This is a genomic window from Roseobacter sp. HKCCA0434 (assembly GCF_032464675.1).
Lineage (GTDB): Bacteria > Pseudomonadota > Alphaproteobacteria > Rhodobacterales > Rhodobacteraceae > Pontivivens.
Map to the genome: position 1 here is coordinate 1 of NZ_JAWDKL010000025.1, position 48,195 is coordinate 48,195.

Annotated in this window: 62 protein-coding genes and 1 tRNA gene; 28 read left to right on the top strand and 35 right to left on the bottom strand. The window is 68.5% G+C overall.

Features of this window, described 5'->3' with window-relative positions; genetic code table 11:
- Nucleotides 1-164: 164 nt before the first annotated feature.
- From RX333_RS14040 to RX333_RS14055, 4 genes are all read right to left on the bottom strand, one after another.
- Nucleotides 165-1,799, bottom strand: coding sequence for an acyl-CoA synthetase (locus RX333_RS14040; protein WP_316015581.1), 1,635 nt, complete (start codon nucleotides 1,797-1,799; stop codon nucleotides 165-167).
- Nucleotides 1,800-2,428: 629 nt separating this feature from the next.
- Entirely contained in the window at nucleotides 2,429-3,235 is an 807-nt protein-coding gene (locus tag RX333_RS14045) for a penicillin-binding transpeptidase domain-containing protein (protein ID WP_316015582.1), read from the bottom strand.
- Nucleotides 3,232-3,849: a glutathione S-transferase family protein gene (locus RX333_RS14050; RefSeq protein WP_316015583.1), complete on the bottom strand. Its 618-nt coding sequence runs from the start codon at nucleotides 3,847-3,849 to the stop codon at nucleotides 3,232-3,234. Before RX333_RS14050 ends, RX333_RS14045 begins: the two co-directional genes overlap by 4 nt.
- A 16-nt stretch (nucleotides 3,850-3,865) precedes the next feature.
- On the bottom strand, nucleotides 3,866-4,246 hold the full coding sequence (locus tag RX333_RS14055) for a hypothetical protein (protein WP_316015584.1): 381 nt from the start codon (nucleotides 4,244-4,246) through the stop codon (nucleotides 3,866-3,868).
- 94 nt (nucleotides 4,247-4,340) lie between these two features.
- On the opposite strand from RX333_RS14055, the gene moaA reads away from it, so the two are divergent.
- The gene (moaA, locus tag RX333_RS14060) at nucleotides 4,341-5,357 is read left to right on the top strand and encodes a GTP 3',8-cyclase MoaA (RefSeq protein WP_316015585.1); all 1,017 of its coding nucleotides are present in this window, start codon (nucleotides 4,341-4,343) and stop codon (nucleotides 5,355-5,357) included.
- Complete coding sequence (locus tag RX333_RS14065; RefSeq protein ID WP_316015586.1) at nucleotides 5,354-6,292, top strand: phosphotransferase; 939 nt, start codon at nucleotides 5,354-5,356, stop codon at nucleotides 6,290-6,292. The genes moaA and RX333_RS14065 overlap by 4 nt, the downstream gene beginning before the upstream one ends.
- On the opposite strand, the gene RX333_RS14070 is transcribed toward RX333_RS14065, so the two are convergent.
- Together RX333_RS14070 and RX333_RS14075 are read right to left on the bottom strand one after the other, a co-directional pair.
- Complete coding sequence (locus tag RX333_RS14070; RefSeq protein WP_316015587.1) at nucleotides 6,266-7,189, bottom strand: alpha/beta hydrolase; 924 nt, start codon at nucleotides 7,187-7,189, stop codon at nucleotides 6,266-6,268. The two genes, RX333_RS14065 and RX333_RS14070, sit on opposite strands and share 27 nt — an antisense overlap.
- 15 nt (nucleotides 7,190-7,204) lie before the next feature.
- Nucleotides 7,205-7,960, bottom strand: coding sequence for a GNAT family N-acetyltransferase (locus tag RX333_RS14075; protein ID WP_316015588.1), 756 nt, complete (start codon nucleotides 7,958-7,960; stop codon nucleotides 7,205-7,207).
- Nucleotides 7,961-8,038: 78 nt separating this feature from the next.
- Between RX333_RS14075 and msrB the strand changes: the two genes are divergently transcribed.
- Nucleotides 8,039-8,434: a peptide-methionine (R)-S-oxide reductase MsrB gene (msrB, locus tag RX333_RS14080; RefSeq protein WP_410056086.1), complete on the top strand. Its 396-nt coding sequence runs from the start codon at nucleotides 8,039-8,041 to the stop codon at nucleotides 8,432-8,434.
- Nucleotides 8,435-8,911: 477 nt separating this feature from the next.
- Here msrB and RX333_RS14085 read toward each other — a convergent pair whose 3' ends face one another.
- The gene (locus RX333_RS14085; protein ID WP_316015590.1) at nucleotides 8,912-9,361 is read right to left on the bottom strand and encodes an outer membrane protein assembly factor BamE; all 450 of its coding nucleotides are present in this window, start codon (nucleotides 9,359-9,361) and stop codon (nucleotides 8,912-8,914) included.
- Between the two features lie 94 nt (nucleotides 9,362-9,455).
- Between RX333_RS14085 and RX333_RS14090 the strand changes: the two genes are divergently transcribed.
- From RX333_RS14090 to RX333_RS14105, 4 genes are all read left to right on the top strand, one after another.
- Nucleotides 9,456-10,001, top strand: a complete 546-nt coding sequence (locus RX333_RS14090; RefSeq protein ID WP_316015591.1) for a YceD family protein — start codon at nucleotides 9,456-9,458, stop codon at nucleotides 9,999-10,001.
- Nucleotides 10,002-10,191: 190 nt separating this feature from the next.
- Nucleotides 10,192-10,398 carry a 50S ribosomal protein L32 gene (rpmF, locus tag RX333_RS14095; protein WP_316015592.1) on the top strand — a complete coding sequence of 69 codons (207 nt, stop codon included), beginning with the start codon at nucleotides 10,192-10,194 and terminating at the stop codon, nucleotides 10,396-10,398.
- Nucleotides 10,399-10,456: 58 nt separating this feature from the next.
- A complete protein-coding gene (gene plsX, locus RX333_RS14100; RefSeq protein ID WP_316015593.1) occupies nucleotides 10,457-11,509 on the top strand; it encodes a phosphate acyltransferase PlsX in 1,053 nt (350 codons plus the stop codon).
- Nucleotides 11,506-12,474 carry a beta-ketoacyl-ACP synthase III gene (locus RX333_RS14105; RefSeq protein ID WP_316015594.1) on the top strand — a complete coding sequence of 323 codons (969 nt, stop codon included), beginning with the start codon at nucleotides 11,506-11,508 and terminating at the stop codon, nucleotides 12,472-12,474. The genes plsX and RX333_RS14105 overlap by 4 nt, the downstream gene beginning before the upstream one ends.
- 324 nt (nucleotides 12,475-12,798) lie before the next feature.
- Here the strand turns inward: RX333_RS14105 and RX333_RS14110 are convergent, their stop codons facing one another.
- The 3 genes from RX333_RS14110 to RX333_RS14120 form a co-directional block, all read right to left on the bottom strand.
- The gene (locus tag RX333_RS14110; protein ID WP_316015595.1) at nucleotides 12,799-13,146 is read right to left on the bottom strand and encodes a hypothetical protein; all 348 of its coding nucleotides are present in this window, start codon (nucleotides 13,144-13,146) and stop codon (nucleotides 12,799-12,801) included.
- Nucleotides 13,147-13,241: 95 nt separating this feature from the next.
- Entirely contained in the window at nucleotides 13,242-13,838 is a 597-nt protein-coding gene (locus RX333_RS14115; protein WP_316015596.1) for a hypothetical protein, read from the bottom strand.
- A gap of 93 nt (nucleotides 13,839-13,931) precedes the next feature.
- A complete protein-coding gene (locus tag RX333_RS14120; RefSeq protein WP_316015597.1) occupies nucleotides 13,932-14,123 on the bottom strand; it encodes an RHS repeat-associated core domain-containing protein in 192 nt (63 codons plus the stop codon).
- A gap of 114 nt (nucleotides 14,124-14,237) precedes the next feature.
- Between RX333_RS14120 and ihfA the strand changes: the two genes are divergently transcribed.
- The 4 genes from ihfA (at nucleotide 14,238) to RX333_RS14140 (ending at nucleotide 16,402) form a co-directional block, all read left to right on the top strand.
- Nucleotides 14,238-14,543 (top strand): integration host factor subunit alpha, encoded by a 306-nt coding sequence (gene ihfA, locus RX333_RS14125; protein WP_316015598.1) that lies wholly within the window; start codon nucleotides 14,238-14,240, stop codon nucleotides 14,541-14,543.
- Between the two features lie 44 nt (nucleotides 14,544-14,587).
- On the top strand, nucleotides 14,588-15,109 hold the full coding sequence (locus RX333_RS14130) for a MerR family transcriptional regulator (RefSeq protein ID WP_316015599.1): 522 nt from the start codon (nucleotides 14,588-14,590) through the stop codon (nucleotides 15,107-15,109).
- A 53-nt stretch (nucleotides 15,110-15,162) separates the two neighbouring features.
- Nucleotides 15,163-15,239: transfer RNA gene (locus RX333_RS14135), tRNA-Pro, on the top strand.
- 74 nt (nucleotides 15,240-15,313) lie between these two features.
- Nucleotides 15,314-16,402 carry a 2'-deoxycytidine 5'-triphosphate deaminase gene (locus tag RX333_RS14140; RefSeq protein ID WP_316015600.1) on the top strand — a complete coding sequence of 363 codons (1,089 nt, stop codon included), beginning with the start codon at nucleotides 15,314-15,316 and terminating at the stop codon, nucleotides 16,400-16,402.
- A gap of 102 nt (nucleotides 16,403-16,504) precedes the next feature.
- Here the strand turns inward: RX333_RS14140 and RX333_RS14145 are convergent, their stop codons facing one another.
- From RX333_RS14145 to RX333_RS14175, 7 genes are all read right to left on the bottom strand, one after another.
- Nucleotides 16,505-16,747 (bottom strand): hypothetical protein, encoded by a 243-nt coding sequence (locus tag RX333_RS14145; protein ID WP_316015601.1) that lies wholly within the window; start codon nucleotides 16,745-16,747, stop codon nucleotides 16,505-16,507.
- A 4-nt stretch (nucleotides 16,748-16,751) separates the two neighbouring features.
- Complete coding sequence (gene scpB, locus RX333_RS14150; protein WP_316015602.1) at nucleotides 16,752-17,393, bottom strand: SMC-Scp complex subunit ScpB; 642 nt, start codon at nucleotides 17,391-17,393, stop codon at nucleotides 16,752-16,754.
- Complete coding sequence (locus RX333_RS14155) at nucleotides 17,390-18,163, bottom strand: ScpA family protein (protein ID WP_316015603.1); 774 nt, start codon at nucleotides 18,161-18,163, stop codon at nucleotides 17,390-17,392. Before RX333_RS14155 ends, scpB begins: the two co-directional genes overlap by 4 nt.
- Nucleotides 18,156-19,157, bottom strand: coding sequence for a glycoside hydrolase family 3 N-terminal domain-containing protein (locus RX333_RS14160; RefSeq protein ID WP_316015604.1), 1,002 nt, complete (start codon nucleotides 19,155-19,157; stop codon nucleotides 18,156-18,158). Before RX333_RS14160 ends, RX333_RS14155 begins: the two co-directional genes overlap by 8 nt.
- Nucleotides 19,154-19,900 carry an SPOR domain-containing protein gene (locus RX333_RS14165; protein ID WP_316015605.1) on the bottom strand — a complete coding sequence of 249 codons (747 nt, stop codon included), beginning with the start codon at nucleotides 19,898-19,900 and terminating at the stop codon, nucleotides 19,154-19,156. Before RX333_RS14165 ends, RX333_RS14160 begins: the two co-directional genes overlap by 4 nt.
- A gap of 94 nt (nucleotides 19,901-19,994) precedes the next feature.
- Entirely contained in the window at nucleotides 19,995-21,731 is a 1,737-nt protein-coding gene (gene argS, locus RX333_RS14170) for an arginine--tRNA ligase (RefSeq protein WP_316015606.1), read from the bottom strand.
- 316 nt (nucleotides 21,732-22,047) lie between these two features.
- Nucleotides 22,048-23,226: a deoxyguanosinetriphosphate triphosphohydrolase gene (locus RX333_RS14175; RefSeq protein ID WP_316015607.1), complete on the bottom strand. Its 1,179-nt coding sequence runs from the start codon at nucleotides 23,224-23,226 to the stop codon at nucleotides 22,048-22,050.
- A 78-nt stretch (nucleotides 23,227-23,304) separates the two neighbouring features.
- On the opposite strand from RX333_RS14175, the gene erpA reads away from it, so the two are divergent.
- Nucleotides 23,305-23,640: an iron-sulfur cluster insertion protein ErpA gene (gene erpA, locus RX333_RS14180; protein ID WP_316015608.1), complete on the top strand. Its 336-nt coding sequence runs from the start codon at nucleotides 23,305-23,307 to the stop codon at nucleotides 23,638-23,640.
- A 7-nt stretch (nucleotides 23,641-23,647) separates the two neighbouring features.
- Complete coding sequence (locus tag RX333_RS14185) at nucleotides 23,648-24,028, top strand: STAS/SEC14 domain-containing protein (protein ID WP_316015609.1); 381 nt, start codon at nucleotides 23,648-23,650, stop codon at nucleotides 24,026-24,028.
- Between the two features lie 104 nt (nucleotides 24,029-24,132).
- Here RX333_RS14185 and RX333_RS14190 read toward each other — a convergent pair whose 3' ends face one another.
- On the bottom strand, nucleotides 24,133-24,975 hold the full coding sequence (locus RX333_RS14190) for a MoxR family ATPase (RefSeq protein WP_316015610.1): 843 nt from the start codon (nucleotides 24,973-24,975) through the stop codon (nucleotides 24,133-24,135).
- Between the two features lie 279 nt (nucleotides 24,976-25,254).
- On the opposite strand from RX333_RS14190, the gene dksA reads away from it, so the two are divergent.
- Together dksA and RX333_RS14200 are read left to right on the top strand one after the other, a co-directional pair.
- The gene (dksA, locus tag RX333_RS14195) at nucleotides 25,255-25,683 is read left to right on the top strand and encodes an RNA polymerase-binding protein DksA (RefSeq protein ID WP_316015611.1); all 429 of its coding nucleotides are present in this window, start codon (nucleotides 25,255-25,257) and stop codon (nucleotides 25,681-25,683) included.
- A 69-nt stretch (nucleotides 25,684-25,752) separates the two neighbouring features.
- Nucleotides 25,753-26,874: an FAD-dependent monooxygenase gene (locus tag RX333_RS14200; protein ID WP_316015612.1), complete on the top strand. Its 1,122-nt coding sequence runs from the start codon at nucleotides 25,753-25,755 to the stop codon at nucleotides 26,872-26,874.
- A gap of 56 nt (nucleotides 26,875-26,930) precedes the next feature.
- Here the strand turns inward: RX333_RS14200 and RX333_RS14205 are convergent, their stop codons facing one another.
- Nucleotides 26,931-27,287 carry a hypothetical protein gene (locus RX333_RS14205; RefSeq protein ID WP_316015613.1) on the bottom strand — a complete coding sequence of 119 codons (357 nt, stop codon included), beginning with the start codon at nucleotides 27,285-27,287 and terminating at the stop codon, nucleotides 26,931-26,933.
- 318 nt (nucleotides 27,288-27,605) lie between these two features.
- Nucleotides 27,606-28,376, bottom strand: coding sequence for an exodeoxyribonuclease III (gene xth / locus RX333_RS14210; protein ID WP_316015614.1), 771 nt, complete (start codon nucleotides 28,374-28,376; stop codon nucleotides 27,606-27,608).
- Nucleotides 28,377-28,885: 509 nt separating this feature from the next.
- On the opposite strand from xth, the gene RX333_RS14215 reads away from it, so the two are divergent.
- From RX333_RS14215 to RX333_RS14255, 9 genes are all read left to right on the top strand, one after another.
- Nucleotides 28,886-29,347, top strand: coding sequence for a hypothetical protein (locus RX333_RS14215; protein ID WP_316015615.1), 462 nt, complete (start codon nucleotides 28,886-28,888; stop codon nucleotides 29,345-29,347).
- On the top strand, nucleotides 29,338-29,754 hold the full coding sequence (locus RX333_RS14220) for a hypothetical protein (protein ID WP_316015616.1): 417 nt from the start codon (nucleotides 29,338-29,340) through the stop codon (nucleotides 29,752-29,754). Before RX333_RS14215 ends, RX333_RS14220 begins: the two co-directional genes overlap by 10 nt.
- The gene (locus RX333_RS14225; protein ID WP_316015617.1) at nucleotides 29,702-30,046 is read left to right on the top strand and encodes a hypothetical protein; all 345 of its coding nucleotides are present in this window, start codon (nucleotides 29,702-29,704) and stop codon (nucleotides 30,044-30,046) included. Before RX333_RS14220 ends, RX333_RS14225 begins: the two co-directional genes overlap by 53 nt.
- A 143-nt stretch (nucleotides 30,047-30,189) precedes the next feature.
- Entirely contained in the window at nucleotides 30,190-30,387 is a 198-nt protein-coding gene (locus tag RX333_RS14230) for a CsbD family protein (protein ID WP_316015618.1), read from the top strand.
- A gap of 139 nt (nucleotides 30,388-30,526) precedes the next feature.
- Entirely contained in the window at nucleotides 30,527-31,432 is a 906-nt protein-coding gene (locus RX333_RS14235; protein ID WP_316015619.1) for an AEC family transporter, read from the top strand.
- Nucleotides 31,429-31,869 (top strand): GNAT family N-acetyltransferase, encoded by a 441-nt coding sequence (locus tag RX333_RS14240; protein ID WP_316015620.1) that lies wholly within the window; start codon nucleotides 31,429-31,431, stop codon nucleotides 31,867-31,869. The genes RX333_RS14235 and RX333_RS14240 overlap by 4 nt, the downstream gene beginning before the upstream one ends.
- Entirely contained in the window at nucleotides 31,866-32,027 is a 162-nt protein-coding gene (locus RX333_RS14245; protein WP_316015621.1) for a hypothetical protein, read from the top strand. Before RX333_RS14240 ends, RX333_RS14245 begins: the two co-directional genes overlap by 4 nt.
- A 79-nt stretch (nucleotides 32,028-32,106) precedes the next feature.
- A complete protein-coding gene (locus RX333_RS14250) occupies nucleotides 32,107-32,283 on the top strand; it encodes a hypothetical protein (RefSeq protein WP_316015622.1) in 177 nt (58 codons plus the stop codon).
- Nucleotides 32,283-33,467, top strand: coding sequence for a VWA domain-containing protein (locus RX333_RS14255; protein ID WP_316015623.1), 1,185 nt, complete (start codon nucleotides 32,283-32,285; stop codon nucleotides 33,465-33,467). The genes RX333_RS14250 and RX333_RS14255 overlap by 1 nt, the downstream gene beginning before the upstream one ends.
- Here RX333_RS14255 and RX333_RS14260 read toward each other — a convergent pair.
- Nucleotides 33,464-33,829: a hypothetical protein gene (locus RX333_RS14260; RefSeq protein ID WP_316015624.1), complete on the bottom strand. Its 366-nt coding sequence runs from the start codon at nucleotides 33,827-33,829 to the stop codon at nucleotides 33,464-33,466. The genes RX333_RS14255 and RX333_RS14260 overlap by 4 nt on opposite strands.
- Nucleotides 33,830-33,912: 83 nt before the next feature.
- On the opposite strand from RX333_RS14260, the gene RX333_RS14265 reads away from it, so the two are divergent.
- Nucleotides 33,913-34,473 carry a TetR/AcrR family transcriptional regulator gene (locus RX333_RS14265; RefSeq protein WP_316015625.1) on the top strand — a complete coding sequence of 187 codons (561 nt, stop codon included), beginning with the start codon at nucleotides 33,913-33,915 and terminating at the stop codon, nucleotides 34,471-34,473.
- Here the strand turns inward: RX333_RS14265 and RX333_RS14270 are convergent.
- Nucleotides 34,465-35,226 (bottom strand): hypothetical protein, encoded by a 762-nt coding sequence (locus RX333_RS14270; RefSeq protein WP_316015626.1) that lies wholly within the window; start codon nucleotides 35,224-35,226, stop codon nucleotides 34,465-34,467. The genes RX333_RS14265 and RX333_RS14270 overlap by 9 nt on opposite strands.
- A gap of 64 nt (nucleotides 35,227-35,290) precedes the next feature.
- Here RX333_RS14270 and RX333_RS14275 point away from each other — a divergent pair, with 64 nt between their 5' ends.
- Together RX333_RS14275 and RX333_RS14280 are read left to right on the top strand one after the other, a co-directional pair.
- The gene (locus RX333_RS14275; RefSeq protein ID WP_316015627.1) at nucleotides 35,291-35,707 is read left to right on the top strand and encodes a MarR family winged helix-turn-helix transcriptional regulator; all 417 of its coding nucleotides are present in this window, start codon (nucleotides 35,291-35,293) and stop codon (nucleotides 35,705-35,707) included.
- Nucleotides 35,708-35,762: 55 nt separating this feature from the next.
- Nucleotides 35,763-36,461 (top strand): M48 family metalloprotease, encoded by a 699-nt coding sequence (locus tag RX333_RS14280; protein ID WP_316015628.1) that lies wholly within the window; start codon nucleotides 35,763-35,765, stop codon nucleotides 36,459-36,461.
- A gap of 73 nt (nucleotides 36,462-36,534) precedes the next feature.
- On the opposite strand, the gene RX333_RS14285 is transcribed toward RX333_RS14280, so the two are convergent.
- The 13 genes from RX333_RS14285 to RX333_RS14345 form a co-directional block, all read right to left on the bottom strand.
- Nucleotides 36,535-37,056: an RSP_2648 family PIN domain-containing protein gene (locus RX333_RS14285; RefSeq protein WP_316015629.1), complete on the bottom strand. Its 522-nt coding sequence runs from the start codon at nucleotides 37,054-37,056 to the stop codon at nucleotides 36,535-36,537.
- Entirely contained in the window at nucleotides 37,056-38,255 is a 1,200-nt protein-coding gene (locus RX333_RS14290; protein WP_316015630.1) for an RSP_2647 family RNA methyltransferase, read from the bottom strand. Before RX333_RS14290 ends, RX333_RS14285 begins: the two co-directional genes overlap by 1 nt.
- A gap of 98 nt (nucleotides 38,256-38,353) precedes the next feature.
- Nucleotides 38,354-38,503 (bottom strand): RSP_7527 family protein, encoded by a 150-nt coding sequence (locus RX333_RS14295; RefSeq protein ID WP_316015631.1) that lies wholly within the window; start codon nucleotides 38,501-38,503, stop codon nucleotides 38,354-38,356.
- 118 nt (nucleotides 38,504-38,621) lie between these two features.
- The gene (locus RX333_RS14300) at nucleotides 38,622-39,308 is read right to left on the bottom strand and encodes an ABC transporter permease (RefSeq protein ID WP_316015632.1); all 687 of its coding nucleotides are present in this window, start codon (nucleotides 39,306-39,308) and stop codon (nucleotides 38,622-38,624) included.
- A gap of 53 nt (nucleotides 39,309-39,361) precedes the next feature.
- Nucleotides 39,362-40,051 (bottom strand): ABC transporter permease subunit, encoded by a 690-nt coding sequence (locus RX333_RS14305; RefSeq protein ID WP_316015633.1) that lies wholly within the window; start codon nucleotides 40,049-40,051, stop codon nucleotides 39,362-39,364.
- A gap of 70 nt (nucleotides 40,052-40,121) precedes the next feature.
- The gene (locus RX333_RS14310) at nucleotides 40,122-40,895 is read right to left on the bottom strand and encodes a transporter substrate-binding domain-containing protein (RefSeq protein ID WP_316015634.1); all 774 of its coding nucleotides are present in this window, start codon (nucleotides 40,893-40,895) and stop codon (nucleotides 40,122-40,124) included.
- A gap of 499 nt (nucleotides 40,896-41,394) precedes the next feature.
- Nucleotides 41,395-41,958, bottom strand: a complete 564-nt coding sequence (locus RX333_RS14315; protein ID WP_316015635.1) for a sarcosine oxidase subunit gamma — start codon at nucleotides 41,956-41,958, stop codon at nucleotides 41,395-41,397.
- Nucleotides 41,951-44,965, bottom strand: coding sequence for a sarcosine oxidase subunit alpha family protein (locus tag RX333_RS14320; protein WP_316015636.1), 3,015 nt, complete (start codon nucleotides 44,963-44,965; stop codon nucleotides 41,951-41,953). Before RX333_RS14320 ends, RX333_RS14315 begins: the two co-directional genes overlap by 8 nt.
- Entirely contained in the window at nucleotides 44,962-45,285 is a 324-nt protein-coding gene (locus tag RX333_RS14325; RefSeq protein WP_316015637.1) for a sarcosine oxidase subunit delta, read from the bottom strand. The genes RX333_RS14320 and RX333_RS14325 overlap by 4 nt, the downstream gene beginning before the upstream one ends.
- A gap of 39 nt (nucleotides 45,286-45,324) precedes the next feature.
- Complete coding sequence (locus RX333_RS14330) at nucleotides 45,325-45,534, bottom strand: hypothetical protein (protein ID WP_316015638.1); 210 nt, start codon at nucleotides 45,532-45,534, stop codon at nucleotides 45,325-45,327.
- A 111-nt stretch (nucleotides 45,535-45,645) separates the two neighbouring features.
- Nucleotides 45,646-45,912, bottom strand: a complete 267-nt coding sequence (locus tag RX333_RS14335) for a hypothetical protein (protein WP_316015639.1) — start codon at nucleotides 45,910-45,912, stop codon at nucleotides 45,646-45,648.
- A 120-nt stretch (nucleotides 45,913-46,032) separates the two neighbouring features.
- The gene (locus RX333_RS14340; RefSeq protein WP_316015640.1) at nucleotides 46,033-46,398 is read right to left on the bottom strand and encodes a hypothetical protein; all 366 of its coding nucleotides are present in this window, start codon (nucleotides 46,396-46,398) and stop codon (nucleotides 46,033-46,035) included.
- Between the two features lie 124 nt (nucleotides 46,399-46,522).
- Entirely contained in the window at nucleotides 46,523-47,770 is a 1,248-nt protein-coding gene (locus tag RX333_RS14345; RefSeq protein ID WP_316015641.1) for a sarcosine oxidase subunit beta family protein, read from the bottom strand.
- A 199-nt stretch (nucleotides 47,771-47,969) separates the two neighbouring features.
- Between RX333_RS14345 and ccmI the strand changes: the two genes are divergently transcribed.
- On the top strand, nucleotides 47,970-48,195 hold a 226-nt coding region (gene ccmI, locus RX333_RS14350; protein ID WP_316015642.1), incomplete at its 3' end, for a c-type cytochrome biogenesis protein CcmI.

The window sequence follows — 48,195 nt, forward strand, 5'->3', positions numbered from 1 at the left end:
TTCAGCATGCCGCCGCCGAGCACCACCACGGCGTCGGCCTGCACCGGCCGTCCGACGGGGGCCAGCCGCCCGATCAGCGCCAGCACGCAGCAAAGCGCAAGGTAGCCGAGGGCGAGCCACAGCAGGCCTAGCATCGGCCCTGCCCCGCCGAGCCGCGCCGGGCCTCAGCCCTCCTCATGCGCCCGGTCGCGCAGCTCGCGCCGCAGGATCTTGCCCGTCGCGGTCATCGGCAGCGCATCGACGAAGATCACGCGACGCGGGGCGACGTGGGGGCTGATGCGGGCGCGGACGCGGGCGATCAGCTCCGCCTCCTTCTCGGGCGTGCCGGGGCCGCCCTTCAGCACGACATAGGCCTGCACGGCCTCGGTGCGCACCGGGTCGGGCACGCCGATCACGCCGGCCATCGTCACGTCCGCATCGCCGGTCAGGCATTCCTCGATCTCGGTCGGCCCGATCCGGTAGCCGCTGGAGGTGATGACGTCGTCGGTGCGCGAGGCGAAGCGGACGAAGCCGTCCTCGTCCATCGTCGCGACGTCGCCGGTCAGCATCCAGTCGCCGCGGAACTTCTCCGCCGTCTTCTCGGGCGCCTCCCAGTAGCGTAGGAACATTGACGGGTCAGGGCGGCGCACGGCGATCTCGCCTTCCTCGCCCGGCGGCAGCGGCTGGCCGTCCGCCCCGAGGATCGCGACCTCGTGGCCCGGTACGGCGCGGCCCGTGGAGCCGGGGCGCGGCGCGTCCATGCTCGCCATATTGCCCAGCACCAGGTTGCATTCGGTCTGGCCGTAGAACTCGTTGATCGTGGTGCCGAGATGCTCGCGGCCCCAGTCCAGCAGCTCCGCCCCCAGCGCCTCCCCGCCCGAGCCGACGGTGCGCAAGCTGGCTCGCCCGGTGGAGCGGCGCATCAGCTTGAGCGCCGTGGGCGGCAGGAAGCAGTTGCGCACCTTGAGCCGGTCGAGCACCCAGAAGGCGCGGTCGGGGTCGAATTTCGCCATCCGGTGCGCGACCAGCGGCACGCCCAGCGTCAGCGCGGGCAGCATCACGTTGGTCAGCCCCCCCATCCACGCCCAGTCGGCGGGCGTCCACAGCCGGTCGCCCGGTTGCGGCAGCCGCTCGTGATGGGTCATCACGCCCGGCAGGTGGCCCAGCAGCACCCGGTGCGCGTGCAGCGCCCCCTTGGGCGGCCCGGTGGTGCCGGATGTGTAGGAGAGGAACGCCGGATCTTCGGGCGCGGTGTCCGCGGTGGGGCAGGCATCGGCGGCCTTTCCGAGCTCCTGCCAGAACCCGAAGGATCCGGCCTCGCGCTCGTCGATCGAGTAGATGAAGTCGAGATCGGGCAGCTCGTCGCGGATCGAGGCGAGCTTGGCCAGGTTCTCGCGGTCCGTCACCACCACCCGCGCGCCGGAATGGGAGAGCCGGTATTTCAGCCCGTCCTCCCCGAACAGGGTGAAGAGCGGCACGACGATCGCCCCGAGCTTGTAGGCGGCCAGATGGGTCAGCACCGTCTCGGGCGTCTGGGGCAAGAGCACCGCCACCCGGTCGCCGCGCGTGATGCCGCGCGCGGCGAAGGCGTTGGCCAGGCGGGACGAGGCGCGCGAGAGCTGGATGTAGCTGTAGTCGCGCTGTTCCCCGTCGGGCCGCAGATAGGTCAGCGCCAGCCGGTCGGGCGCGGCGCGCGCCCAGCGCTCGCACGCCTCCTCCGCGATGTTGTAGCGAGCGGGTGTGGGCCAGCGGAATTTTTCGCGCAGCTCCGCCCAGCTGTCGGCGGGGGGGAGAAGGTCGGTGTCGGGCAGCGTGCTCATGCCGGCGAAGGTGCGCCCGGCGGCGGGGGGACGCAAGGGGGAAGGTAGGCGTGCCTGTGCCGCCGCTCCGGCCTCCGAGCCGGAGCCTCGCGCCGCAGGAGGTCCCGGATCAGGTCCGGGACGTGTCGGAACTGCATCCGCGCGGAATCGAGCCGTCGGCGCCGCGCATCGGTCGTGCCGGAGGCACGCTTGCAGCGTAACCCGCCCCCTGGCACGGCGATTTGGTCGATCGAGGCGCGATGCGGTGAGGTCGTGCGGACTTGGTGTGCATAAAGTGCCATGCTCGACCGTCGGATCGCCGCACCGCGGCCCGGCGATGCGCTCTGCCATGCCCCGGCCTACGAGCCGGGGCCGCGTTATTCAGCGCGGTTTTGGATCAGGCCCGTGACGGGGCATCGCCGCCTCCGCCGCTCCGGCCGTCGAGCCGGAGCCTCCGAGTACATCGCGTTGGCGGATCAAATAGGCCCTGCGCGGGATCGAGCCGAAGGCGCCGCGCATCGCCGGGCCGCCCCCCGGCACGGCGATTTGGCTGACGGAGGTGCGCTTCGGCAGGGTTTCGCGGACTTGGCGTGCATAAAGTGCCATGCTCGAACAGTAGATCGCCGCCCCGCGGCCCGTCGCTGCACGGCTCACCCCCGCAACCGCTCGACCATCTCCACCGCAAGGCCCCGGCGCAGCTCGTCGATCTCGCGGAACCGCTCGGCCTCGGCGTAGAGCGCGAAGGCCGCGCGGCGCGGGCCGCCGATCCAGCCGACATACCAGCCACCCCAGCCGCCCATGCGGCCCATCCGCCCCGCGCCGGTCTTGCCATGCAGGACCTCGCCGCCGATCTCGCCATCGCGCGAGATCGCGTCGAGCACGGCGTAGCTCTCACCCTCGACTCCGGGCAGGGCGCGGGCCGCGAGCGCCGAGAGGAACGCCACCTGCTCGGCCACGCTGATTTGCAACGTGCCGTCCAGCCAGAACCGGTCGTTGCCGCGCCCCGGATCGGCGTTGCCGTAGCGCCAGTCGGTCAGCCGCGCGGCGTAGCTCTCCGCCGACACCTCGCGCGCGATCTCGCGGTAGTACCAGACCACCGAGTTGCGGAAGGCCGACGCGAGGTCGTGGTCCTGCGCCCAGACCGGCGGCCAGAAGCGCTCTCGCGGATGGGCGCGCGCGTCCCAGGGCCGAACGTGATCCGGGCCGGTCGCCACCCCCTCCTCCAGCGCGATCAGCGTGTTGGGGATCTTGAAGGTCGAGTAGGGCCGCACCCGACCCGCGAGGTCAGAACCTTCGAGCACCGCGATCCGCTCCCCCGCCCCCTCGATATAAAGGAAGGACACCGCCTGCCCGTGCAGGAACCGCGCGTAATCCGCGCGCGGCAGCACCTCGCGGGTCTGCGCACGCAGCGGCAGGGCCAGCGCCGCCAGTCCGCAGAGGACGGCGCGCCGCCTCACACCTGTGGCCGGGTCGCTTCGAAGCAATGGATCTGCATCGCGTCCTCGATCAGCCGGTCGAGCCGGGGCGTGGCACCGGGGTCGATGCCGGGAAAGACGATGCGCGCCATGTCCGCCGCGATCACCGTGGCGATGTCGCCGCCCATCGGGCGGTCGGTGCCGCTCATCCAGCCCTCGACCGGAACGCGCGCCTCCATCGCGCGGATCCCGGCGACGATCTGCGCCTCCAGCCGTTCGATCCAGGCGGGGTAGTGGAATTCCTCCGGACGGCGCACCTTGTCGTAGACCAGCGCCACGATCTTCTCGGAAGTGGAATTGGCATAGGCGATGTCCTGCAGCATGGCGCGGCGCGCGGCCCCGCCTTCGGGCAGCAGGCGCTTTCCTTCCGGTGCCGTCTCCTCCAGCCAGTCGATGATGGCGGAAGTCTCGACCAGCACCTCGCCGTCGTCGAGCACCAGCGCGGGCACACGGCCCAGCGGATTGACCGCCTTGATCTCCTCCCACTCGGGGCCCGCGACGAGAAGTTGCCGCCGCTCGATCTCCCGCCCCTGCTGGGTGCACCAGACCGCCACGCGGCGGGCGAAGGGCGACATGTCGCGTCCGTAGAGAATCATCGAGCGTTCCTTTTCGTCAGAGAGCGGCGGCGTCGTAGTACACATCCACGATCACCAGCCGCGCCTGGGTGATGCCGAGCGCGCGCGCCGCGTCGAAGCTGATCCGGTCGAGCCCGTCCGCGCCCAGCGGCCGCAGTTCCAGCGCCACCGTGCGCCCGGTCTCCTGATCCGTGACCCAGCCGGGCAGCGCGCGGTCAATGCCTTCGATGGCGAGCCACAGGCCCTGCGGCTCCACCGCCACCTCGGCCAGCGACGTGCCGACCAGCCGTGCGGTGATCGGCGAGGGGCCGGTGACGGTCGCCGCGGGCGCGCGCCCTTCGACCGGGCCGACGATATCGGGCGGCAGGCCGCAGGCGGCGAGGGCCAGAAGGGCGGCCAGAACTATCGGGCGCAGCATGTGTCGGTCCCCCGCGACGGCGTGACGTTTCAGGACGATCTAGCGGCCTCGCGCCGCCTTGCAACGCCGCAGATGCGACCCTACTCTCCGCCTCATGGACCATGCCGCACCCCTGATCGACCCGTTCGCCCGCGCCATCACCTATTTGCGCGTCAGCGTCACCGACCGCTGCGATTTCCGCTGCACCTATTGCATGTCGGAGAACATGACCTTCCTGCCCAAGGCGGAGCTCTTGAGCCTCGAAGAGCTCGACCGCCTCTGCTCCGCCTTCGTCGACCTGGGCGTGCGCAAGCTGCGCGTGACGGGGGGCGAGCCGCTGGTGCGCCGCGGGATCATGGGGTTCTTCGAGAGCATGTCGCGCCACCTCGCCTCGGGCGCGCTGGAGGAGCTGACGCTCACCACGAACGGCTCCCAGCTGCGCCGCTTCGCGCAGCCGCTGGCCGACGCCGGGGTGAAACGGGTCAATGTCTCGCTCGACACGCTGGACGAGAAGCGCTTTGCCGAGGTTACGCGCTGGGGCCGCTTCGCGCAGGTGATGGACGGGCTCGACGCCGCGCAGGAGGCAGGGCTGAAGGTCAAGATCAACGCCGTCGCGCTGAAGGGCGTGAACGACGACGAGGCGCTGAAGATGGTCGACTGGTGCCACGCGCGCGGCATGGACCTGACCTTCATCGAGGTCATGCCGATGGGCGACGATATCGACCGGCTGGACCAGTACTGGTCGCTCGACGACGTGCGCGCGCATCTGGCCAGCGCCTACACGCTGACCGACATCCCGCTCAACACCGGCGGGCCTGCCCGCTATGTCCGCGTGGGCGAAACCGGGGGCCGCGTCGGCTTCATCACGCCGCTCAGCCACAATTTCTGCGAGAGCTGCAACCGCGTGCGGCTGACCTGCACGGGGCAGCTCTACATGTGTCTTGGCCAGGACGACGATGCCGACCTGCGCCGCGTCCTGCGCGCCGATCCCTCGGACGAAGGCCTGCACGCGGCGATCCGCAACGCGATCGCACGCAAGCCCAAGGGCCACGATTTCGACTATTCCCGCCAGTCCCTGACCGGATCGGTCGCGGGCGAGATGCGCCGCCATATGAGCCACACGGGCGGATGATCCTACGCCCGCGCGCGCAGGCGCTTGCCCGGCTGGAGGAGGCCTGGCCCGAGGGCGCGCCGTTCGGGTCCGCGCAGGTGCTGCGCCACAATGCGGGCAAGACGGTGCTGGCGCTCGACAGCGCGAAGGGACCGGTGGTCGCGACCTGTTTCAATCGGGCCCAGACCGATCAGCAGCCCGAGGGCATCGCGCAGGCGCACGAGACCCTGGCCCGCCTGATCGGGGCGGAGGCGATCCCGCGGCTCGTCGCCTTCCTGCCGCGTGCCGCGATCACGGTGGTCGAGCAGGTGCCGGGCACGCCGCTGTCGGACATCATCCGCGACGAACCCGACCGCGCCCCGGCCGAGATCGCCCGCGCCGCCGAGTGGCTGTCGCGGCTCCACCGCTCGGTGCCGCGCGACCGCATGGCGGTGAGCGCCGCGGCGCTGACGCAATCCGCCCTGACCGCCGGGACCGAAGCGCCGCTGGTGACGGAAATGGAAGCGCTGATCGACGCCATCGGCACCATCAAGCAGCCGCGCGTGAAATTCCACAACGACTACAAGCCCGACAACGTCATCGTCACGCCCGAGCGGATCGTCGGCATCGACTTTCGCAACACCCGCTTCCGCGCGCCGCAGATCGACGTCGGCCACTTCCTGACGCGCGCCGCGATCTATCACCTGTCGCGGCACGAGCCGGGCGCGGTCACGCGCATCGGTCTGCCGCGCGCGCTCACCGATGCGTTCGATGCGGGCTATGGCTGGCCGATCTCGCGCGATCCGTTTCTGGAACTGCGGGTGCTGACCGAGGCGGTGCTGGCGCGGAAGAAACTCCTGCGCCGCCCCATCACCCGCCGCGTCGCGCTCGCCCGCCCAGGCGGCCACGGGCGCGGGCTGACCCGACTGATCGCCCTGATGCTGGAGAGCCTAGAGAAGCCCGCGCAGGAAGGCTGACTGCCGCGCGTGGAACTCCGCCGCGATGGCGAGGTCGAACGCATCGAAGACGTGGATGCCGCCGGGATAGACTGCAAGCTCCGCCGCATTTCCCGCCCCCGCCCAGCGCGCCGCCATCATCAGGCTGTCATCGAGCAGCGGGTCGAGCGTGCCGACCTGGAACAGCGCGGGCGGCAGGCCGGACAGGTCCGCGTGCAGCGGCGAGGCCGTGCGCCGCGCCTGCGCATCCATCCCCAGATTGCCCACGAACCATTCGATCGTCGGCGTCGACAGCACCAGTTGCCGCGCGCCCCAATGCGCCGCCGAGGGCGTGAGGTCCAGATCGAAGATCCCGTAATTCAGCACGCAGCCCGCCAGCGCGTCGCGAAACTCCATCGCCATCAGCGCCGACAGGTGTCCGCCCGCGCTCTCGCCGCCCACGAAGACCGGACCATCGCCGAACGGCTGCGCCTCGATCAGATGGCTCAGCGCCGCATGGCAGTCGTCGCGGCATGCGGGCCAGGGGTGCTCGGGCGCCAGCCGGTACTCGACGCTGGCCACCGTCAGCCCGGTCGCCTGTGCCAGCGCCAGGTTGATCCGGTCGTAATGCCAGGGTCGCCCCAGCGTCCAGCCGCCGCCATGGATGTGCAGGTACACGCCACGCCCCTGCCCCGGCGCCACGCGCAGCCGCCCGCCGTCGAATTCGTGCCAGTGGCAGCCCTCGTCCGGGCCCGCCAGCGGAAACACGCCGCGCCCCTCGTCGCGCGCGGCGCGCGTCACCTCGGGCGGTACGGCATGGGCAGGCGGCAGGTCCGCGACCTCCGCCTCGAACCGGGCGACGAAATCGCGGGTCTCCTCGTCGATCGCCGCCTCCCGGAACCAGGCCGGGTCGATCCTCACCCCTTCGGATTGGCTCAAATACTCATTCCCCGCTCAGACCGCGCTTGCCCGCAGTAATTTCTGGCGCATCGGCGGGATGCCCTTGATCTCGAGCCCGGTGAAGACGTGCAGCGTGTCGAGATCGTCGTCCACGACCGCATGATCTGAGACCCAGCCGCCCATCATCAAATAGGTCCGCAAAAGCGGCGGCATCGCGCGCTGGGCGGCCTTCAGGTCGGGCTTGTCGCGACGGCGACCGAAGCGGAAGACGCGCGGCGCCTTGATCCGGGGCAGCCAGCGCTTGGGCGCCAGGTGCCGTTCGCGCAGCAGGTCGAGCGCGGCCAGATGCGCCTCGGCATCCGCGCCGTGGAAGGAGGAGCAGCCGAACAGCATCTCAACCCCGTGCGCGTCCACGTAGCGGACCATCGCGCCCCAGGCGATGCGCAGGATGTCCGGGTCGCGCCGCGCGGGGTCGATGCAGAACCGTCCCATCTCGACCATCGGGCCGGGATAGTCGCGCAGCGCGTCGAGCCCGTAGAACTGCGCCGAATAGCTCGACGCGATCTCCGCCCCGCTGGCGAAGGCCATCAGGCGGTAGCAGCAGACCAGCTCGCCGCCCTGCGCGTCCTCGACGAGGACATGGATCGAGCGGGCGTCGAAATCGTCGGCGTCCAGTCCCGCCCCCTCTCCCCGGAAGGCACGGGCGCGCAGACGCTGGGCCGCTGCGATATCCTCCGCCTCCGTCGCGAAGCGGACCCGGTAGCGCCCCTTCGAGAAGGAGCGCGCGAAACGTGCGGCGAAGGCGGCCATGACTTCCTCCCGGACGAAGGCACCCTATATCTGCATGAGATGGCGATGGAAAACCGCAAGGCAAGCAAAAGGATGACCATGCAAGAAAAGTTCACGAAAACCGACGCGGAATGGAAGGCGGAACTTGACCCGCTGGAATACAAGGTCCTGCGCAAGAAGGGGACCGAGCGCGCGGGCACCCATGACGATTTCCCCAAGGCGCCGGGCGTGTTCCACTGTCGCGGCTGCGGACAGGCGCTGTTCACGCAGGAGGCCAAGTTCGAGAGCGGCACCGGCTGGCCCAGCTTCTACGAGCCGATCGAGCCGGGCGCGGTGGAGGAGCATGACGACCGCAGCTTCTTCATGCGCCGCACGGAAGTCGTCTGCTCGAACTGCGACGGTCATCTGGGCCATGTCTTCCCCGACGGACCGCAGCCGACGGGCCTGCGCTATTGCATGAACGGCGTGGCGCTGACCTTCGAGGAGCGGGAGTAGCGGGCGTTCCCGTCCCGGACGTGATCCGCGACCACCCCGAACAGCGCGGCCCCGGCTCGGGGGCCGTGGCGTGAGCCGCGCATCGGCTGGCCGCGATGGGGCGATCCAACGTTGGAGCATGGCACTTTATGGCCGCCGAGTCCGCAAAACCTCCCAACGCCGCGCCTCCAACAGCCAAATCGCTGTGCCGGGTGGCAAGTCACGCCGGAGGCGTTCCTTCGGCACGACCGATGTGCAGCGGGCTTCGCCCTTGATCCCGCACCCACAAACAGGCGCCGGGTCGTGAGCCGCGCATCGGCGGGCCGCGGTGCGGCGATCCGACGTTGGATCGAGGCACTTTACGCCAGCCAAGTACGCACGAACTATCCGCCTCGCGCCTCCATTAGCCATATCGCCGTGCCGGGGGGCGGCCCGGCGATGCGCGGCGGCCTGCGGCCTTGATTCCGCGCGGCCTCGGCTCGTGGCCAGATAGCCCCCTTACTCGCCCAGCAGGTTGCCCGGATTGAACACGTTGCCCAGCACCTGGTCGATGATCGACAGCTCGTTTCCGAAGGTTTCGGTCGTGCGGGTGACGAGGCGGATCGGGCGGCCGTCCTCCAGCCCGTAGACCGACACGTCGCGCACGACCTCGGCCTCGTCGAACTGGATGGCGACGACGCGGCGGTCGATTACCTCCGGCGCGCTGTAGAGATAGGCGGAAGTCGAGGTCGAAACGTAGTACCACGCCTGATCGGTCAGCACGCCCGCATCGGACGGACGGCCGAGCGCCGCGCCGACGCTCGCCTTGGTGTCCTGCCCCACGGTGATGCGGTCGAGCTCCACATCCGGCGGCGCGTAGCCGTGGCTCGACAGGCGCGGGGCGCAGGCGCCGACGCTCATTACCGTGCCGAGGGCGGCGATCAGGGCGAGACCGGTGGGGCGGATCATGCGTCGTGGCTCCCTTCGGGGGGCGAATGCGGTTGCAAACACTGGTATCGCGCACATCTTGCCATGACAAGGCGAGACGACGAGGAGACACCCCATGCCGACCACCAACACCACCCGGATCGAGTTCTCGCGCCCCCTGATGACCCAGCGCCTGATGCGCGACGGGCGCCATCCCTTCGAGGAGAGCGCCACCGATGCCGAGCGGGCGGAACTGGCCGTGCTCTTCGACGCGACCGAGGTGCGGGCCTTCACCCTGACGGGCGAGGTGCGCCCCGACGGGGACGGGTTGACGCTCGACGCGCGGCTGCGCGCGGAGGTGGTCCAGCCCTGCGTGGTCAGCCTGCGGCCCGTGACCACCACGCTCGACGAGCCGGTGAAGCGCCATTACGACCCCGCACTCGACCCCGAGGCGGTCGATCTCGACATCGAGGCGGAGGAGGAGGTCGAACCGCTGCCGCGCACGCTCGACCTCGGCCTCGTGGCGATCGAGGCGGCGGCGCTGGCCCTGCCCGCCTATCCGCGCCACCCCGACGCGGGCGACGGCGACAGGATCGCCGATGACGGTGCGCAGGATGCGGAGCGGGAAAAGCCCTTCGCCGCGCTTGCGGCGCTCAAGGAGAAGCTCGCCGACAAGGGGTGAATGGCGGCGGGACGGCCGCCGGAGCCGACCCGCATATTTGCCCTTGCACGCCCGCGCGGAATGCGTATTTTGCCGCTCTCAATCACCCAGAGGGTCCGATCTTGAGTCGCGCGGTTCGCCGCAACGCTTCGGGCCGCGAGAGACAACAGGGCCGCCGCGGGCGTCCCGCGAACCGAACCGAGGTCGAGATATGGCAGTCCCCAAGAGCAAGGTGACCCGCTCCAAGCGCGGCATGCGCCGGTCCCACGATTCGCTGAACCCGGCGAACCCGAACGAGTGCTCCAACTGCGGCGAACTGCGCCGCCCGCACCACGTCTGCCCGTCCTGCGGCCACTATGCCGACCGTGAGGTCGTCGCCCTGGCCGACGAAATCGATCTGGACGAAGACGCAGCGTAAGTTTAGCTGGTAGGCCCACGGAGGGCGGCGAGACGCCCCCGAGAAAGGCGAACCAGGCATGGCCCGTGACATCGTGATCTCCATTGATGCCATGGGCGGCGATGCCGGCCCTGCCGCCGTGATCGGCGGCATGGTCAAGTCGGCCCGCAAGAACGAGGAGATCCGCTACATCGTCCACGGCGACGAGGCGGAGCTTCGCCCCCTCATCGAAAAGCAGTCCGAACTCGACGGCATCGTCGAGATCCGCCATTGCGACGACGTGATCGCGATGACGGAGAAACCCTCGCGCGCCATGCGGGCGGGCAAGGGCAGCTCGATGTGGGGCACGCTGGAGACGGTGGAGAAGGGCGACGCGACCGTCGCCGTCTCCTGCGGCAATACCGGCGCGCTGATGGCCATTTCCATGCTGCGCCTGCGCCGCGCCCCGGGCGTCGATCGCCCCGCCATCGCGGTGCTGTGGCCCTCGAAATCCGAGGCCGGCCACACGATCGTCCTCGATGTCGGCGCCGATATCCGGGCCGAGGCGCGCGACCTCCTGCAATATGCGGTGATGGGCGCGGAATATGCCCGCCTGGGGCTGGAGCTTCCCCTGCCTCGCGTCGGCCTCCTGAATGTCGGCACCGAGGAGCACAAGGGCCGCGCCGCCCTGCACGAGGCGGCGACCCTGCTCAGCGACTTCGCCGACCAGCCGGGAGCGGAGATCGACTATGTCGGCTTCGTCGAGGGCAACGATATCGGTTCGGGCAAGGTGGACGTGATCGTCACCGACGGCTTCACCGGCAATGTCGCGCTGAAGACGGCGGAGGGCACCGCCACCCTGATCCGCGGCTTCCTGCGCGAGGCGATGGAGCATTCGGTGTTCTCGAAGCTCGGCGCGCTCTTCGCGCTGACCTCGCTGAAACGCCTGCAAAAGCGTCTGGACCCGCGCCGCGTGAACGGCGGCGTGTTCCTGGGCCTCAATGGCGCGGTCGTGAAATCGCATGGCGGCGCGGATGCGACCGGCGTATCGGCGGCGATCAAGCTGGCCTTCCGCCTCGCCCGCAACGGCTTCACCGAGAAGTTGGCGACCCGCGTCGCCACCGCCGCCAAGCCCGAGGATGCGCCGGAATGAGGCGCTCGATCCCCGTCGGCTGCGGCCACTACCTGCCCGAGCGCGTGGTTCCGAACACCTATTTCGAGCGTTTCCTCGACACCTCCGACGAATGGATCCGTGCTCGCACCGGCATCGAGCGGCGACATTTCGCCGCCGAAGGGCAGAAAACCTCGGACATGGCGATCCCGGCGGCCGAGGCGGCGCTGCGCGACGCGGGTCTGACGGGGGCGGATATCGACGCCATCGTGCTCGCCACCGCCACGCCCGACCAGACCTTCCCCTCCACCGCCACGCGGGTCCAGCACGCGATCGGCGCACGCGGCTTCGCCTTCGACATGCAGGCGGTCTGCGCGGGCTTCATCTACGCGCTCGCCAATGCGGACGCGCTGATCCGCGCGGGATCGGCAAACCGCGTCATGGTGATCGGGGCCGAGACCTTCTCCCGCATCCTCGATTGGGAGGACCGCACGACCTGCGTGCTCTTCGGCGACGGCGCGGGGGCGCTGATCCTCGAAGGCCGCGACGGCACGGGCGAGGCGTCGGACGCGGGGATCCTCTCGACCGACCTGCACAGCGACGGGCGCTTCAACGATCTGCTCTATGTCGATGGCGGCGTGTCGGGCACCGGCACGGTCGGCGTGTTGAAGATGCAGGGCCGCGAGGTGTTCAAGCACGCGGTCACCAAGCTCTCCGCCGCGGGCCACGCGGCGATGGAGCGGGCGGGCGTGACTTCGGACGAGGTCAGCCTCGTGGTGCCGCACCAGGCGAACCTGCGCATCATCAGCGCTGTCGCGGCCAAGATGAACCTGCCGATGGAGCGGATCGTCGTAACCGTCCAGGACCACGGCAACACCTCCGCCGCATCCATCCCGCTCGCCATGTCGGTCGCGCGCGCGGAAGGCCGGATCAAGGCGGACGATCTCATCCTGATGGAAGCGATCGGCGGCGGCCTCGCCTGGGGTGCAGCACTTATGCGCTGGTGAGAGCCCAAGCCCGGTCGGGCGGCACGGCCCCCAACCGGATTTTGCCCCCCGATCCGACCGCCTTGCAGGACCGTCCCCGTCCGCGGATCGTAACTCCGAGCGCGGTAGTGGCAGAGCCCCGTCCCCCGATCGATCTCCCGCCCGGTGAAGCCGTGGGGCCGCGTTCGCCCCGCCTCCGTCGTCGGGCCGAACGCCTCATAGGACAGCTCCGCTGTAACCGTCGGCGGGTCGCGGACCTCGATGATAGAGCTGAAAGCTTGGCGTGCGAAATCAGCTTGCTACTCATCGAGAGTGCTGGTGGAGCACATGCCCCCCCCGTGTTGGCTACACCTCCAGCGGGTACTCGCGCTGATATCGCTCGATCCCTCGTGCCATCCGATCAGGTTCGAAGCCGAACGGCTCTGCATGCAGGGCGGCATCGCGAGCGACATCGAACATGAACTCACGGAAAGGAGCGTCGATCTGCATCGAATGGCCCCGCCATTTATCAAGATCAACTTCGAAGGGTATACACAATATATTCAAGAAATTTATGTAGGCATCACGCTTGAAGTCTATGTCGTCAGTATCTTCGAAGCTTCGTACGCCTACAATTGCTATCTGTTTAAATGCCACGTCTGAAAAACGTGGCTGACGAATATCCGCGCAAAGCGTCTCTTCGAACTCCTTCATACATTGATAAAATTTCCCGCGGTGCAGCTTACGTCCAGCCGGACCGGCAGGATGAAAATCAAGTGCGCTTAATGCGAATACGATGTTTCTAAGTATCATGGCCTGCAATGTCTCGTAGGATCGAGGTGGCCCGCATCGCGCAACTCTTGAGCACGCTGCTGCTCATAGTCAAGTATATCCTGACGTGCTCCTTCGCCACCAGCGTTCTGATGCGTGATCTCTGAACGGTATCGTCCCTCACTGGTCTGATTGTTCCAGTTCCTTACTTGGGTTTCGGCACGTGACGACCGCCCATCACGGCGAATTCGGCCCCCGCTCACTCCGGTTTTTGCAATGAAGGGAATGCCGTCGATCATTGGCATCATCGTGTCAATAATATCATAGGCATGCTGCAGAAGTGTGCTGAGGCGTGAGTTTCCGCTACACTGCGCCGACGGCGTGCCAAAATCTGGATTTGACCCGTCCCGCCGAGAAGTGTTTTGTCCTCTCGTGACACACTCGACGCTGCCTTGTGTGGCGCCGACATAGTCGCCTTGAACAGCACTCGCCACTGCGCCTGCGCAATCGGCCGTGCGCTGCGCCTTGTCCAGAACGGCGAGCGTCGGACCGGCCACGCGCGACAGCAACGCACCGATCCGGCGCGCAGCACCCATCACCCCGCGCCCGACCGTCGCGACAGCCCCACGGGCCATCTGCGCGGTCCTCGCATTCAGGCCCGTCTGTTCCTGCGACGACACCAACCCGCTCGGGTCCGTCCAGTTGACCGGGCCGCCGAAGGCGTAGGCCTAGGTGTTCAGATCCCCCGCCGCGAAGCCAATCGGGTCGCTTTGCAAGAACGTCCCCGTCCGCGGATCGTAGCTCCGGGCGCGGTAGTGGCAGAGCCACGTCCCCCGATCGATCTCCCGCCCGGTGAAGCCGTAGGGCCGCGCGCGCCCCGTCTCCGTCGTCAGGCCGAACGCCTCGTAGGACAGCTCCACCGCCGGAGTGCCGAGACCTTACCTGCACGCCGCCCTCCAAGTGTCTGACATTGACTCTCTTTCACCCGATCCCGTAGGTTCGCCGCAGCGTCAACGACCGATCGGATGGAAACGATGAGCGAGACCACCCTGACCCGCATGGACCTGGCCGAGGCCGTCTACAAGGAGGTCGGGCTCAGCCGCAACGAATCGGCCGAACTGGTCGAGGACGTGCTGACCCACATGTCCGACGCGCTGGTCCGGGGCGAGCAGGTCAAGCTCTCCTCCTTCGGCACCTTCTCGGTGCGCGACAAGTCCGCCCGCGTCGGCCGCAATCCCAAGACCGGGGAGGAGGTGCCGATCGAGCCGCGCCGCGTGCTCACCTTCCGCCCCTCGCACCTGATGAAGGACCGCGTCGACGTCGGCAACAAGGGCGGCTGAGCGCAACCGTCCCGTTCGGGGCGCGGTGAGGGGCGTGGCGGACCATGACCAAATCATCCCAGGCGTTCCGGACGATCTCGGAAGTGTCGGAGATCATCGGCGTGCCCGCCCATGTCCTGCGGTTCTGGGAGGACAAGTTTCCCCAGATCAAGCCGGTCAAGCGCGGCGGCGGGCGGCGCTATTACCGCCCCGAGGATATCCGCCTGCTGCAGGCGATCCATCACCTGCTGCGGGTCGACAGCTACCAGATCCGCGGCGTGCAGAAGATGCTGCGCGAACAGGGCGTGAAGGCGATCTGCCAGCGCTTCCCGCCCCAGAAGGCCGACGACATGCCCCAGCCGACCGACCCCGATGCCGACCTGTGGAACGACGTGCCCGCCTCCGGCCTCGCCGAGGAGGAGGAGGTCGCGCCCACCCCGAAGGAGGAGACCCAAGCCATGCCAGCCGATCCCGCCCGCGCGGCCAGGATGCGCTCGATCCTCGACCGGCTCGAGGGCTTGCGCGCCCGGATGGATGCCCATCCCGCCCCCGATCTCGACCCCGCGCCGCAGGAAGGTGGCGAATGACCGAAATCGCGCTTGAAGCCGCGCCCGGAATGGGGCAAACCCTCGCCCACGGTCGGGCTATAGCGCAGTCTGGTAGCGCGTCCGTCTGGGGGACGGAAGGTCGTAGGTTCGAATCCTGCTAGCCCGACCAGAAGCATTCCTGAACGCCGGTGCCCCCAGCACCGGCGTTTCGTCTATCTGCCCCTCCGGTGCCGGAGCCACGCCATGACCGATCCCATCACCGATGCCATCGGAGTGCTGCCCTCGCAGGCCATCGCCGCGCTGATCGAACGGGGCGCGATCCGTGCGGACGCCGCGATCCCGGCCGAGCAGATCCAGCCCGCCAGTCTCGACCTGCGCCTCGGCCGCGTCGCGCACCGGGTGCGGGCGTCCTTCCTGCCGGGCGAGGCGACGGTGGCGGAGCGGCTATCGGACTTCGCGATGCACGAGATCGCGCTCGATGGCGGCGCGGTGCTGGAAAAGGGCTGCGTCTACCTCGTGCCGCTGATGGAGGGGCTTGCCCTGCCCGCCGGCATCGACGCGGTGGCGAACGCCAAGTCCTCGACCGGGCGGCTCGACCTCTTCACCCGGCTCATCACCGACCGGGGCGAGGAGTTCGACCGGATCGAGCCGGGCTACGAAGGGCCGCTCTGGGCCGAGATCAGCCCGCGCTCCTTCTCCGTGCTGGTGCGCCCCGGCCTGCGGCTCAACCAGATCCGCTTCCGCGCGGGCCAGGCGATGCTGGACGACGCCGCCCTGCGCGCGTTGCACGCGGCCCAGCCTCTGGTGGACGGCCCCGCCCATATCGACGCGGGGCTCGGCTTTTCGGTCGACCTGCATCTCGACGGTCCGGTCGGCTACCGCGCCAAGCCCCATACCGCGCTGATCGACCTCGACCGGCTCGGCCACTATCCCGTGGCCGAGTTCTGGGAGGAGGTGCACACCGACAATGGCCGCATCATCCTCGACCCCGGCGCGTTCTACATTCTCGTCAGCAGAGAAGCCGTGCACGTCCCGCCCGACCACGCGGCGGAGATGGCGCCCTACCTCGCCATGGTGGGTGAATTCCGGGTGCATTACGCGGGCTTCTTCGATCCCGGCTTCGGCAACACGGATGCGGGCGGCGCGGGCTCACGCGGGGTGCTGGAGGTGCGCTGCCACGAGGCGCCCTTCGCGCTGGAGCATGGCCAGATCGTCGGGCGGCTGGTCTACGAGCGGATGCAGGCGCGGCCCGACCGGCTCTACGGCGCCGATCTCGGCTCGAACTACCAGGGCCAGGGCCTGAAGCTGTCAAAGCATTTTCGGACCGGCTGACGCGCGGCAGGCGTGGCGCCAGAGTATTTGCGCCAATCCGAAAGCCGCTTTCACTTCCGTGAAATATCCCCGCCGGAGGCTCCGACGGGCATCACGCGCGGCTCACTCGCCGCGACGCTCCCGCTCGCGGGCTTCGAGCTCTTCCTCGCGGCGGCGCAGGGCCTCCTCGCGCTCCATCTGCTCCAGCGCGCGCTCGCGCTCGGCCAGTGCGCGTTCGCGGTCGGCCAGCGGGTCGCGCGGCTGGCGGGAGCGGTTCATCAGCTCGCCCGATTTCTTGAACGCGGTGTTCACGCCCCGGCGCATGACCTGGCGCATCACCATGTTGATCAATCCGTTCAGGTTCATCGCCTCACTCCCCTTCCCCACTCTCGCGGGTGTCGAACATGTCGTCCTGGTCGTCCTCGACCGGCTCGCGCCCGTCCTCGCCACCCGGCGGCGGACGATTGTCGAGCAGGCCCGCAGCCCGCAACTCCTTCAGATCGGGCAGGTCCCGCGCTGTTTCAAGTCCGAAATGCGCGAGGAACGCCGCCGTGGTCAGGAAGGTGACGGGCCGTCCGGGCGTCTGGCGGCGGCGGCCCAGCCTGATCCAGTCGAGCTCCATCAGCAGGTCGATCGTGCCGCGGCTGACCGAGACGCCGCGGATCTCCTCGATCTCGGCCCGCGTCACCGGCTGGTGATAGGCGACGATGGCCAGCGTCTCGATCGCCGCACGGCTGAGCTTGCGGCTCTCCACCACCTCCCGCTGCATCAGGAAGGACAGGTCGGCGGCCGTGCGGAAGGCCCATTCCTCGCCCGCGCGCAACAGATGCACCCCGCGCCCCGCGTAGCGTTTCTGCACCAGCGCCAGGGCCTGCGCCACGTCGCATCCATGCGGCAGGCGCGCGGCCAGCGCACGGGCCGTCAGCGGCGCGGAGGAGGCGAAGAGGATGGCCTCGACCATCCGCTCCTGCTCGGCCATCGGGGGCGCGTCGAAGAGGCTGTCCTCGCTCATGCGCGCCGCTTGACCTCGATGGGGCCGAAGGTCTCGCCCTGCCGCATCTCCAGCGCGCCCGCCTTCACCAGTTCCAGCGAGGCGGCGAAGGTCGCGGCGGTGGCGCTGCGGCGCTTCTTGGGATCCGCGCGCCAGGCCTCGGGCAGGTAGTCGGCAAGCTCGGACCACTCCATCGCCATGCCGATCAGGCCCTTCATCCGCTCCAGCGCCTGTTCCATCGTGAAGATCGCGCCGCGCTGGTAGTGCAGCGGCTGGAAGTCGTCGCGCGTCTTGACGCCCGCATAGGCGCGCATGAGGTCCAGCAGGCTCGCCTCGTAGGTCACGCGGCGCTTCAGCGTCACGTCCTCGGTCAGCCCGCGGGCGAAGAAGTCGCGGCCCAGCTGGTCGCGCGCCATCAGCTTCGCCGCCGCCTTGCGCATCGCTTCCAGCCGTTCGAGCTGAAAGGCGAGATGCGCGGCCAGCTCCTCGCCCGACGGTCCCTCCTCCTCGGGGTCCGGTGGCAGCAGCAGGCGCGATTTGAGGAAGGCGAGCCAGGCGGCCATGACCAGATAGTCGGCGGCCAGCTCGATGCGCAGGCGTTTCGCCTCCTCGACGAAGGCGAGGTACTGGTCGGCGAGCTGCACCATCGAGATGCGGCGCAGGTCCACCTTCTGCGTGCGGCTGAGCGTCAGCAGAAGGTCCAGCGGCCCCTCGTACCCGTCCACGTCCACCACCAGCGCCTCGGCGGCGAGGCGTTCGTTGCGGTCGCGGATCAGGAAATCGTCAGCCACCCGCGCGCGCCTCCAACTCGTCCAGTTCGCGCGCCGCACCCTTCGCGTCGAACTCCTCCGGCTCGCGGCGCTGGTCGAGCGCGGCCTCCGCCCGCTCGGCCGCGCGGCCTGTCAGCGCCGGGGTCGCGTCGGCGATCTCCAACATTTCGTCGCGATGGCCGTTGCAATGCAGGATCAGGTCGCACCCGGCCTTGAGCGCGCCCTCGACCCGGCCGCGATAGCTGCCGCCCAGCGCCTCCATCGACAGATCGTCGGTCATCAACAGGCCGTCGAAACCGATCTCCTGCCGGATATGCGCGATCACCACGGGGCTAAGCGTCGCGCAGGCTTCGGGGTCGAGCGCGGGGTAGACGATATGCGCGGTCATCGCCATGCAGATGTCCTTGAGAGCCGCGAAGGGCGCGAAATCGACCTCCAGCGCTTCCCGATCCGCGTCCACGACCGGCAGGTCGAGATGGCTGTCCACCGTGCCGCGCCCGTGGCCGGGGATATGCTTGGCGATCGGCAGCACGCCGCCCGCCAGATGCCCCTCGGCCACCGCGGCGCCGATCTCGGCCACTGCCTCGGCCTCTGTGCCGTAGCAGCGGTTGCGCAGGAAGGGATGGGTTTCCTCGACCGCCACGTCGAGTTGCGGGGCGCAGTTCACGTCGATGCCCAGATTGCGCAGCTCCCACGCGATGTAGCGGTAGCGCAGGCGCATCGCCTCGGCCCGTTCGCCGGCGGGCAGACCTTGCACGAAATCGAGCGGCGGCATCCATTCGCGCGCCACCGGCGGGCGCAGGCGCTGCACGCGGCCGCCCTCCTGGTCGATCAGGATCGGCGCGTCGCGCCCCACGGCCTCGCGCATCTGGCCGCAGAGCCGCCGGATCTCCTTGGGCGTGCCGAGATTGCGGTCGAAGAGGATGAAGCCCCACGGATCGGCATCGCGCAGGAAGTCCCGCTCCCACGGCGACAGGACACCGCCCTCGGTGCCGAAGATCACCGCCCCGCTCATCGACGGCGCACCGGGATGCACTGAAGCCCGCGCGCGGTCAGCGCGGCGCAGGCGGCGCGGGTCTCTGTCGCGCTGTCATAGCCCACCGCCCGCAGACGGTAGAGCGTCCGCCCGCCCGAGGTCGTCTGCTCGATATAGCGCTGCTTGCCGCCCATCAGATCGGGCTGCGCCTCGACGATGCCGGCCCATTGCAGCAGGGCCACCGGCTCGCTGTCGAAAGCGCCGAGCTGGATCATGTGCGCGCCCACGGGAATGGCGCTCGCGTCGATCGCCTCGGGCACGGGCGTGCTGGCGGCACGGCGGCTGCGGCCCAGATCGGCGGGCCGCGCGCGCGGGCGCAGCGTGGCGACCGTGGGCGCGTCGGCGCCGAGATCCTCCTCGGCCTCCTCGGTCCCGGCGACCGCTTCGGGCTCGGGCTCCGGCTCGGGGCGGTCGGGCTCCAACGGTTCGGGAGCGAGGGTGACGGTGGAGGGCACGGGCTGCACCTCCTCGCCGGTCATCAGCTCGTTGACCTCCAGTCCCTGATGGGCGGCGGTGGTGCCGCCGGGATCCTCGGGCTGCACGCGCATCGGCCCCTCCTGTGCGAGAATCACGGGCACCTGGGTCACGTCCTGGGTACCCAGCCGCCAGACCCACAGGCCCAGCATCACAACGAGCGCCAGCGACACGAGTGCGGCCACGCCGCGCCCGATGGCGGCCATCGTACCGCCCCGCTCCGCCTCATCCCCGGACTGCCTGCGCATCGCGAAATCCCCTGTCCGCGGGCGCCATGCCTGGCCCCGCGCATCACCACTCGATTTGCCGATCCGCGCGCCTTGCGGCCCCCGATCCGGGGCGTCAGCGCATCTCGTCCATCGGCGTGACGCCAAGGATACCCAAACCGTTCGCGATCACAAGCTGGCAGGCCCGGATCAGCGCCAGCCGTGCCCGCGTGGCAACGGGGTCGTCCTCCTGCAGGAAGCGCAGCTCGGGCTGGTCCTTGCCCCGGTTCCACAGCGCGTGCAGCTCGGAGGCGAGATCGTAGAGGTAGAAGGCCAGCCGGTGCGGCTCATGCGTGCGGGCCGCGGTCTCCAGCAGGCGCGGCCATTCGGCGATCTTGCCGATCAGCGCCAGCTCAGCCGGGTCCTGCAACACGGCAAGATCGGCCCCGGCCAGCTCGTCGTCGCGCGTGCCGATCCCGGCCTTGCGCAGGGTGCTGGCGATCCGGGCATGGGCGTATTGCACGTAATAGACCGGGTTGTCCTTCGACTGCTCCAACGCCTTGTCGAGGTCGAAGTCGAAGGGCGCGTCGTTCTTGCGCGTCAGCATCATGAAGCGGGTGACGTCGCGACCGACCTCGTCGATCACGTCGCGCAGCGTGACGAAGGTGCCCGCCCGCTTGGACATCTTGAATTCCTCGCCGTCCTTGAAGAGCTTGACCAGCTGCGTGAGCTTGATGTCGAGCGGCACCCGCCCGTCGCTCAGCGCGCTGACCGCCGCCTTCATCCGCTTGACGTAGCCGCCGTGATCCGCGCCGAACACGTCGATCAGCCGGTCGAAGCCGCGCTGCACCTTGTCGTAGTGATAGGCGATGTCGGGTGCGAAATAGGTCCAGCCGCCATCCGACTTCTTCACCGGGCGGTCCTGGTCGTCACCGTGATCGGTGGAGCGGAACAGCGTCTGCTCGCGCGGCTCCCAATCCTCGGGCAGCTTGCCCTTGGGCGGCTCCAGCGTGCCCTGATAGATCAGGCCCTTCCCGTCCAGCGTCTCCAGCGCGCCCTCGATCCGGCCCGTGCCGTAGAGCGACTTTTCCGAGAACCAGACATCCATCTTCACGCCCAGTTCGGCAAGATCCTCGCGGATCATGTCGAGCATCGCGGCGGTGGAGAAGTCCCGCACCGGCTCCAGCCACTCCGCCTCGGGCTTGTCCACGAGGCTGTCGCCGTACTCCGCCTTCAGCGCCTCGCCCACGGGGACGAGGTAGTCGCCGGGATAGGTGCCCTCGGGAAACTCGACGCTGTGGCCATGCGCCTCCAGATACCGCAGATAGGCGGAGCGGGCGAGCACATCGACCTGCGCACCGCCATCGTTGATGTAATACTCGCGCGTCACGTCGTAGCCCGCCGCGTCGAGCAGGCTCGCCAGCGCATCGCCGAACACCGCCCCGCGCGTGTGCCCGACATGCAGGGGACCCGTCGGGTTGGCCGAGACGTATTCGACGTTGACCCGCGTTCCCTGTCCCATGGTCGAGCGGCCGTAATCGTAGCCCTGCGTCAGCACCGCCGGGATCACCCGCGCCCACTGCCCCGGCGCCAGCCGCAGGTTGAGGAATCCCGGCCCCGCCACCTCGGCCGACGCGATGCGCGGATCGGCGGCGAGCTTCGCGCCCAGCGCCTCGGCAATGTCGCGCGGCTTCATGCGGGCGGGCTTCGCCAGCACCATCGCCGCATTGGTCGCCATGTCGCCATGACCGGCATCGCGCGGCGGCTCGACGGACACGTTTCGCATGTCGAGACCTGCGGGCAACACACCGTCGGCCACCAGGGCCTCGAGGCTTTCCAGCACCAGCGTCTTGATCTCGGCAAACAGGTTCATCGGCGTCACTCCTTCGCTCGGCGCGGGTTTAGCACGGCGCGGGGGGAGGTCAACGCGGGTTGTGGGGGAGGACACGTCCCGGACCTGATCCGGGACCGCGCTGAACAGCGCGGCGCCGGTTCAAGACCGGGCCGCGGCGCGGCGATCCACGACCTGAGCATGGCGCTCTATAGCAGCCAAGCCCGTGTGCCCTATCCACATTGCGCTTAGCCAGCCCAATCGCCGTGCCGGGGGGCGGGTCACGCCGGAGGCGTGCTTCCAGCACGACCGATGCGCGGCGCCTTCGGCTTGATTCCGCGCGGAAGGTCACGCGCCCCTACCCCCGCTTCATCTCGCCCCTCAGCGCCCGATGCTCCTCGATCGCGAAGCGGTCGGTCATCCCCGCGATGTAATCCGCCACGATGCGCGCGCGCAGAGTGTCCGAGCGCGCGGCCAGCGCCGCCTCCGACCAGTCCTCCGGCAGCATGCCGGGATCGGCCATGAAATCCTCGAACAGCTCCCGCACGATCCGCGCCGCCTTGCGCCGCATCCGCCGCACCGTCCAGTGGCGGTACATGCGCGCGAACAGGAACTGCCGGATCACCTTCAGATCGGTCCACATCTCGGGCGAGAACCGGATGACCGGCGCGCCCAGCGCCCGCACCTCCGCCGCCGAGCCGGGCGCCGCCGCGCGCAGCAGCCGCGCGCTTTCCTCCAGCACATCCTCGACCATCACGCCGAACACCCGCCGCAGCGCCTCGTGCTGCCGCCGTTCCGCATCGAGGCCCGGCCAGCGCCGGTCCACATCGGCGAAACAGCGCCCGACCACCGGCAGGTCGCAGATGTCGTCGACCGTGAACAGCCCCGCGCGCAAGCCATCGTGCAGGTCGTGGTTGTTGTAGGCGATGTCGTCGGCCAGCGCGGCCACCTGCGCCTCGGCACTCGCGTGGCTGTCGAGCTCCAGATCGTGCCGGGCGTCGTATTCGGCCAGCGCGAAGGGCAGATCGCCGGTCACCGGCCCATCGCCCCGAAGGGGCGTTACAGGACCATTATGCTTCGCGATCCCCTCCAGCGTCTCCCAGGTCAGGTTCAGCCCGTCCCATTCGGCATAGTGCCGTTCCAGATCCGTCACGATCTTCAGCGCCTGCGCGTTGTGGTCGAAGCCACCGTAAGGCGCCATCGCCTCGGCCAGCGCGTCCTCCCCGGTATGGCCGAAGGGCGGGTGGCCCAGATCATGCGCCAGCGCCACCGCCTCGGCCAGGTCCTCGTTCAGCCCCAGCGTGCGCGACACGGTCCGCGCCACCTGCGCCACCTCGATCGAATGGGTCAGCCGGGTGCGGAAATAATCGCCCTCATACTCGACGAAGACCTGCGTCTTGTGCTTGAGCCGCCGGAAGGCCGAGCAGTGGATGATCCGGTCCCGATCCCGCTGGAAGGGGGAGCGGTGGGCGCTGCCGCCCTCCGCGTGCAGCCGTCCGCGGCTGTCCTCGGGGATGGTGGCATAGGGGGCGTGCATCGGCCCTCTCCCTTGCTCGCGCGCCCGCGGGCGCCTATCTGAACGGTCAGATCGCATGACCCGAGAGAGGACGCAACGATGGACCTCGCCCTGCCGCCGAAAGTGTCGGACCGCGCCTTCGCGCGCCTGGCCGAGATCAACGAGGATGCCGACGCCCCGCAAGCCCTGCGCGTCGCGGTGGAGGGTGGCGGTTGTTCGGGCTTCCAGTACGAGATCACGCTCGAAGGCGACGCCGCCTCCGACGACTTGGTGCTGGAGAAGGACGGCCAGCGCGTGCTGATCGACGAGGTTTCGCTGCCCTTCCTGACGGGCGCCACCATCGACTTCGCGGACGAGCTGATCGGCGCCCGCTTCGTCATCGACAACCCCAACGCGACGTCCAGCTGCGGCTGCGGCACGTCCTTCGCCATGTGAGGACATCATGCTGAGCATCGACCTCGACGGCGGCAATCGCCTGGAACTCCGCGCCTCCGGCCGCATCGACGGGGAGGACATGCGCGACGCGCTCGACCGGCTGGTGGACCTCGCCGACCCGCTCGACCACGCGACCTGCCTGGCCGAAATCGGCGCGCTCGACCTGCCCGAAGGCGGCGCCGCGCTCGCGAAACTCGCCCGCTCGCCCAAGCTCATCGCGCTCGCCGGCACACTCGACCGGGTGGCCGTGGTGACGGACGAGGATGTCGTCGCCCGCGCCGCGCGCGACCACGCCGGCACGCTGGGCGAGTTCGACCTGCGCGCCTTCGGCAGACACGAGCACGATCGCGCCCGCGCCTGGCTAACCGGCACCGACAACCTGGTCTGAGCCCCGGTTTCACTTCCTGAAAATATCCCCGCCGGAGGCCCCCCGCCGCGAGGCGGGGTCAGGCATCAGCGCACCTCGCGACACCTTTTGCCTTTCCGCAGGGCCTAGCGGCCCTCGCGCCGGGTCATGAAGGCCAGCCGCTCGAACAGGTGCACGTCCTGCTCGTTCTTCAGCAGCGCGCCGTGCAGCTTCGGCAGCGCATCCTTGCCGTCGCGGCGGATGTCCTCGGCATCCAGATCCTCGACCATCAGCAGCTTCAGCCAGTCCAGCGCCTCGGAGGTCGAGGGCTTCTTCTTCAGCCCCGGCGTCTCGCGGATCTCGTAGAACTGGGTCAGCGCCTCGCGGATCAGATTCTGCTTCAGCCCCGGAAAGTGCACGTCGACGATGCGCGCCATCACCTCGGGCTCGGGGAAGCGGATGTAGTGGAAGAAGCAGCGCCGCAGGAAGGCGTCGGGCAGCTCCTTCTCGTTGTTGGACGTGATGATGACGATGGGCCGGTGCTTCGCGCGGATCGTCTCGCCCGTCTCGTAGACGTGGAACTCCATCCGGTCGAGCTCCTGCAACAGGTCGTTGGGAAACTCGATATCGGCCTTGTCGATCTCGTCGATCAGCAGGACCACGCGCTCGCCCGCCTCGAAGGCCTGCCACAGCATCCCCTTGCGGATGTAGTTGGCGACGTCGTGCACCCGCTCCTCGCCCAGCTGGCTGTCGCGCAGGCGGGAGACGGCATCGTATTCGTAGAGCCCCTGCTGCGCCTTGGTGGTGGATTTCACCGTCCATTCCAGCATCGGCACGCCAAGCGCGGAGGCGACCTGGCGGGCGAGCTCGGTCTTGCCCGTTCCCGGCTCTCCCTTCACCAGCAGCGGCCGCTCCAGCGCGATGGCGGCGTTGACCGCGACGGTCAGGTCGCCCGTGGCGACATAGGCATCGGTTCCCTCGAAACGCATGGGGCGGCTCCCTCTCCCGGCGGCATCTGGCGGTCGCAGGATTTGCGCAAGAGCGCGCGGATGACAACCCGCTCCGTCGCGGCACGACCGCGCGCATAGCCCCGATCACGCGCCGTTCACGACGCCGCGCGCCTGTCACGTTGGTCCGTGGGGCCAATCCATTAACACGTGACAACCTGCGCGCGAGGGGGTATTCCCCCGGTCATCAGAGGGACAGGGGCGGCTCGACAAGGCCCTTCAAGGTGCCGGTCGACCGCTACGACAACGTAGGGTGAGACGATGAAAGCTGAGACGGTTCTGGCGTCCGATTACGTACCGGTGGACAGCGAGCCTTTCATGAACGACCGGCAGCTCGAATATTTCCGCCGCAAGCTGATCGAGTGGAAGAACCAGCTTCTGGCCGAGAGCAAGGACACCGTGTCCGACATGAAGGAAGGCGGCACGCGCAACATCCCCGACGTGGCCGACCGCGCCTCCGAGGAAACCGACCGCGCGCTGGAGCTGCGCACCCGCGACCGCCAGCGCAAGCTGGTAGCGAAGATCGACGCCGCGCTGCGCCGGATCGAGGACGGCTCCTACGGCTATTGCGACGTGACCGGGGAGCCGATCAGCCTCAAGCGGCTCGACGCGCGCCCCATCGCCACGATGAGCCTCGAGGCGCAGGAGCGGCACGAGCGCAAGGAACGGGTCTACCGCGACGACCGCTGAGCGGGTCGCGAGAGGGATGAGAGGGGCGGCCTTGAGAGGGGCCGCCCCTTTGCTTTGGAGGACAGGCCCATGAAGATCGCCATCGTCGGCGCCGGGATCGGCGGGCTCGCCGCCGCACTTGCCTGCGCGCGAACGGGTGCGGAGGTAACCGTGTTCGAGCGGGCCGCGGAGCTCGGCGAGGTCGGCGCAGGCATCCAGATCGGCCCGAACGGCATGAAGGTGCTCGCCGCCCTCGGCCTCTCCAACGCCGCCCGCTCGGCAGGTGTGGTGCCCGACGCGGTGGAGATGCGCGCCGCCTCGGGGCGCCCGCTGATGCGGGTCGAGATGGGGGACGCCGCCGCCGCGCGCTGGGGCCATGCGCCGCTGAACCTGCATCGCGCCGACCTGATCGACATTTTGGCCGATGCGGTGCGTGACGCGGGCATTACCTTGCGGCTCGGCACCGAGATCGGCGGGGCGGACGCCACCGATGGCCTGCTCCACACGCCCTCCCCCGAGCGGTTCGACCTGATCGTCGGCGCGGACGGCGTCCGCTCCGCCCTGCGCGCGCACGTGGCGGGGATCAGCGCGCCGCGTTTCACCGGCCATGTCGCCTGGCGCGCGCTGCTGCCTGGCCAGGGTGGGGCGCCGGTCACGACGCTGACCACCGGCGCCGACCGGCACCTCGTGGCCTACCCCCTGCGCGGCGGCAGCCTGCACAACATCGTCGCCGTGACCAAGCAGGACTGGCAGGCGGAGGGCTGGTCGCAGCAAGGCGACCCCGACGCCCTGCGCGCCGCCTTCGCCGGCTGGAACGCGCAGGCCGAGGCGCTGCTGGCGCAGGTGCGCGAGGTCAAGCTCTGGGGCCACTTCGACCACGCCCCCCTGCCCCGCTGGCACCGCGACCGGCTGGTCCTGCTGGGCGACGCCGCGCACCCGATGCTGCCCTTCCTGGCGCAAGGGGCAAGTCAGGCGCTGGAGGATGCGTGGGTGCTGTCCCGAACCCTCACCGACCTGCCCCGCTACGAGGCGTCACGCAAGGCCCGCGCCACCCGCGCGCAAGCGGCCGCCCGCAACCAGGGCCGCCTCGACCACATCGGCGGGCCGCTGCGCCCGATCCTGCACACCGGCATGCGCGCCACCGCCCGCCTCGCCCCCACCCTCGCCGCACGGCGGATGGACTGGCTCTATGGTGAGGACGTGACCACCTGACGCGAAACGGGGTCCGGACTTTCGACCGGACCCCGTTCCGCAGCGCCGTCGACCCGTTACATGGTGACCGACTGCTCCGCCGTCTTCAGCGCACGGCGCGCCAGCGCGAGGTTGGAGTTCTCGCGGTCGAGTGCGAGATAGATGAACACCATCGGGCTGATCCCGAGCGGACGGATCAGGTGGTACTGACCGCCCAGCGTGATCAGGATGTCCTCGATCGAGTCGTCCAGTCCCAGCTCGCGGATCGCGCGCTGCTTGGCCTTCACCACTTCGGTATTCGCTGCGGCCGCGACCTCGAGGTCGAGGGAGCTGCCGCCGAGCGACACCATCATCATCCCCGAGTCCGCATCCACGATGCACGCTCCGAGGAACCCCTGGAGCTGTTCGAGCGCGGCAATATCTTCGTTCTTCATTCTACGTCTTTCCTGTTGGGATCGCTGGCTCATCCAGGGCTCCTGCCGCACCGGTGCTGCCGGTTGCGGCCTGTCCTCTCCTAGTCGCGGATCCTGACCTTGGTCGGATTTCTTTTTGAATAGTCTCATGCGGACTCCGCAGAATTCCCGCGCCGGATTGCCCGGGAATTCATCCGCTGTAATTCAAATCGGTGAATGAGTGCCAGCCGGATGCGACGTTTTGTAGCTGTAAAAACCATTTCATATCAGCATCTTACACGCGATAGGTGCGGCGTGTAGCAGTTACTCACGCCCTGCGGGCAATCGCCCGGATTTTGGTTAATTGCGCAGCTCGACCTTGATCGGCACATGGTCCGAGGGCTTCTCCCGGTCGCGCACATGGGCGTCGATCTCGCACGATTGCAAACGGTCGGCCGTGCGCGGGCACAGCAGGAAATGGTCGATGCGGATGCCGTCGTCGCGCTGGCGGGCACCGGCCTGGTAGTCCCAGAACGTATAGGTGCCCGGCGCCGCGTTCACCGCCCGCAGCGCATCCGTCAGGCCCAGGTTCACGATCCGCCGCCAAGCCGTGCGGCTGTCGAGCCGGAACAGCGCGTCCTCGCGCCAGGCATCGGGGCGCGCCGCGTCTTCCGCCTGCGGGATGATGTTGTAGTCGCCCGTCATCAGGAAGGGCGTCTCCTCGGCCAGCAGCTGCGCCGCCCGCGCCTCCAGCCGGGCCATCCAGGCCAGCTTGTAGTCGTGCTTCGGCCCCGGCGCCGGATTCCCGTTGGGCAGGTAGAGCCCGCAGATGCGGATGCCCTCCACCGTCGCCTCGATATAGCGGGCCTGCTCGTCCGCATCGTCGCCCGGCAGGCCGCGGGTCACGTCTTCCATCGGGATCTTCGACAGGATCGCGACGCCGTTGAAGCCCTTTTGCCCGTGCGTCTCGACATTGTAGCCCAGGTCTTCGATCGGCTCGCGCGGGAAGCCCTCGTCCACCGACTTGATCTCCTGCAGCACGACGACGTCGGGCTTTTCCTCCTCCAGCCATTGCAGCAGGGCGGGCAGGCGCGCCTTCACGCCATTGATGTTGAAGCTGGCGACGATCATGCAGGGCCTCCTGTCGGTCTGGTCCCAGCAATAGGGGCCGCGCGCTTCGGGGGGAAGGCCCGATCGTCCAGCCCGGCGCAGGAGCCGTCGCCTGTCGCCGAATCACGTAGCAGGACGGGCGGAAATTTCCTCACCCCGCCGTTCCATCGGAACAGCCAAATTGTCGCACGCGTCCCGCGCTTGCGGGACACCTGACGCGCCTCCGCCCGTTAACCTCCGTAAACGAGTGGCAAGTCAGCGACTTATCCACATTTCGCCAAAAGGTCAGCGATTTCCACAAATTGACCAAGTCAACCGATTTGGTCGCAGTTCAGAAATTAGTGGTTTTGTGTTAATAATTAAGACGGAAGTCACAATACCCCCCGCCTGACTTCCCATACAAAGGAGAGAAACCGATGCTTGAGAGAGTGTTGACGGCTTCCGCTCGGAAGTCACTGGTCGAATATTGCCATGTTACGGGTCAGAAGCCACGCGTTTACTTGCTGGGCGAACGTTTCCGTCACATGGCGATGCGCACGTCATTCACCCTGTCCATCGCGACGATCGCAGGATCCACCCTGCCGGTCTTCGCCGAGAACGTGGACTTCACCGGAACGGTCGTCGCAGGCTGCACGCTCGCGGTCGATACCCCCGGTACGATGGCGCTCAACACCGACGGGACCGAGCTGTCCTCGGACAACGCGCTCGGTGCGACCGTCACCATCCTCTCCGTCGGCACCAACACGGTGACGGTCGGCGCGCCTTCGCTCGAAAGCGCGCCGACCGAGTATCTCGGCACGCCGACGACCGAGGTGAAGTATACCGGCCTCGCCGGTCTGGCCGCGGTCGATCAGGCCTTCACCGACCAGTCGACGAATTTCGCGGTGTCCACACTTCCGCTGACCGAACTCGTCGTGGGCGCGCGCGCCACCGATACCGGCGGGTTCGAAGCTGGAACCTATGTCGTGCGGACCGTGGTGACGTGCGAGTAGCGCTCGCGCTTGCCATCGCCCTCGGCCTCGGCGGCACGTCCGCCCTGGCCGTGGGCCTCGCCCCGCTTCGCAACGAAGGTCCGACCCCCTCGCGGGACAAGGCCTTCTACGTCAACGTCATCAACCCCTACTCGCGCGCGATGGAGTTCAGGCTCGACCTCTACGAGCGGGATCTCAGCACCCCCGCCGCCGGGGCCAGCCTGCCGATGCGCACGCTGGTCGTGCCGCCGCGCTCCTCGCGCCGGATCGTCTTCAACTTCACCATCGGAGGTGGTTCGGATGAACGCACCGTCAGACTCTGCGCCCACAGCACCGAGGATCTGGGCACCGTCATGCCTCGCGTTTGCGGTACTTATGTCGGGTACCTCTACGGCTCTGAGCGACACAGACGGTCTCTTCTTCCCTAGTGCCCCGCGCGGATCGGGCGGCAGCGACAGCTTCCAGTCGGCCAGCGGCGCGCGCTGCTCACAATCAATCAACAGCTCGGGCAGCTATCTCGACATCGGGCTGACGGCCTCCGACGACACGCGGCGCGACTCTCTGCTGATCGACGACCGGGATCGTGGCAGCACCGTCTATGCCCGCGTGGTGATCCCGCTGGGTCAGCGGCCGCAACGGCTCGACTGCATCCGCCTCTACGAGATGGAGCTGGAGCGGATGCGGCTGGAGCTCGAACTGATGCGCATGGGCGCGCAATGAGACGGGTGCTGCGCAGGCGCCTCACCTAGCCCCCCCATCGTTCCCGGCGCCCCTGTCGTCGGGAACGATTCCTCCGATGACACGTTGATCGAGCGGCGACAGAGTTTCGTCGCCCGATTTTTTGGTGTGACAGGAGATTTGCAATGAATAACGATATTTTCGAAGGCAACTGGAAACAGGTCAAGGGCAAGGCCCAGGCCAAGTGGGGCGAGCTTACCAATGACGAGCTCGACCAGGCCGAGGGCAACCGCGAGGTGCTCGAAGGCAAGATTCAGGAGCGCTACGGCCGTTCCAAAGAGGAGGCGAAGCGGGAGGTCGACGAGTTCATCAACTCGCTCTGACATCCGGGGGGGCAACCCGCCCCGTTTCACCTGCCGCCCCACGCACTCCCGTTGGGGCGGCACCCATAGCGCAGCGCGCCCGTTGATCTGACGGGCGCGCTGCTGCCATATGGGGGGCGCCTTTCGCCGGACCCCCATCATGCTCTCCACCCTCGCCGATCCGATCCTGCCGATCTTCGCCATTCTCGGGATCGGGGTGATCGCGGGCGCGCGCAACTGGTTCGACACGGATTTCGCGCGCACGCTCAACCGCTTCGTGTTCTTCGTGGCGCAACCGGCGCTGGTCTTCTTCATCGTGGCGCGCGCGCCCTTCGCGGGCTTCGACTGGCGGGCGGTCGGGCTCTATGCCCTGTCCGAGATCGCGGTCTACGCGCTGGGCGTCTTCGTCGCGCGCAGGCTGGGCCGGGACGTGCGCGAGGCGCTGCTGATCGGCATGACCTGCGCCTTCGTCAACCACGTCTTCTACGTTCTGCCGATCGCCGAGCGGATCTACGGGGAGGACGCGGCCTATGCCATCGCCGGCATCATCATCTGGGACGTGGCGGTGCTGTTCTGCGGGACGATCCTGATCCTCGACATCCTGCGGGCGGGCACGGCGCGCCCGCTGGCCGTCGCGGGGATGCTGGCGCGCAACCCCGCCCTGATCGCCATCGTGGCCGGGCTCGCCGTCTGGTCGTCGGATTCGCTGGCGCCGCAAGGCCTCTTCACCTTCGCCGAGTTCGTGGGCCGCGCGGCACCGCCCGCGTCCCTCTTCGCGCTCGGCATCATCATGTCGCAGGCCGATTTCCGCAGGCCGGGCGCCGCCACCTGGGCCACCGTCGCGATCAAGATCGCGGTGCATCCGCTGCTGCTGCTCGCGCTCATGTGGCCGTTCGAGGTCGATATGGACAAGGCCGACATCGCGCTCCTGGTCGCCGCCGGTCCTTGCGGGGCCATGCCCTTCGTCATCGCCTTGCAATATGGCGTGCGCACCGACACGATCGCACGGGCGATCCTGATCTCCTCCGTCCTGACCCTGTTCACACTTGCCTGGCTGACCGCATGACCCTGACCATCCGACCCGTTGAGTCCTCCGACCGCGCCGAGTGGCAGCGGCTCTGGACCGCCTATCTCGACTTCTACGAGGCGAGCGTGCCGGACGAGGTCCACGACACCACCTTCGCCCGCCTGATCGGCGGCGATCCGCAGGATTTCTCCGGCGTGCTGGCGGTGGACGGCGACCGGCCCGTCGGCCTCGTGCACTACCTCTTTCACCGGCACAACTGGCGGGTGGAGAACGTGTGCTACCTGCAGGACCTGTTCGTCGATCCCGCCACGCGCGGCACCGGGGCGGGCCGCGCACTGATCGAGGCGGTGTACCAGGCCGCCGACCGCGCGGGCGCGCCCACGGTCTACTGGCTGACGCAGGAGGGCAACGCCACCGCGCGCCAGCTCTACGACCGCGTGGCCGCCAAGACCGATTTCATCAAGTACCAGAGGTGAAGATTCCACACCTCGAAGAGTGGATCTCCTCCTTGCCGCGGCGGCTCTTCGGCAGTCCGGAAAGCCGACCTGTCCGCATCCTGCACTGGCTGTGGGCTGCGATCGTTCTCGGCGTGGCGGTCGTTGTCGCCTATTTCCAGATCGCGGCCTTGGTCTAGACGCGACGCAACGCCGCCCTTGCGCTCCGCCGTCATCCTGCCCAGAACGAACCCGACGCCTGAGCAACGGAGCCCCGCCATGTATGCCATCCTGATCGGCCTCGTCGGCATCCTCTTCGGCGCGGTCCGGGCCAAGCGGCGCGGCGGCACCGCGGCCGACATGGTCGCCTGGGGGCTGGGCCACGGCTTCGCCTTCGTGGCCCTGACGGTCTTCGTGCTGGCCGTGTTCTACTTCTTCCGCATCTACGTGTTCTGATGTTCCTGCGCTTCTTCGACGCCCTGCGAACTGCGAAACTCCCCGTCTCCCTGCGCGAGTACCTGACGCTGCTGGAAGCGATGGAGCGGGGCGTCGTGCAATACGATGTCGAGGCGTTCTACCACCTCGCCCGCGCGGCGCTGGTGAAGGACGAGCGCAACATCGACCGCTTCGACCAGGTCTTCGCCCATGCCTTCAACGGGATGGAGGCGATCAGTCTCGACGACATCATCGACCCGCGCGCCCTGCCCGACGAGTGGCTGCGCAAGATGGCGGAGAAGCACCTGACGCCCGAGGAAATGGCCGAGGTCGAGGCCGCGGGCGGCTTCGACGCGCTGATGGAAAAGCTGCGCGAGCGGCTGGCCGAGCAGGAGAAACGCCATCAGGGCGGCAGCAAATGGATCGGCACCGCCGGGACCTCCCCCTTCGGCGCCTATGGCTACAACCCCGAGGGCGTGCGCATCGGCCAGAAGGACAGCCGCCACCAGCGCGCGGTCAAGGTCTGGGACAAGCGCGAATTCCGCGATTTCGACGACACGCGCCAGCTGGGCACCCGCAACATCAAGGTCGCGCTCAAGCGTCTGCGCCGCTGGGCCCGCGATGGCGCAGACGAAGAGCTGGACCTGCAAGGCACCATCCGCGCCACCGCCGAGCACGGCTATATCGACGTGAAGACCCGGCCCGAGCGGCGCAATGCGGTGAAGGTGCTCTTGTTCCTCGATGTCGGCGGCTCGATGGACCCGCATGTGAAGGTGGTGGAGGAGCTGTTCTCCGCCGCGCGGGCGGAATTCAAGCATCTGGAGCATTTCTACTTCCACAACTGCCTCTACGAAGGCGTCTGGAAGGACAATTCCCGCCGCTGGTCCGAGCAGATCCCGACCTGGGACGTGCTGCGCACCTATGGCTCGGACTATCGCTGCATCTTCGTCGGCGACGCCTCGATGAGCCCCTACGAGATCGCTCATCCCGGCGGTGCCAACGAGCACTGGAACCCCGAGGCCGGCCATGTCTGGCTGACCCGCGCGCGCGAACACTGGCCCGCGAGCCTGTGGATCAACCCGGTGCCGGAGGCGCACTGGCCCTACACCCACTCGATCCGCATGATCCAGCAGCTCTTCCCCGAGCGCATGGTCCCCATGACCCTCGAAGGGCTAGAGCGCGGGATGAAGGAACTGGTGCGTTAGCCCCACATCCCCCAGCCGATCAGCCCGGCGAGCGCCAGGAACAGCCCCCATTGCGGCATGTCGCGCACCGTGCCGAGCTGGCGCAGCCCGTACCAGACGAACAGACCCGCCCAGCCGAGGCAGATCGCGATCAGCGCCACGGCCAGCCCCGGCTCGGGCCGCATGGCCAGCCACGCGGTCGCGCCGGCCATCACGATCAGGATCACCGTCACCGCATGCCACAGCACGGCGGAGATGGCCCGCAGGCCGGGCGGCAGTCCATGCGCCTGGATCGGCACGTGCACCTCGCGCCCGCCTGCAATCACATGGATCAGGCAGATGACGGCGGCAAAGATCGCGGCGGCTGACAGGGCGAGAGACATGGGCTGGACCTCCGATTCCATACGGTAGCGTATGGTTGGCACATCATCTTGCCGGAATCCATACGCAACCGTATGGTGCGGCCATGACCCGCCCCCGCCTGACCCGGACGGACTGGATCCTCGCCGCCTTCCGCGCGCTCGCGAGCGGTGGGCCAAAGGCGCTGCGGATCGAACCGCTGGCCCGGACGCTCACGGCCACGAAAGGCTCGTTCTACTGGCATTTCGACGGACCCGACGCCTTGCGCGACGCAATGCTGGAGCATTGGCAGGCCGCTGCCGCGACGACCATCATCGACTCCCTGTCGCAGCTGCCGCCCGGCGCGCCGCGGCTGCGCGCACTGGCCGACATCCTCGACCGCACGCTCGACCCCGCGCATGGCGGCGCGATGGCCGAGCCCGCCTTGCGCGAATGGGGTCGCTTCGACGATCGTGTCGCCGCCACGATCGCGCTGGTCGATCACCTGCGCCTGGATTTCCTGCGCGGCTGCCTGCGCGAGGCCGGCCTGCCCGCCGACCCCCATGCCCGCCTGATCTACGCCGCCGAGATCGGGCTGGAGGTCCTTGCCGCGGACGGCAAAGGCGATCTGAGCGCCCCGATGCACGCCCTGCTCGACCAGCTGGGCGTGCCGAGCGCCTCAGCCTGACCCCATCACCGCGCGATCGCCCCTGAGCCACCGCGCCAGATCGTAGAGGTCGAAGGCAAGGCAGATCGCCACGGCCGCCGCCAGCACACCGGCATAGGGCTGCGCCCCCCACCCCGCCAGCCAGACCGGCAGCGGTGCCCAGGGGATCAAATGCGCCAGCCCCATCGCGCGGCTCAGACCGCCCTCGACGAAGGCGAAAGCCGCTAGCAGCGGACCGCTCGCCACATAGGCCAGTAGCACCACCTGCGCCTCGGCCCACGGCAGAAACACAGGCGAGAGCAGGAACAGCGCGTTGAGCCCCCACAGCCACACCTTCACCCAGCGCGGCAAGACCAGCCACGACCGCCCGATCGCCCGCAGATGCGCGGCCCCCGAGCGCCCGGCCCGCCCGCGCCCCAACTCGAACAGTTGCACGAGGCCGAGCGCCGCCACGCAGACCGCCACCACCAGACAGGCTGCGACGCCTCCGGGCCGCACGACCCACATCCCCGATGCGACCAGACCCAAACTGCCGAGCCACCAGCCGAGATCGAGCAGCGAGAACCAGAGCACCTCCGCCGCCCCCGCGCCCCGTTTCGCCGCATAGGCCAGGTGAAGACCGTTCCCGATCAGTCCGATCCCGAGCAGGACCAACACTCCCGGCGGCACCTTTCCGAGAAATCCCGAAACGCCCGTCGGCCACAGGAGGAACAGCGCCCCGAACCCCACACAGCTTGCCGCATTGGCCACCAGCACGCTTTGCAGTCTCGTCATAGCGCCCTCCATCTTGTAAACATGTTTGACATCAATACCGGAGGACCCAGTCTTGTCAACAAAGTTGACAATACCGCTGACCGTTCTGCTGCAATCCGCGAGCCAGTCCGTGCTGTCTGACGTGGTCGCGGACCTGCGCGCCGACGGCTTCGACCACGTGAGCGAGAGTCACCTCATCTTGATGGGCAATCTCGATTGCGGCACGACGCAGGCCACCCGGATCGCCGAGCGGATGCAGGTCTCGCGTCAGGCGATCTCTCGCGGGCTGCGCGATCTCCAAGCGCTCGGCCTCGTCGTGCTGCGCGACGACCCCACACGCGGCAACGCGAAGATCGTCACCATGACCCCGGAGGGAGAGCGGCTTGCCCTCGCCGCCCGCGCCGCCCTCGCGCGGGTCGAGGCCAAGCTGGCCGATCGGATCGGGGCGGAGGCCGTCACGGCCTTGCGCGGCGCGCTCGAACGCGGCTGGGGCATGGGTTGAGGATCGGCCAACCCGCCGCATTGCACCCCGGTGCGATCCGTCCCACAGTCCTCACATGACCCTGCTCGCGCCCCTTCTGATCGCCACGCTCGTCGGCTTCGTGATGTACCAGTTCTCCGCCTGGGGGCTGGCGCGGCGGCTCGATGCGACGTCGAAGCCGCTGACGGACCCGCTGATCCGGCAATTCGTGGACCGGATGGCGCGGGAGCTCGACCTGCCCCGGCTCGAAGTGTTCGTGCAGGACACGCCCGTGATCAACGGGCTCGCCGCCCCCGACGGGCGGATCTTCCTCACCCGCGGCTTCATCGAACGCTACCGCGCGGGCGAGGTCCGGGCGGAGGAGCTGGCCTCCGTCATCGCGCATGAGCTGGGGCACGTGGCACTCGGCCATTCGCGGCGGCGCATGGTCGTCTATTCGGGGCAGAACGCGCTTCGGATGGTGCTGATGATCGTCATCGGCCGCTTCGTCCCCTTCGTCGGCCCGTGGATCGCGCAGGCGCTGATGACGGCGCTGTCGGCACGGCTCAGCCGCAACGACGAATACGAGGCGGATGCCTATGCCGCCGCCCTGATGACCAAGATCGGCCTCGGCATCGGTCCGCAGCGCAGCCTGTTCCGCAAGCTTGAACGCCTGACCGGCAGCGCCGGGGCCGCGACCCCCGCCTGGATGATGAGCCATCCGCATCCCGAGCAGCGCATCGAGGCGATCGAGCGGCTGGCTCGCGGCTGGAACGAACGGCCCGCGCTGCGCTGAGAGGACTGCCCCGCGCCGGCAAAACTGCCATACGCTTTCCATACGCATGCCATACGCATCGCATACACGGTTTTCAGGCCAGAGCCTTGCCCAATCGCGGCAGCCGGGCCCGCTTCAGGAGCGGTCGCAGCGCCACCTCCTCACCCGACAACCGCTCCGCCTTTGCCCGCGCCGCCTCGACGATATCGTTAACGGGGGCCTCCTCGTGGCAGGCGAGCAGGAAGACGTCCGGCGCCGTGGCATAGACCCCGTGGGGGCCGAGCGCGCGGGCCGGAAAATCCTTCAGGTTCAGCGTGATGATTGCCTGCGCCCCGGCCTCCAGCGCGGTGGCGAGGACATGCACATCATCGGGGTCGGGCAAGTGCAGGTCGTCGCGCGGCGGCGTTGACACTTTCCCCGCGGGGAAAGCCGCCTCGACCCCCGCGATCTCGACCCGCCCCTGCGCGCCCACGCCCGTCCGCTCCGCCGCGCGGGCCCACTCCCCCAGGATCCGCTCCGACCAGACCGGCGCGAAATCGCCCCGCGCCGCCACGCCCAGCAGAATCTCCCGCAACACCGTGGGGTAGAGCACGCAGGCGTCGAGCACGGCCCGCATCACGCGAGCCGCAGGAACAGCGCCTTGAGATAGGCCGTCTCCGCCAGCATCGGATGCGTGGGGTGGTCGGGTCCGGCAAAGCCTGTGTGGATCACCTGCCCGTCGCGCCCGGCCCGCGAGACGCCGCGCAAGCTGACCTCGCGGAACCGCGCCAGATCGGCGGCGTGCGAGCAGGAGCACAGGACGAGATAGCCGCCCGGCGCCACCAGCGCCGCGCCCATCCGCGCCACCCGCTCATAGGCGCGCAACCCCTTGTCGAGCGCCTGCTTGTTCGGCGCGAAGGCGGGCGGGTCGCAGATCACGAGGCCGAAGCGTCGGCCCTCCTGCGCCAGGGCCGCCATCGTGTCGAACGCATCGCCGCGCCGGGTCTCGAACCGGTCGGCGGCCCCCATCGCCTCGGCCCCCGCCTGCGCCAGTTCCAGCGCGGGGGCGGAGCCGTCCACGGCCAGCGCGCGCGTCGCCCCGGCCGCCAGGGCCGCGAGGCCGAAGCCGCCGACATGGCTGAAGATATCGAGCACCTCCGCCCCCTGCCCCAGCTTTGCTGCGAAGGCGTGGTTGGGCCGCTGGTCGTAGAACAGCCCGGTCTTCTGCCCGCCGGTCAGATCGGCGAAATAGCTAGCACCGTTCATCCGCACCTCGACGGGCGCGTCGACCGTGCCGGTGGTGACGGTGCTCTCCTCGTCCAGCCCTTCGAGCTTGCGCGCACGGCCGGAGGCGTTCTTGACCACGCGGGTCACGCCCGTCACGTCAATCAGCGCGGCTTCGAGATCGGAATACATCGCCTCGGCCCAGGCGGCGTTGGGCTGGATCACCGCTGCGTCGCCGAAGCGGTCGATGACGACGCCAGGCAGCCCGTCCCCTTCGGCATGGATCAGGCGGTAGAAGGGCGCATTGAACAGGCGGTCCCGCAGATGGAGCGCCGAGCGCAGCTTCGCCGCCAGCCAGTCACGGTCGATCGCGGCGTCCGGGTCGCGGTCCATCAGCCGCGCGGGGATGCGGCTGTCGGAGTTGACCGTGACGGTGCCGATCGGCTGCCGCTCCGCATCCTCCAGCGTGGCGATGGTGCCGGAGGCGAGCGCCTTGGTCCGCCGGTCGAGCACCAGCTCGTCGGCATAGACCCAAGGGAAGCCGAAGCGGACGGTGCGCGCGCGACCGGGGCGCAGGCGGACGGATGGGCGGGAGGCGTGATCGATGCTCATGCTCGGCTCGCTACAGGGTCGGACGGAAAAAAGCCAGACAGACGAAGGGCGGCGCCTCCGTGTCGGAGGCACCGCCCTTTCGGGGTCCGGCAAAGGGATCAGGCGTGGTTCGGAGCGCCCGCGCGGGTGCGCAGCCGTGCCCAGTCGACCAGCGAGCGCATGGCCTGGCGCACGGCCTGTGCGCGCATCTGGTGGGCCCGCTCGATGCAGGATTGGACGTCGTTGAAGTTCAGTTTGTCGTCGGTCATCGTGCTTTACCTGTCTCATCGTCGATGCGTCGCTGCATCCTTCGAAGATCAAGTTAGGTCAGCACGGCTGATCTTGCAGTGCACAATGCTGCCCGCGCGCCATGCATCGAGTGCATGGCTAGGCGCGACGCATGTGTTTGAGGAACCGGCCTTCGAGTCCGCGGAAGATCAGGACGATCATCAGCGTCAACAGACCGTAGAGCACCGCCGCGGTGTAGAAGCCCTCGGAGGACAGGTAGTAGCGTCCGTTGAACTCCCGCGCGGCGCCGAGGATATCCGTCACGGTGATGACGCTGGCGATGGCCGAGCCATGCATCATGAACACGATCTCGTTGCCATATTGCGGAATCGAGCGGCGCAGGGCCGAAGGGATCACGACCAGCCCGTAGACCAGCATCGTCTTGAGCCCCAGCGCATAGGCCGCCTCCACCTGCCCGTTGGGCGTGCGGGCGATGGCGCCGCGCAGGATCTCGGTCGCGTAGGCGCCGGAGTTCAATGAGAAGGCGATGAGCGCGCACCACCACGGCTCGCGCAAGATGTCCCAGGCCCAGCTGTCGCGGACCCAGTCGAACTGCGACAGGCCGTAGTAGAAGAGGTAAAGCTGCACCAGAAGCGGCGTGCCGCGGAAGGCGTAGACATAGCCGCGCACGATCTGGTCGGCGACGGGCACCTTCGCGGTGCGGATCAGCGCGCAGGGAAGCGCGATGAGGAACCCGATGGCGATGGCGAGCGCCGTCAGGTGCAGCGTGACCCAGACCCCTTCGAGGAAGAGCGGCCAGCGTTCGAGGAGGAGGTCAAACCGCATGATCGCCCCCACTTCCGCTTACACGTCCTTCGACCACCCGGCCTCGCCCTTTCCTAGCGCGCATCGGCGAACCCCCGGTCGTAGCGCCGTTCGGCCCAGGCGAAGACGCGTTCGCTGACCCAGGTGATGATGAGGTAGCCGATGAAGGCCGCTATCAGGAACCAGAAGAACTGCCGCGTGGAGCGGCCCGCGTCGACCGAGATGCCGACGAGATCGCTGAGACCGATGATCGAGACCACGGCGGTCGACTTGGTCAGCACCATCCAGACATTCATAGTCCCCGGCAGCGCCTGCCGGATGATCTGGGGGAGCGTGACCAGCCGCAGGGTCTGAAAGGGCTTCAGCCCCAGCGCCGTCGCGGCCTCGCCCTGCCCCTTGTCCACCGCCATCGCCGCACCGCGAAAGGTCTCGGCAAGGTAGGCGCCGTAGATGAAGCCGATGGTCAGCGTGCCCGACAGGAAGGGCGAGACGTCGATCCGCTCCCACCCCGCGGCGTTGGTGATCGTGTTCATCAGCCGCTGGCCGGAGAAGTAGAAGATCAGGATCAGCACCAGATCCGGCACCCCGCGCACCAGCGTGGTGTAGGCGAGCACGATGGCCGGGCCGATGCGGCCCTTCGACAGCCGCCCCCAGGCCCCGAGCGCGCCCATCAGGCAGGCGAGCATCATGGCCAGCACGGCCATCGCGACCGTGATGCCGAACCCTTCGGCCAACAGGGGGAGGTAGGCGATTACCTGATCCATCAGGTCCAGACCCTCAAAGCAGAGGCCGGCAGGTCGCCCCGCCGGCCCCGGTCATTGCATCACGAACGGCTCAGGACTCGTCGCCGCCGCCGCCATAGATGTCGAAATCGAAATACTCTTCGGCGATCTGGCCGTACTCGCCCGAGGCGATGATCGCCTGGATCGCGGCGGAGAACTCGTCGCGCAGCTCGGTATCTTCCTGCCGCACGCCGATGCCGGCACCGTCGCCGTGATATTCGGGGATCGAGTAGCCCTCGCCCACGAAGGCATAGCCCTCGCCCGCGTCGGTCTTGAGGAAGCCGTCATCCATCGCGATGGAATCCGCCATGATCGCGTCGATCCGGCCCGCCGCGAGGTCGAGATAGGCGTCGTCCTGCGCGCTGTAGAGGCGCAGTTCCACGTCCGGGTACTCGCCTTCCATGAAGTTCTGGTGGATCGTGCCGCGCTGCACGCCCACGACCGCGTCGGCCAGCGTCTCGGCGCTGTCATCCGCGAAGCGGCCTTCCTCGGCCACGAAGATCGCGGGGGTCTGGTAATACTTCTCGGAGAAGTCGATGACCTGGCGGCGCTCCTCGGTGATGGACATGGAGGCGATGATCGCGTCGCACTTGTCCTCGAGCAGGGCGGGGATGATGCCGTCCCAGTCGGTCTTCACCATCGTGCACTCGCGGCCCATCTCGGCGCAGAGCGCGTTGGCCACGTCGATGTCGAAGCCTTCGACCTCACCGGAATCGGTGGTGTAGGAGAACGGGGGGTAGGCGCCCTCGACACAGATGTCGAGTTCCTGAGCGAAAGCCGCGCCCGCGGTCAGCGTGGCGAGCGTCGTGAGAATGATCTTTTTCATCTATGGTCGTCCCTGTTGACGGATTGACTGGCAGGGAGCATCGGGCAGCGCGCGCGGGAGGTCAAGGCGAAGCGGTTTGGAACGCCGGGTCGTGTGGGGTGTCGGATGCCATCGCCTTCAGTGGATGCGGAGGCGGTTTGTCGAGCGAGGTCCCGGATCAAGTCCGGGACGGGATAGGCCTTATGCTCGGCCGCCGCTCCGGCCTTGAGCCGGAGCCCCTTGATCCTGAGAACCCACGACGCGACTCGGAGCCGCGCGGAGTCGAGGGCGAAGCCCGCCGCGCATCGGTCGTGCCGAAGGCACGCCTACGGCGTGACCCGCCCCCCGGCTCGGCGATTTGGTCGATGCAGGCGCAACGTGGCGAGGTCTTGCGGATTTGGCTGGCATAAAGTGCTATGCACACAGGGTGGATCGCCGCACCGCGACCCGCCGATGCGCTCTGTCGGCGCGTCGGAAAGTGGAGGAGGCGACATGTGTACTGCCGCCTCGCTCGATGGCTCTAGACCAGATACCCCACGCGTCCGCCCTTGCGGGCCGCCGTGCTCAGCCATTCGAAGACGAAGCCCGCGACCGAGCGGAAGCAGACCAGTTCGGCCGCGTCCTCGCCGGTCAGCCAGAAGGCGACGGCGACCTGGCCCAGCCGCGTGCGGCGGATCTCTCCGGTGCCGAAGGTGGCCATGTCCACCGGCGCGCCCTTGGCCAGCACCTCGCGCACGGTGTCGCCGTGCAGGCGGATCACCGCGCGGGCGTCGGACAGGACCGTGACCATGTGATGCGTGCCCGCCAGCGCCTCCCGCAGTTTGGCGGCCAGCATCTCCGCCTCGGCGTAACCGCAGAACAGCATCAGCTCATCCGGGCTCATCCAGGCGAGTCCGCCGGTCGCGTCGCCCACCATGCCGCGCGTGTCGGGCATGGCATGGCCGGTGACGTCGGATACGGCGCTGCGGAAAGCGTCCGCTCCGAAATCGCCGCGGATCGCGACCATGCCGGTCAGGCCTGCGTCCTGCACCGTCACGTCGCCTGCGAAATGCGCGCCGTCGAGCGCGGTTATCGGATCAGACATTCTGCCGCTCCCCGTCCTTGTCGTAGAAGACCGGATCGACCACGCGGGCCTTCACCGTCTCGGTTGCGCTGATCGGAAACTCCAGCACCTCGTCCATCCGCTCGGACCCCTGCTCGATCAGCGCCATCGCGATGGAGCGGTCGAGCGTCGGGCTGTAATAAGTCGAGGTGACATGGCCGATCGTGTGCGGATTGCCGTATTCGTCCTTGCCCTCGACCGCATGGGCGCCATCGGGCAGCACGACCGAGCCATCCTCGGTGAAGAGGCCGACGAGCTGCTTGCGGTCGGGCCGGGTCAGGTCGGAGCGCTGCATCGCGCGCTTGCCGATGAAGTCCTCCTTCTTCTTCGACACGGCCCAGCCGAGCGCGAGGTCCTGCGGCGTCACCGTACCGTCGGTCTCGTCCCCGATCATGATGAAGCCCTTCTCGGCCCGCATGACGTGCAGAGCTTCGGTGCCGTAGGGCATGACGCCGAAGGGGGCGCCTTTCTCCAGCAACAGGTCCCAGAAGGCGCGGCCATAGCTGGCGGGCACCGCGATCTCGTAGCTCAGCTCGCCCGAGAAGGAGATGCGGAACACGCGGGCGGGGATGCCGCCCAGATCGCCTTCGGCCATGCCCATGAAGCTCAGCGCTTCACGGCTGAGGTCCATGTCACCGCCAAGGCTTTCGAGAAGATCGCGTGCCTTCGGCCCGACCACGGCGACCTGCGCGAACTGCTCGGTCACGTTGGCGGTGTAGACCTGGAGGTCCCACCACTCGGTCTGGAGCCATTCTTCCATCCAGCCATGCACCCGGTCGGAGCCGCCGGAGGTGGTGTGGCACAGGAACTCGTCCTCGCTCAGCCGCACCACGACGCCGTCGTCGAAGAGGAAGCCGTTTTCCGTGCACATCAGGCCATAGCGGCAGCGGCCCGGCTTCAGGCTCGACATCATGTTGGTGTAGATGAGGTCGAGGAACTTGCCCGCATCCGGCCCCTTCACCAGGATCTTGCCCAGCGTCGAGGCGTCGAGCAGGCCGACATTCTCACGCGTGTTGCGGATCTGGCGGTTGACGGAGTCGTGTATGCCCTCGTCGTCGCGCAGGTAGGTGTAGGGGCGGCGCCAGTCGCTGACCGGCTCCCAATGCGCGCCGTTCGCGTCGTGCCAGTCGTCCATCGGCGACTTGCGCATCGGCTTGAAGATCGGCCCCCGCGCCTCACCCGCGATGGAGCCCATCGAGATCGGCACATAGGGCGGGCGGAAGGTCGTCGTGCCGACCTGCGGAATCGACGCGCCGAGGCTGTCGGCGAGGATGGCGAGCCCGTTGATGTTGGAAAGCTTGCCCTGATCGGTCGCCATCCCGAGCGTGGTGTAGCGCTTGGCGTGCTCGACGCTCTCGAACCCCTCGCGCGCGGCGAGTTGCACGTCCGAGACCTTCACGTCGTTCTGGTAGTCGAGGAAGGCCTTCGAGCGCAGCTTGTAGGGCGCACCGGCCGGCATCATCCAGACGGCCTCCAGCGGTTCCTGCGGCTCGACCGTGACCGTCGGCGCGGTGCCGTCGGCGGGGGTGTGGCCGGTCGCTTCGGCAGCCTTGCGGCCTGCCTCCGCGGCATCGCGCATGGTCTCGTCGGCGATCAACGCGCCGGAGGCGGCCCCGGCGGTCACGACGAAGCCCTGCCCGTCGCTGCCGGTCGGGGGCTGCTGGGGATCGGGGGCGAAATGCGCCTCCGCCTCGTTCCAGGTCAGCTTGCCACCGCAATGGGACCAGAGGTGGACGACCGGCGACCAGCCACCGGACATGGCGACCACGTCGCAGGGCACGGTTTCCTGCACCGAACCTTCGCCCGCCATCGCGCAGATCTCGACAGCCTGCACGCGCTTGCCGCCCTTGACGGAGGCGATGCCGCGCCCGACCTCGACCCGAATGCCGAGCTCGCGTGCCTGCTTGGGCAGCGCGCCGATCGCGGCGGCGCGGCTGTCGAGAATCAGCGGCACGTCGAGACCGGCCTTCTTCAAGGCGATCGCGGTGCGATAGGCGTCGTCGTTGTTGGTGACGACCACCGTGCGGTCGCCGGGGCTGACCCCGTAGAGCGCTACGTAATCACGCACGGCGGCGGCCAGCATCACACCCGGCACGTCGTTGCCCGCGAAGCTGAGCGGACGCTCGATCGCGCCGGTCGCGGTGACGATGCGGCCCGCGCGGATGCGCCACAGGCGGTGGCGGGGGCCGTCCCCATCCGCGAGATGGTCGGTCAGCCGCTCATAGGCCGTGAGGTAGCCGTGGTCGTAGACCCCCGCCCCCATCAGGCGGGTGCGGATGGTGACGTTCTCCATCCCCTCCAGCTCGGCCACCGTGGCGGCGATCCAGTCGTCGGAGGATTGCCCGTCGATCTCCACCGGGTCGGTCAGCAGGCGACCGCCGATATGGCCGGTCTGCTCCATCAGCAGGACGCGGGCACCGCTGCGGCCTGCCTCGAGCGCAGCTTGCAGCCCGGCCATGCCGCCGCCCACGACGACGACATCGGCATAGGCGTAGAAATGCTCGTAGCGGTCGGCATCAGGTTGGGTCGGGGCCTTGCCCAGACCAGCCGCCTTGCGGATCACCGGCTCAAACAGGTGCTTCCACGCGGCGCGAGGGGCCATGAAGGTCTTGTAGTAAAAGCCCGCGGGGAAGAAGCGGGACATGTAGGCATTCACCACACCGATATCGGTGTCGAGGCTGGGCCAGGCGTTCTGGCTTTCGGACTTGAGGCCGGGATGCAGTTCGGCCAGCGTCGCGCGCTGGTTCGGCTCGAACCGGGGGCCTTCGTTCATGCCCATCAGGGCGTTGGGCTCCTCCGGTCCGGCGGCGACGACGCCGCGGGGGCGGTGAAACTTGAAGGACCGGCCCATCAGGACCTGGTCGGCCGCGAGCAGCGCGCTCGCCAGCGTGTCGCCGGGATGGCCCTGCATCCGGCGTCCGTCGAAGGTGAAGTCGATCTTGGTCGAGCGGTCGATCAGGCGACCGCCGCGGGGCAGACGGCTGCTCATGCTTCAGGCTCCCAATCCGGGCGGCGCGCCTTGACGGCGGCGATGATGTCGTCGGGGACGGTCGAGGTCTGCGCGGTGTAGGTGCCGAACACCTCCAGCGTGCGGGTGTCGCGCGCGGCGTGGAACCACTTGCCGCAGCCGAACTGGTGACGCCAGCGCTCGAAATGGACGCCGCGCGGGTTCTCGCGCTGGAAGAGGTAGTCGCGGAAATCCTCGTCGCTCGAGCCGGGGCCGAAGCGTTTGAGGTGCGCCTCGCCGCCGGGGTGGAATTCGGTCTCCTCCCCGGTGACGCCGCAATTGGGACAGGTCAGGTGCAGCATGGGGCCCTCCCGCTCTCGGGGCGGTGGGGCCCCGCTATGTCAGTCTGTGGTTTCGTTGGCCTCGATCTCTCCGACATCGGAGTCGACGCTGATCGACTCCTCGTCTTCGAACAGGACCATGAAGATGATGATGATGGCGAGCAGCGACGCGCCGCCCGCGGCCAGGACGGCCATCCACCGTCCGGTCGAATCGCGGCCGGTGGGGCGCATCTCGCTGCTGGAATCGTCGTGCTCGTGTGGGTCGGCCATGCCTGTGCTCCGCTGTCGTCGTGGTCAGATACCAAGACAACGTAGCGCTGCGCCGGGAAGTTCACGCGGATGAGAGCATCGGCGCGCGATTGCGCCGATGCGTCGCGGGGGTCAGTCGCCCTCGACCTCGGCTTCGCCATCCTCGGGAACGCCGGTGTTTTCCTCGCCACCGGGTGCGGGCTCGGCCTCGGGGCGGGAATCCTCGGCATCGGTGCCGACGGCCCCGGTTTCGAGCCCCGGATCGTCGACAGTGTCAGCGCCGTTGTCCCCTGAAAGGAGCCAAAGGAGGATGAGAAGAACGGCGATGGCCCCGAGCACGGGCAGAAGCCAGCGTGGGCGGCGGGTCTGCGGATCAGGGGTGTTGTGACTGTCGGGCATGGCGTCGTCCTCCGATTGATCTCTCGGCGAACAACGTGCGGCCGCGCGCGACGTTCCGTCATGCGCGGCCGGGGGTCATGAGGAAGGACGGCGCCGGTCCGGCGCGCGATCCCTGCGGTCTCAGTTGTTTTCGACGTCCGCGTCGGCTTCGGCGTCTGCATCTGCGGATGCGCCACCGGCGTCCACATCCGCGTCTGCGCCCGCGTCGGCATCGGCCTCGACATCGCCGCCGGTGTCAGTATCGGTGCCGGGGTCGGCGTCAACGCCCGCATCGGAACCGGCACCTGCATCGGCACCCGCATCGACATCGGCATCGACGGTGATGTTCGTGTCGCTGCCGCCCGTGTCGGTCGCGACAGGATCGGGGTCACCGCCGAGGAACAGGAACGCGATGACCAGCACCGCGACGACGAGGCCGCCGATGATGAACCACTGGGCCCCGCCGCCGCCATTGCCGCCGCTGTTATTGATGTTGTTGTCAGCCATTGCGTTATCTCCGTTGCACTTGACCTTTGCGGGTCGACAACGTGCGACAGGCTGCCGCGTTCCGTCGCACCGGGGAAAGGCATGCGACGGCCACGCGCGTGCGCCATGTGGAGCGCCCGCTTCATCAGTGCGCGACCGCCGCCGCGACGGATTCGTCGATCATGCGGCCTTGCGTGAACCGGTCGAGCGAGAAGGGCGCCGCGAGTGCGCGCGGCGCGCCGTCCGCCACGAGTTCCGCCGTCGCCCAGCCCGAGCCGGGGATCGCCTTGAACCCGCCGGTGCCCCAACCGCAGTTGATGGTGATGCCGGGCACGGGCGTGGTGCCGATGATGGGCGAGCGGTCGCCGGTCATGTCGACGATGCCGCCCCATTGCCGCAGCATCTTGAGGCGGGAGATCATCGGGAAGGTCTCCACCAGTGCGCGCACCGTCTCCTCGATATGCTGGAAGGAGCCGCGCTGGGTGTAGTTGTTGAAGCCGTCCGCGCCGCCGCCGATGACCATCTCGCCCTTGTCGGACTGGCTCATGTAACCGTGCACGGTGTTGGCCATGACGACGCAGTCCATGCAGGGCTTGATCGGTTCGGAGACGAGCGCCTGAAGCGCCACGGATTCCACCGGCAGGCGGAAACCGGCCATCTCGGCCAGCACGCCGGAATTGCCTGCGACCACGATGCAGAGCTTCTTGGTGCGGATCGGGCCTTTCGAGGTCTGCACGCCGGTCACGCCGTTCGCGTCACGGTCGATGCCTGTGACCTCGCATTTCTGGATGATGTCGACGCCCAGCGCGCTCGCCGCACGGGCGTAGCCCCAGGCGACCGCGTCGTGGCGGGCGGTGCCGCCGCGCGCCTGCCACAGCCCGCCGAGGACGGGGTAGCGGGGGCCTGCGGTCTCGATGATCGGGACGATCTCCTTGATCCGCTCGGGACCGACCATCTCGCTCTCGATGCCCGCGATGCGGTTGGCATGCGCCGTCCGCTTCCACGCGCGCAGCTCGTGCTCGGTCTGGGCGAGCATCAGCACGCCGCGGGGCGAGAACATGATGTTGTAGTTCAGCTGCTGGCTGAGATCCTCGTAGAGCCCACGCGACTTCTCGAAGATCGCCATCGAGCCGGGCTGGAGGTAGTTCGAGCGGATGATCGTGGTGTTGCGGCCCGTGTTGCCGCCGCCGAGCCAGCCCTTCTCCAGCACCGCGATGTTGGTGATGCCGTGGTTCTTGGCAAGGTAATAGGCGGTGGCCAGCCCGTGCCCGCCCGCGCCGACGATGATCGCGTCGTATTCGGGTTTCGGCTCGGGACTGCGCCAGGCCCGCTCCCACCCCTGGTGGTGGCGGAAGGCTTCTCGCGCGATGGCGAAGGCAGAATAGCGTTTCATGGCGGCGCTCCCGAAAGGCGGTCGGTCGATGCCCTTGCGTGATGCCAAATGTGCCCTCGGATCAAGCGCGTAATTGCGTCAGGACGCGGCCCAAACCCGACCAAATCGTCGCATTCGCGTAATGGCGTGACATAACGGCGTTGCGGCGAACTGGTGCGACCAGTACCTGTGTTGCGCATCTGAGTTGCGGGGTGGGTTCATGATCTTCTGGCTGATCTGCGTGCTGATGGCGCTGGCGCTGACCCTGTGGCTCGTGCGGCCGCTGCTGAAGGCGCAGCCGGGTGCAGCGGCGGGGGGAGAGGATGTCGTGATCTTCCGCGACCAGCTCGCCACGCTCGACGCCGATATCGCGCGCGGCGCGATCGCGGCGGACGAGGCGGAGGCGACGCGGACCGAGCTGTCGCGCAGGCTGCTGGCCGCGGCGC

Bases quoted from the DNA above. Each gene is read 5' to 3' on its own strand.
- RX333_RS14040 (WP_316015581.1), bottom strand. From the start codon at position 1,799: ATGAGCACGCTGCCCGACACCGACCTTCTCCCCCCCGCCGACAGCTGG.
- RX333_RS14050 (WP_316015583.1), bottom strand. From the start codon at position 3,849: ATGATTCTCTACGGACGCGACATGTCGCCCTTCGCCCGCCGCGTGGCG.
- RX333_RS14055 (WP_316015584.1), bottom strand. From the start codon at position 4,246: ATGCTGCGCCCGATAGTTCTGGCCGCCCTTCTGGCCCTCGCCGCCTGC.
- moaA (WP_316015585.1), top strand. From the start codon at position 4,341: ATGGACCATGCCGCACCCCTGATCGACCCGTTCGCCCGCGCCATCACC.
- RX333_RS14065 (WP_316015586.1), top strand. From the start codon at position 5,354: ATGATCCTACGCCCGCGCGCGCAGGCGCTTGCCCGGCTGGAGGAGGCC.
- RX333_RS14075 (WP_316015588.1), bottom strand. From the start codon at position 7,960: ATGGCCGCCTTCGCCGCACGTTTCGCGCGCTCCTTCTCGAAGGGGCGC.
- msrB (WP_410056086.1), top strand. From the start codon at position 8,039: ATGCAAGAAAAGTTCACGAAAACCGACGCGGAATGGAAGGCGGAACTT.
- RX333_RS14085 (WP_316015590.1), bottom strand. From the start codon at position 9,361: ATGATCCGCCCCACCGGTCTCGCCCTGATCGCCGCCCTCGGCACGGTA.
- RX333_RS14090 (WP_316015591.1), top strand. From the start codon at position 9,456: ATGCCGACCACCAACACCACCCGGATCGAGTTCTCGCGCCCCCTGATG.
- rpmF (WP_316015592.1), top strand. From the start codon at position 10,192: ATGGCAGTCCCCAAGAGCAAGGTGACCCGCTCCAAGCGCGGCATGCGC.
- plsX (WP_316015593.1), top strand. From the start codon at position 10,457: ATGGCCCGTGACATCGTGATCTCCATTGATGCCATGGGCGGCGATGCC.
- RX333_RS14105 (WP_316015594.1), top strand. From the start codon at position 11,506: ATGAGGCGCTCGATCCCCGTCGGCTGCGGCCACTACCTGCCCGAGCGC.
- RX333_RS14110 (WP_316015595.1), bottom strand. From the start codon at position 13,146: ATGAAGGAGTTCGAAGAGACGCTTTGCGCGGATATTCGTCAGCCACGT.
- RX333_RS14115 (WP_316015596.1), bottom strand. From the start codon at position 13,838: ATGGCCCGTGGGGCTGTCGCGACGGTCGGGCGCGGGGTGATGGGTGCT.
- ihfA (WP_316015598.1), top strand. From the start codon at position 14,238: ATGAGCGAGACCACCCTGACCCGCATGGACCTGGCCGAGGCCGTCTAC.
- RX333_RS14130 (WP_316015599.1), top strand. From the start codon at position 14,588: ATGACCAAATCATCCCAGGCGTTCCGGACGATCTCGGAAGTGTCGGAG.
- RX333_RS14140 (WP_316015600.1), top strand. From the start codon at position 15,314: ATGACCGATCCCATCACCGATGCCATCGGAGTGCTGCCCTCGCAGGCC.
- RX333_RS14145 (WP_316015601.1), bottom strand. From the start codon at position 16,747: ATGAACCTGAACGGATTGATCAACATGGTGATGCGCCAGGTCATGCGC.
- scpB (WP_316015602.1), bottom strand. From the start codon at position 17,393: ATGAGCGAGGACAGCCTCTTCGACGCGCCCCCGATGGCCGAGCAGGAG.
- RX333_RS14160 (WP_316015604.1), bottom strand. From the start codon at position 19,157: ATGAGCGGGGCGGTGATCTTCGGCACCGAGGGCGGTGTCCTGTCGCCG.
- RX333_RS14165 (WP_316015605.1), bottom strand. From the start codon at position 19,900: ATGCGCAGGCAGTCCGGGGATGAGGCGGAGCGGGGCGGTACGATGGCC.
- argS (WP_316015606.1), bottom strand. From the start codon at position 21,731: ATGAACCTGTTTGCCGAGATCAAGACGCTGGTGCTGGAAAGCCTCGAG.
- RX333_RS14175 (WP_316015607.1), bottom strand. From the start codon at position 23,226: ATGCACGCCCCCTATGCCACCATCCCCGAGGACAGCCGCGGACGGCTG.
- erpA (WP_316015608.1), top strand. From the start codon at position 23,305: ATGGACCTCGCCCTGCCGCCGAAAGTGTCGGACCGCGCCTTCGCGCGC.
- RX333_RS14185 (WP_316015609.1), top strand. From the start codon at position 23,648: ATGCTGAGCATCGACCTCGACGGCGGCAATCGCCTGGAACTCCGCGCC.
- RX333_RS14190 (WP_316015610.1), bottom strand. From the start codon at position 24,975: ATGCGTTTCGAGGGAACCGATGCCTATGTCGCCACGGGCGACCTGACC.
- dksA (WP_316015611.1), top strand. From the start codon at position 25,255: ATGAAAGCTGAGACGGTTCTGGCGTCCGATTACGTACCGGTGGACAGC.
- RX333_RS14200 (WP_316015612.1), top strand. From the start codon at position 25,753: ATGAAGATCGCCATCGTCGGCGCCGGGATCGGCGGGCTCGCCGCCGCA.
- RX333_RS14205 (WP_316015613.1), bottom strand. From the start codon at position 27,287: ATGAAGAACGAAGATATTGCCGCGCTCGAACAGCTCCAGGGGTTCCTC.
- xth (WP_316015614.1), bottom strand. From the start codon at position 28,376: ATGATCGTCGCCAGCTTCAACATCAATGGCGTGAAGGCGCGCCTGCCC.
- RX333_RS14215 (WP_316015615.1), top strand. From the start codon at position 28,886: ATGCGCACGTCATTCACCCTGTCCATCGCGACGATCGCAGGATCCACC.
- RX333_RS14225 (WP_316015617.1), top strand. From the start codon at position 29,702: ATGTCGGGTACCTCTACGGCTCTGAGCGACACAGACGGTCTCTTCTTC.
- RX333_RS14230 (WP_316015618.1), top strand. From the start codon at position 30,190: ATGAATAACGATATTTTCGAAGGCAACTGGAAACAGGTCAAGGGCAAG.
- RX333_RS14235 (WP_316015619.1), top strand. From the start codon at position 30,527: ATGCTCTCCACCCTCGCCGATCCGATCCTGCCGATCTTCGCCATTCTC.
- RX333_RS14240 (WP_316015620.1), top strand. From the start codon at position 31,429: ATGACCCTGACCATCCGACCCGTTGAGTCCTCCGACCGCGCCGAGTGG.
- RX333_RS14250 (WP_316015622.1), top strand. From the start codon at position 32,107: ATGTATGCCATCCTGATCGGCCTCGTCGGCATCCTCTTCGGCGCGGTC.
- RX333_RS14255 (WP_316015623.1), top strand. From the start codon at position 32,283: ATGTTCCTGCGCTTCTTCGACGCCCTGCGAACTGCGAAACTCCCCGTC.
- RX333_RS14260 (WP_316015624.1), bottom strand. From the start codon at position 33,829: ATGTCTCTCGCCCTGTCAGCCGCCGCGATCTTTGCCGCCGTCATCTGC.
- RX333_RS14265 (WP_316015625.1), top strand. From the start codon at position 33,913: ATGACCCGCCCCCGCCTGACCCGGACGGACTGGATCCTCGCCGCCTTC.
- RX333_RS14270 (WP_316015626.1), bottom strand. From the start codon at position 35,226: ATGACGAGACTGCAAAGCGTGCTGGTGGCCAATGCGGCAAGCTGTGTG.
- RX333_RS14280 (WP_316015628.1), top strand. From the start codon at position 35,763: ATGACCCTGCTCGCGCCCCTTCTGATCGCCACGCTCGTCGGCTTCGTG.
- RX333_RS14285 (WP_316015629.1), bottom strand. From the start codon at position 37,056: ATGCGGGCCGTGCTCGACGCCTGCGTGCTCTACCCCACGGTGTTGCGG.
- RX333_RS14290 (WP_316015630.1), bottom strand. From the start codon at position 38,255: ATGAGCATCGATCACGCCTCCCGCCCATCCGTCCGCCTGCGCCCCGGT.
- RX333_RS14295 (WP_316015631.1), bottom strand. From the start codon at position 38,503: ATGACCGACGACAAACTGAACTTCAACGACGTCCAATCCTGCATCGAG.
- RX333_RS14300 (WP_316015632.1), bottom strand. From the start codon at position 39,308: ATGCGGTTTGACCTCCTCCTCGAACGCTGGCCGCTCTTCCTCGAAGGG.
- RX333_RS14305 (WP_316015633.1), bottom strand. From the start codon at position 40,051: ATGGATCAGGTAATCGCCTACCTCCCCCTGTTGGCCGAAGGGTTCGGC.
- RX333_RS14310 (WP_316015634.1), bottom strand. From the start codon at position 40,895: ATGAAAAAGATCATTCTCACGACGCTCGCCACGCTGACCGCGGGCGCG.
- RX333_RS14315 (WP_316015635.1), bottom strand. From the start codon at position 41,958: ATGTCTGATCCGATAACCGCGCTCGACGGCGCGCATTTCGCAGGCGAC.
- RX333_RS14320 (WP_316015636.1), bottom strand. From the start codon at position 44,965: ATGAGCAGCCGTCTGCCCCGCGGCGGTCGCCTGATCGACCGCTCGACC.
- RX333_RS14325 (WP_316015637.1), bottom strand. From the start codon at position 45,285: ATGCTGCACCTGACCTGTCCCAATTGCGGCGTCACCGGGGAGGAGACC.
- RX333_RS14330 (WP_316015638.1), bottom strand. From the start codon at position 45,534: ATGGCCGACCCACACGAGCACGACGATTCCAGCAGCGAGATGCGCCCC.
- RX333_RS14335 (WP_316015639.1), bottom strand. From the start codon at position 45,912: ATGCCCGACAGTCACAACACCCCTGATCCGCAGACCCGCCGCCCACGC.
- RX333_RS14340 (WP_316015640.1), bottom strand. From the start codon at position 46,398: ATGGCTGACAACAACATCAATAACAGCGGCGGCAATGGCGGCGGCGGG.
- RX333_RS14345 (WP_316015641.1), bottom strand. From the start codon at position 47,770: ATGAAACGCTATTCTGCCTTCGCCATCGCGCGAGAAGCCTTCCGCCAC.